General features: G+C 45.5%; 63 protein-coding genes and 1 pseudogene (2 of these 64 running past the window's edge). 47 read left to right on the forward strand and 17 right to left on the reverse strand.

Translation table 11 applies throughout. The features are described 5' to 3' along the window. The 3 genes from ACH19P_RS03280 to ACH19P_RS03290 form a co-directional block, all read left to right on the forward strand. Positions 1–681 carry the final stretch of an MFS transporter gene (locus ACH19P_RS03280; protein ID WP_462157074.1) on the forward strand. 687 nt of this gene lie to the left of the window's left edge, so only the last 681 of its 1,368 coding nucleotides appear in the window; its start codon lies beyond the left edge, outside the window; it ends in the stop codon at positions 679–681. Between the two features lie 20 nt (positions 682–701). Further along, entirely contained in the window at positions 702–1,379 is a 678-nt protein-coding gene (ssb, locus tag ACH19P_RS03285) for a single-stranded DNA-binding protein (RefSeq protein ID WP_462157075.1), read from the forward strand. A 281-nt stretch (positions 1,380–1,660) separates the two neighbouring features. Next, positions 1,661–3,256, forward strand: coding sequence for an EAL domain-containing protein (locus tag ACH19P_RS03290; RefSeq protein WP_462157076.1), 1,596 nt, complete (start codon positions 1,661–1,663; stop codon positions 3,254–3,256). Here ACH19P_RS03290 and ACH19P_RS03295 read toward each other — a convergent pair. Continuing rightward, positions 3,243–4,151, reverse strand: coding sequence for a 1-aminocyclopropane-1-carboxylate deaminase/D-cysteine desulfhydrase (locus ACH19P_RS03295; protein ID WP_462157077.1), 909 nt, complete (start codon positions 4,149–4,151; stop codon positions 3,243–3,245). The two genes, ACH19P_RS03290 and ACH19P_RS03295, sit on opposite strands and share 14 nt — an antisense overlap. 93 nt (positions 4,152–4,244) lie before the next feature. On the opposite strand from ACH19P_RS03295, the gene ACH19P_RS03300 reads away from it, so the two are divergent. The 27 genes from ACH19P_RS03300 to tldD all read left to right on the forward strand — a co-directional run bounded on the left by ACH19P_RS03300 (position 4,245) and on the right by tldD (position 30,575). Next, on the forward strand, positions 4,245–5,177 hold the full coding sequence (locus ACH19P_RS03300; protein WP_462157079.1) for a type IV pilus biogenesis protein PilM: 933 nt from the start codon (positions 4,245–4,247) through the stop codon (positions 5,175–5,177). Next, positions 5,174–5,770: a PilN domain-containing protein gene (locus tag ACH19P_RS03305; protein WP_462157080.1), complete on the forward strand. Its 597-nt coding sequence runs from the start codon at positions 5,174–5,176 to the stop codon at positions 5,768–5,770. Before ACH19P_RS03300 ends, ACH19P_RS03305 begins: the two co-directional genes overlap by 4 nt. Next, positions 5,763–6,431, forward strand: a complete 669-nt coding sequence (locus tag ACH19P_RS03310) for a hypothetical protein (RefSeq protein ID WP_462157081.1) — start codon at positions 5,763–5,765, stop codon at positions 6,429–6,431. Before ACH19P_RS03305 ends, ACH19P_RS03310 begins: the two co-directional genes overlap by 8 nt. After that, positions 6,409–6,726 (forward strand): agglutinin biogenesis protein MshK, encoded by a 318-nt coding sequence (locus ACH19P_RS03315; RefSeq protein WP_462157082.1) that lies wholly within the window; start codon positions 6,409–6,411, stop codon positions 6,724–6,726. The genes ACH19P_RS03310 and ACH19P_RS03315 overlap by 23 nt, the downstream gene beginning before the upstream one ends. Next, on the forward strand, positions 6,704–8,386 hold the full coding sequence (gene mshL, locus ACH19P_RS03320) for a pilus (MSHA type) biogenesis protein MshL (protein WP_462157083.1): 1,683 nt from the start codon (positions 6,704–6,706) through the stop codon (positions 8,384–8,386). The genes ACH19P_RS03315 and mshL overlap by 23 nt, the downstream gene beginning before the upstream one ends. After that, positions 8,386–9,288, forward strand: a complete 903-nt coding sequence (locus ACH19P_RS03325; protein ID WP_462157084.1) for an ExeA family protein — start codon at positions 8,386–8,388, stop codon at positions 9,286–9,288. Before mshL ends, ACH19P_RS03325 begins: the two co-directional genes overlap by 1 nt. Then, a complete protein-coding gene (locus ACH19P_RS03330; protein ID WP_462157085.1) occupies positions 9,285–9,767 on the forward strand; it encodes a hypothetical protein in 483 nt (160 codons plus the stop codon). Before ACH19P_RS03325 ends, ACH19P_RS03330 begins: the two co-directional genes overlap by 4 nt. 86 nt (positions 9,768–9,853) lie before the next feature. After that, positions 9,854–10,450, forward strand: coding sequence for a tetratricopeptide repeat protein (locus tag ACH19P_RS03335; RefSeq protein WP_462157086.1), 597 nt, complete (start codon positions 9,854–9,856; stop codon positions 10,448–10,450). 11 nt (positions 10,451–10,461) lie between these two features. After that, positions 10,462–12,174: a GspE/PulE family protein gene (locus ACH19P_RS03340; protein WP_462159302.1), complete on the forward strand. Its 1,713-nt coding sequence runs from the start codon at positions 10,462–10,464 to the stop codon at positions 12,172–12,174. Continuing rightward, positions 12,174–13,400: a type II secretion system F family protein gene (locus ACH19P_RS03345; protein ID WP_462157087.1), complete on the forward strand. Its 1,227-nt coding sequence runs from the start codon at positions 12,174–12,176 to the stop codon at positions 13,398–13,400. Before ACH19P_RS03340 ends, ACH19P_RS03345 begins: the two co-directional genes overlap by 1 nt. A gap of 3 nt (positions 13,401–13,403) precedes the next feature. Continuing rightward, the gene (locus ACH19P_RS03350) at positions 13,404–13,892 is read left to right on the forward strand and encodes a hypothetical protein (protein WP_462157088.1); all 489 of its coding nucleotides are present in this window, start codon (positions 13,404–13,406) and stop codon (positions 13,890–13,892) included. A gap of 79 nt (positions 13,893–13,971) precedes the next feature. After that, on the forward strand, positions 13,972–14,556 hold the full coding sequence (locus ACH19P_RS03355; RefSeq protein WP_462157090.1) for a prepilin-type N-terminal cleavage/methylation domain-containing protein: 585 nt from the start codon (positions 13,972–13,974) through the stop codon (positions 14,554–14,556). A gap of 21 nt (positions 14,557–14,577) precedes the next feature. Next, on the forward strand, positions 14,578–15,093 hold the full coding sequence (locus ACH19P_RS03360; RefSeq protein ID WP_462157091.1) for a prepilin-type N-terminal cleavage/methylation domain-containing protein: 516 nt from the start codon (positions 14,578–14,580) through the stop codon (positions 15,091–15,093). A gap of 7 nt (positions 15,094–15,100) precedes the next feature. Continuing rightward, positions 15,101–15,562, forward strand: a complete 462-nt coding sequence (locus tag ACH19P_RS03365; RefSeq protein WP_462157092.1) for a type II secretion system protein — start codon at positions 15,101–15,103, stop codon at positions 15,560–15,562. Then, entirely contained in the window at positions 15,549–16,055 is a 507-nt protein-coding gene (locus ACH19P_RS03370) for a type IV pilus modification PilV family protein (RefSeq protein ID WP_462157093.1), read from the forward strand. Before ACH19P_RS03365 ends, ACH19P_RS03370 begins: the two co-directional genes overlap by 14 nt. Continuing rightward, positions 16,055–16,774, forward strand: coding sequence for a prepilin-type N-terminal cleavage/methylation domain-containing protein (locus ACH19P_RS03375; RefSeq protein WP_462157094.1), 720 nt, complete (start codon positions 16,055–16,057; stop codon positions 16,772–16,774). The genes ACH19P_RS03370 and ACH19P_RS03375 overlap by 1 nt, the downstream gene beginning before the upstream one ends. After that, entirely contained in the window at positions 16,764–17,210 is a 447-nt protein-coding gene (locus ACH19P_RS03380; protein WP_462157095.1) for an agglutinin biogenesis protein MshP, read from the forward strand. The genes ACH19P_RS03375 and ACH19P_RS03380 overlap by 11 nt, the downstream gene beginning before the upstream one ends. A gap of 63 nt (positions 17,211–17,273) precedes the next feature. Beyond that, positions 17,274–19,838 carry a DUF6701 domain-containing protein gene (locus tag ACH19P_RS03385; RefSeq protein ID WP_462157096.1) on the forward strand — a complete coding sequence of 855 codons (2,565 nt, stop codon included), beginning with the start codon at positions 17,274–17,276 and terminating at the stop codon, positions 19,836–19,838. A gap of 251 nt (positions 19,839–20,089) precedes the next feature. Further along, positions 20,090–21,133: a rod shape-determining protein gene (locus tag ACH19P_RS03390; protein WP_105253626.1), complete on the forward strand. Its 1,044-nt coding sequence runs from the start codon at positions 20,090–20,092 to the stop codon at positions 21,131–21,133. Next, on the forward strand, positions 21,133–21,981 hold the full coding sequence (mreC, locus tag ACH19P_RS03395) for a rod shape-determining protein MreC (RefSeq protein ID WP_462157097.1): 849 nt from the start codon (positions 21,133–21,135) through the stop codon (positions 21,979–21,981). Before ACH19P_RS03390 ends, mreC begins: the two co-directional genes overlap by 1 nt. Further along, positions 21,974–22,450, forward strand: coding sequence for a rod shape-determining protein MreD (gene mreD, locus ACH19P_RS03400; RefSeq protein WP_462157098.1), 477 nt, complete (start codon positions 21,974–21,976; stop codon positions 22,448–22,450). The genes mreC and mreD overlap by 8 nt, the downstream gene beginning before the upstream one ends. Next, positions 22,450–23,010 carry a Maf family protein gene (locus tag ACH19P_RS03405; RefSeq protein ID WP_462159303.1) on the forward strand — a complete coding sequence of 187 codons (561 nt, stop codon included), beginning with the start codon at positions 22,450–22,452 and terminating at the stop codon, positions 23,008–23,010. Before mreD ends, ACH19P_RS03405 begins: the two co-directional genes overlap by 1 nt. Position 23,011: 1 nt before the next feature. Beyond that, positions 23,012–24,484 (forward strand): ribonuclease G, encoded by a 1,473-nt coding sequence (gene rng / locus ACH19P_RS03410; RefSeq protein ID WP_462157099.1) that lies wholly within the window; start codon positions 23,012–23,014, stop codon positions 24,482–24,484. Between the two features lie 29 nt (positions 24,485–24,513). Then, complete coding sequence (locus tag ACH19P_RS03415) at positions 24,514–27,033, forward strand: YhdP family phospholipid transporter (protein ID WP_462157100.1); 2,520 nt, start codon at positions 24,514–24,516, stop codon at positions 27,031–27,033. After that, complete coding sequence (locus ACH19P_RS03420) at positions 27,026–28,312, forward strand: YhdP family phospholipid transporter (RefSeq protein ID WP_462157101.1); 1,287 nt, start codon at positions 27,026–27,028, stop codon at positions 28,310–28,312. The genes ACH19P_RS03415 and ACH19P_RS03420 overlap by 8 nt, the downstream gene beginning before the upstream one ends. Beyond that, the gene (locus ACH19P_RS03425; RefSeq protein ID WP_462157102.1) at positions 28,309–29,139 is read left to right on the forward strand and encodes a carbon-nitrogen hydrolase family protein; all 831 of its coding nucleotides are present in this window, start codon (positions 28,309–28,311) and stop codon (positions 29,137–29,139) included. Before ACH19P_RS03420 ends, ACH19P_RS03425 begins: the two co-directional genes overlap by 4 nt. Continuing rightward, a complete protein-coding gene (tldD, locus tag ACH19P_RS03430; protein WP_462157104.1) occupies positions 29,136–30,575 on the forward strand; it encodes a metalloprotease TldD in 1,440 nt (479 codons plus the stop codon). Before ACH19P_RS03425 ends, tldD begins: the two co-directional genes overlap by 4 nt. Positions 30,576–30,623: 48 nt before the next feature. On the opposite strand, the gene yjgA is transcribed toward tldD, so the two are convergent. After that, a complete protein-coding gene (gene yjgA / locus ACH19P_RS03435; RefSeq protein WP_462157106.1) occupies positions 30,624–31,067 on the reverse strand; it encodes a ribosome biogenesis factor YjgA in 444 nt (147 codons plus the stop codon). A gap of 325 nt (positions 31,068–31,392) precedes the next feature. Between yjgA and pmbA the strand changes: the two genes are divergently transcribed. Together pmbA and ACH19P_RS03445 are read left to right on the forward strand one after the other, a co-directional pair. Continuing rightward, positions 31,393–32,742 (forward strand): metalloprotease PmbA, encoded by a 1,350-nt coding sequence (gene pmbA, locus ACH19P_RS03440; protein ID WP_462157107.1) that lies wholly within the window; start codon positions 31,393–31,395, stop codon positions 32,740–32,742. Positions 32,743–32,885: 143 nt separating this feature from the next. Next, positions 32,886–33,302 (forward strand): VOC family protein, encoded by a 417-nt coding sequence (locus ACH19P_RS03445; RefSeq protein ID WP_462157108.1) that lies wholly within the window; start codon positions 32,886–32,888, stop codon positions 33,300–33,302. Positions 33,303–33,344: 42 nt separating this feature from the next. Here ACH19P_RS03445 and mgtE read toward each other — a convergent pair. The 12 genes and pseudogenes from mgtE to ACH19P_RS03505 form a co-directional block, all read right to left on the reverse strand. Next, a pseudogene (gene mgtE, locus ACH19P_RS03450) lies at positions 33,345–34,704 on the reverse strand (magnesium transporter). A gap of 191 nt (positions 34,705–34,895) precedes the next feature. After that, entirely contained in the window at positions 34,896–35,165 is a 270-nt protein-coding gene (locus ACH19P_RS03455) for an HPr family phosphocarrier protein (protein ID WP_462157109.1), read from the reverse strand. A gap of 2 nt (positions 35,166–35,167) precedes the next feature. Then, positions 35,168–36,013, reverse strand: a complete 846-nt coding sequence (gene rapZ, locus ACH19P_RS03460; RefSeq protein ID WP_462157110.1) for an RNase adapter RapZ — start codon at positions 36,011–36,013, stop codon at positions 35,168–35,170. Positions 36,014–36,043: 30 nt separating this feature from the next. Then, the gene (ptsN, locus tag ACH19P_RS03465) at positions 36,044–36,490 is read right to left on the reverse strand and encodes a PTS IIA-like nitrogen regulatory protein PtsN (protein WP_462157111.1); all 447 of its coding nucleotides are present in this window, start codon (positions 36,488–36,490) and stop codon (positions 36,044–36,046) included. Position 36,491: 1 nt separating this feature from the next. Beyond that, on the reverse strand, positions 36,492–36,779 hold the full coding sequence (hpf, locus tag ACH19P_RS03470) for a ribosome hibernation promoting factor (protein ID WP_022945550.1): 288 nt from the start codon (positions 36,777–36,779) through the stop codon (positions 36,492–36,494). A 25-nt stretch (positions 36,780–36,804) separates the two neighbouring features. Continuing rightward, a complete protein-coding gene (locus tag ACH19P_RS03475) occupies positions 36,805–38,295 on the reverse strand; it encodes an RNA polymerase factor sigma-54 (protein WP_462157112.1) in 1,491 nt (496 codons plus the stop codon). 23 nt (positions 38,296–38,318) lie between these two features. Next, entirely contained in the window at positions 38,319–39,044 is a 726-nt protein-coding gene (gene lptB / locus ACH19P_RS03480; protein ID WP_462157113.1) for an LPS export ABC transporter ATP-binding protein, read from the reverse strand. Further along, entirely contained in the window at positions 39,041–39,574 is a 534-nt protein-coding gene (lptA, locus tag ACH19P_RS03485; RefSeq protein ID WP_462157115.1) for a lipopolysaccharide transport periplasmic protein LptA, read from the reverse strand. The genes lptB and lptA overlap by 4 nt, the downstream gene beginning before the upstream one ends. After that, entirely contained in the window at positions 39,564–40,118 is a 555-nt protein-coding gene (lptC, locus tag ACH19P_RS03490) for an LPS export ABC transporter periplasmic protein LptC (protein ID WP_462157116.1), read from the reverse strand. The genes lptA and lptC overlap by 11 nt, the downstream gene beginning before the upstream one ends. Further along, a complete protein-coding gene (kdsC, locus tag ACH19P_RS03495) occupies positions 40,115–40,666 on the reverse strand; it encodes a 3-deoxy-manno-octulosonate-8-phosphatase KdsC (protein ID WP_462157117.1) in 552 nt (183 codons plus the stop codon). The genes lptC and kdsC overlap by 4 nt, the downstream gene beginning before the upstream one ends. Next, on the reverse strand, positions 40,666–41,634 hold the full coding sequence (locus tag ACH19P_RS03500; protein WP_462157118.1) for a KpsF/GutQ family sugar-phosphate isomerase: 969 nt from the start codon (positions 41,632–41,634) through the stop codon (positions 40,666–40,668). Before ACH19P_RS03500 ends, kdsC begins: the two co-directional genes overlap by 1 nt. A gap of 10 nt (positions 41,635–41,644) precedes the next feature. Next, complete coding sequence (locus tag ACH19P_RS03505) at positions 41,645–42,616, reverse strand: calcium/sodium antiporter (RefSeq protein ID WP_462157119.1); 972 nt, start codon at positions 42,614–42,616, stop codon at positions 41,645–41,647. Between the two features lie 202 nt (positions 42,617–42,818). On the opposite strand from ACH19P_RS03505, the gene ACH19P_RS03510 reads away from it, so the two are divergent. The 7 genes from ACH19P_RS03510 to murA are packed head-to-tail and all read left to right on the forward strand — an operon-like array spanning position 42,819 to position 47,472. Then, positions 42,819–43,613 carry an ATP-binding cassette domain-containing protein gene (locus ACH19P_RS03510; protein ID WP_462157120.1) on the forward strand — a complete coding sequence of 265 codons (795 nt, stop codon included), beginning with the start codon at positions 42,819–42,821 and terminating at the stop codon, positions 43,611–43,613. After that, positions 43,613–44,401 (forward strand): lipid asymmetry maintenance ABC transporter permease subunit MlaE, encoded by a 789-nt coding sequence (gene mlaE, locus ACH19P_RS03515; protein WP_462157121.1) that lies wholly within the window; start codon positions 43,613–43,615, stop codon positions 44,399–44,401. The genes ACH19P_RS03510 and mlaE overlap by 1 nt, the downstream gene beginning before the upstream one ends. Before the next feature lie 12 nt (positions 44,402–44,413). Further along, positions 44,414–44,968, forward strand: coding sequence for an outer membrane lipid asymmetry maintenance protein MlaD (gene mlaD, locus ACH19P_RS03520; protein ID WP_462157122.1), 555 nt, complete (start codon positions 44,414–44,416; stop codon positions 44,966–44,968). 5 nt (positions 44,969–44,973) lie between these two features. Next, positions 44,974–45,651 carry an MlaC/ttg2D family ABC transporter substrate-binding protein gene (locus ACH19P_RS03525; RefSeq protein WP_462157123.1) on the forward strand — a complete coding sequence of 226 codons (678 nt, stop codon included), beginning with the start codon at positions 44,974–44,976 and terminating at the stop codon, positions 45,649–45,651. Continuing rightward, positions 45,644–45,937, forward strand: a complete 294-nt coding sequence (locus ACH19P_RS03530) for an STAS domain-containing protein (RefSeq protein WP_462157125.1) — start codon at positions 45,644–45,646, stop codon at positions 45,935–45,937. The genes ACH19P_RS03525 and ACH19P_RS03530 overlap by 8 nt, the downstream gene beginning before the upstream one ends. Positions 45,938–45,942: 5 nt before the next feature. Further along, positions 45,943–46,200, forward strand: a complete 258-nt coding sequence (locus ACH19P_RS03535; protein WP_462157126.1) for a BolA family protein — start codon at positions 45,943–45,945, stop codon at positions 46,198–46,200. A gap of 12 nt (positions 46,201–46,212) precedes the next feature. After that, on the forward strand, positions 46,213–47,472 hold the full coding sequence (gene murA / locus ACH19P_RS03540; protein ID WP_462157127.1) for a UDP-N-acetylglucosamine 1-carboxyvinyltransferase: 1,260 nt from the start codon (positions 46,213–46,215) through the stop codon (positions 47,470–47,472). Positions 47,473–47,523: 51 nt separating this feature from the next. On the opposite strand, the gene ACH19P_RS03545 is transcribed toward murA, so the two are convergent. From ACH19P_RS03545 to ACH19P_RS03555, 3 genes are all read right to left on the reverse strand, one after another. Further along, positions 47,524–48,606, reverse strand: coding sequence for a trypsin-like peptidase domain-containing protein (locus tag ACH19P_RS03545; protein ID WP_462157128.1), 1,083 nt, complete (start codon positions 48,604–48,606; stop codon positions 47,524–47,526). 104 nt (positions 48,607–48,710) lie between these two features. Beyond that, positions 48,711–50,063: a DegQ family serine endoprotease gene (locus tag ACH19P_RS03550; protein WP_462157129.1), complete on the reverse strand. Its 1,353-nt coding sequence runs from the start codon at positions 50,061–50,063 to the stop codon at positions 48,711–48,713. A gap of 120 nt (positions 50,064–50,183) precedes the next feature. After that, complete coding sequence (locus ACH19P_RS03555; RefSeq protein WP_462157130.1) at positions 50,184–50,633, reverse strand: Z-ring associated ZapG family protein; 450 nt, start codon at positions 50,631–50,633, stop codon at positions 50,184–50,186. A 99-nt stretch (positions 50,634–50,732) separates the two neighbouring features. On the opposite strand from ACH19P_RS03555, the gene zapE reads away from it, so the two are divergent. From zapE to ACH19P_RS03595, 8 genes are all read left to right on the forward strand, one after another. Further along, positions 50,733–51,821 (forward strand): cell division protein ZapE, encoded by a 1,089-nt coding sequence (gene zapE / locus ACH19P_RS03560; protein WP_462159305.1) that lies wholly within the window; start codon positions 50,733–50,735, stop codon positions 51,819–51,821. Between the two features lie 245 nt (positions 51,822–52,066). Then, a complete protein-coding gene (gene rplM, locus ACH19P_RS03565; RefSeq protein WP_347391213.1) occupies positions 52,067–52,495 on the forward strand; it encodes a 50S ribosomal protein L13 in 429 nt (142 codons plus the stop codon). A 7-nt stretch (positions 52,496–52,502) separates the two neighbouring features. Continuing rightward, entirely contained in the window at positions 52,503–52,895 is a 393-nt protein-coding gene (rpsI, locus tag ACH19P_RS03570; RefSeq protein ID WP_347391384.1) for a 30S ribosomal protein S9, read from the forward strand. 474 nt (positions 52,896–53,369) lie between these two features. Beyond that, entirely contained in the window at positions 53,370–53,966 is a 597-nt protein-coding gene (petA, locus tag ACH19P_RS03575; RefSeq protein ID WP_462157131.1) for a ubiquinol-cytochrome c reductase iron-sulfur subunit, read from the forward strand. Next, positions 53,966–55,231 (forward strand): cytochrome b, encoded by a 1,266-nt coding sequence (locus ACH19P_RS03580; RefSeq protein WP_462157132.1) that lies wholly within the window; start codon positions 53,966–53,968, stop codon positions 55,229–55,231. The genes petA and ACH19P_RS03580 overlap by 1 nt, the downstream gene beginning before the upstream one ends. Then, positions 55,228–55,965, forward strand: coding sequence for a cytochrome c1 (locus tag ACH19P_RS03585; protein WP_462157133.1), 738 nt, complete (start codon positions 55,228–55,230; stop codon positions 55,963–55,965). The genes ACH19P_RS03580 and ACH19P_RS03585 overlap by 4 nt, the downstream gene beginning before the upstream one ends. A gap of 141 nt (positions 55,966–56,106) precedes the next feature. Beyond that, positions 56,107–56,733 carry a stringent starvation protein SspA gene (gene sspA / locus ACH19P_RS03590; protein WP_347393584.1) on the forward strand — a complete coding sequence of 209 codons (627 nt, stop codon included), beginning with the start codon at positions 56,107–56,109 and terminating at the stop codon, positions 56,731–56,733. Further along, on the forward strand, positions 56,733–56,893 hold the 5' end (the start) of the coding sequence (locus ACH19P_RS03595) for a ClpXP protease specificity-enhancing factor (RefSeq protein WP_462157134.1). The gene runs 325 nt beyond the window's last position; only the first 161 of its 486 coding nucleotides appear in the window; it begins with the start codon at positions 56,733–56,735; the stop codon falls past the right edge of the window. The genes sspA and ACH19P_RS03595 overlap by 1 nt, the downstream gene beginning before the upstream one ends.

Here is a 56,893-nt window from a genome sequence, read left to right on the forward strand (position 1 = left end):
ACCATTTTTGTGTCGTTACCAATGCAATTGATTGGCGATGGCCTAGCCGCAGAAAAGCATTGGCAGCTTTATATTCCAGTGTTTATTTTGTCATTTGTGCTGATGGTGCCGATGATGATATTCGCGGTGGCTAAACAAAAAGAAAAGCCTTTGTTTTTAACTGCTATTTTGATGCTCATAGCCAGTATGTTGGGCTTAGTGGCAGGCGCCAATTCAGTGTATCTCATCGCTGTGTGTATGGTGCTTTATTTTGTTGCTTTTAACTTTTTAGAAGCGACCATGCCCGCATTAGTTTCGCGCCAATCACCCGCAAATCAGAAGGGTTCAGCGATGGGCGTGTTCTCTTCTTCACAGTTTTTAGGCGCATTTTTAGGTGGCATTTTAGGTGGCTTCGTGGCTCAACGAACGAGCCCCGAGATGGTGTTTGCGGCAGCGGCTATGGTTGGGGTAATATGGTTTGTCATTGCTGTAAAAATGCGAGTGCCGCCGCGTAGTAAAATAATCAGTTTGCTCAGCGAAGTGAGTAGCGAACGTGATGCACAACAATTAGCGGCGCGATTAGTGGAATTACCTGGGGTATTGGAAGCTACCGTGGTGTGTGATGAAAATCGCAGCTACCTCAAGGTGGATGATAAAAAATTTGATTTAAAGACGGCGCAACAGCTTGTCGTCTCAGCGTAGAAAAGTAGGAGTATAAATCCATGGCGCGCGGTATTAATAAAGTAATTTTAGTGGGCAACTTGGGCCAAGACCCTGAAGTTCGCTACATGCCAAACGGTAATGGCGTTGCTAACATTAGCATCGCGACCAGTGATAGCTGGAAGGATAAAAACACAGGCCAAATGCAAGAGCGCACTGAGTGGCACCGCGTTGTGTTATTCGGCAAACTTGCTGAAGTAGCAGGTGAATATTTACGTAAAGGCTCACAAGTGTATGTTGAAGGTAAACTGCAAACGCGTAAGTGGACAGATCAAAGCGGCCAAGAAAAATACACCACAGAAATCGTTGTTGACGGCTTCGATGGCAAAATGCAAATGCTAGGTGGCCGTGGTGAAGGCCAAGGTGCTGCGCAAGGCGGTTCACAAGGTGGATTCCAAGGTGGTCAAAGTGCGCAACCACAAGCTAGTCAGCAAGGTGGTTTTAGTGGAGGTAACCAAGGCCAACAAGGCGGTTACGGTCAGTCGCAACAACAAGGTGGTTACGGTCAGTCGCAACAAGGTAACCAGGGTATGGGTCAACAAAACCAAGGTGGCTATGGCAACCAGCAGGGTGGCCATCAGGGCGGTGGTTTCGCACCTAAGCCTCAGAATGCACCGCAAGGTGGCGCCTCTAACCCAATGGAACCGCCTATCGACTTTGACGATGATATTCCGTTCTAAACTCGATATATAGTTTTTAGACATCAAACAGCCCAGTCTTTTACTGGGCTTTTTTGTGTTGAGCTCTTGGTATTTTCCCACTAGCTCCATACAAGCATAAAATTCCGAAGTTGCTAGTCTTTTTTGCAAACAATTGTAGAGACGGCAAAGCCTGTTGAATTACCGTACTTTTCTTCTGCAGAGCCCATGATATGGGGCTTTTTTACTTCTTCAAACTTGAGCAACTGGTTATCTTGAACAACACTTTATGTATGTTGAAAGGGCTGTAATTGGATTGCGCATTGGCGATTTTAGGGAAGTATCAAAAGCTAGTTATTTCCGCCACACTCGGGGTGTGTGGCGTTATTTTGATCAACACTCTGTTAGTGTGGGCATTATTGCAACAGCGCCAATCCGAACTCCATTCTCTGGGCACACAAGTTAACCAGATAGGCAGCGTTAATGACCGTGTAATGTCGACCCTTCTTGCACCCTATGGTCTAACATTAAAGCCACAAAACGACAGCTTTGTGGTGTCAGTGCCACTTACTCTTCGAACGGATACTGGTCTGCTGAACGTGTACAGCTCACCGCTGTGGCTGAGCAATAGCCATTGGTTCTTGGCCATAAATACACTTTTACTCATTTTCTTTTGGCGCTCAATACAGATAACACGTCGACAATTGCTTGAAGTTAAACGCAACAAACTAAGCAAGCGCCTTCCATCTCCTATTAATGAGAGTATTTTTAGTGGCCTGCCGTCATATCAAAGCATATTTGCCATTGTTCACTGCCATCGTTTGAGTGCTGTTGCTTCAGGGGTTGCTAGTTTGCTTGAAGCCTTGTTACAAGAGCGCCTAGAGCATCAACAGCGCGTGTCAGTCAAAATTCTTAATTCAGGTTCATTTGCGATTACAGTCAAAGAGGTGAGAGTGAAGCAGTTGGAAGAAACGCTGCAGTCATTCAACGATCTTGTATTGGGCTGTTGTCGTAGTCTCCTGCCCGAATTGAGTGAGGGCGACGTTAAAATCGGCGTGTGTAATTACCGCACTGGCGCGGATCAAGCTGTGGTTTATCAGCTCACTCAATCTGCCTTGGCGTTAGCAAAGCAAAGCGAGCACAAGCACTGTTATCGCATTCCATTCAGCCACAATCATTCTATGCTACTGGCTGCTAAATCATGCTCTTTGGTTGAAGCTGTAAAAAATAATCAGTTTGTGTGTTTCTTTCAGCCGGTTTTTGATTTGGATAATGACGAAATCTTACATCACGAAACATTATTACGTATTCGCCATCCTCAACTGGGTTTGATATCACCAGAATATCTGTTGAGTCAGGATGCTTCGGACAGTGCCTCCCGCAAAGTCGATGAAGCTGTGCTCACTCGGCTTGATAAAATGTTGGCGAATGAGGAGTTGCAAGCCGGGGTGAGTGTGAACATTCAACCGAGTGCTTGGTTGGACGATATATTTTGGCCAAAATTGATGTCTTTTTTAAGCGATCACCCACGCGTAACGCTTGAGTGCCCCGCGAGTGTACTAGCGAAACAACCGAATTTGATAGCCAAGCGACTTGCGGATCCCATTTTGCAACTACAGGGCATCATTATTGACCAATTGACTCGTTGGCCAGCAGACGCATTGAGGCAGGTTCCGGTGCGAATTAAAGCAATTAAGCTTGCGAGCGAATTGGTCACCCACATAGACACGGATAAACATATTCAACGGCGAGTTCTGACTTATGTTGCGCACGCGCATCGCATCGGTGTGCCAATCTATGCTGTAGGCATTGAGCGTCAGCAGCAGGTAAATGTGTTAAAACAGCTTGGTATTAGAGGTGCCCAAGGCTTTTATTTCACTGGTACTATGAACCAGATAAACGTGTTTAATTCTCACTAACTAACTTGCGATATCTGAGTCCATCTTTACCTTGCAGACCACCTGTATGTATCGCCACTATGTGGCTCCCTGCTGGAAAATACCCTTGCTCTATCAATTGCCACAATGCGTACATCATTTTGCCTGTATATATTGGCTCCAGCGGTAATCGATGGGAGCGGTACATCCATTGACAAAAATCCCAAAGGGCCGAGCTAAATCGACCGTATCCACCATCGTGATATTCCGTCATCAATTGCCAATCGCATTTGGGTGCTGATGCTAATTCGTTGATTTCTGGCACCAGATAGTTGGCTTCTTTCAATACGGCAATACCAAGCACCTCTTTGCGAGTATGTCCCGCGAGTAATCCGGCTAACGTGCCACCGCTGCCCGTTGGGCAAAGCAGAAAGTCATGTTCGGGCAAACTTGCGGCCAGCTCTTTCACTCCTTTTAACGCCGCTTCATTGGTACCGCCTTCTGGCACAATAAACGCATCAGGGTAGGTGCCTTGCAATTGTTGGAGGTAATCAAACTCGCAGCGTTGGCGATATTCAAGTCGACTCACTGGATGCAGTTTCATATCACAGGCTCTTGCAAAACGCAGCGTGGGATTAGAGTCATCCAAAAAAGGCCCTCTTACTATGCCCCGAGTCGGTATGTTAAATATTTTGCCAGCCGCTGCAGTTGCATAAAGGTGATTAGAAAAAGGCCCGCCAAAGGTCAACAGCTCGGACTTACCAGAGCGGGTAAAATCCACTAAGTTGTATTTAAGCTTACGCCATTTATTCCCATGAATTATCGGGTGGAGTAAATCATCACGTTTAATACTCACAGTGATCCGCCTCTTTTTTATAAGCGGATCATGCAGTTGCATAATAGGTGACTCAGGTATTGTATTTGGTACAATGTTCATTAATGCAATACGCTTTAGTGCCTGCAATGACTTGCTAATTTTCGCAAATCATTGATACTTAGAATAATAATAAAAGGTGGTATAAAAGGCTTTATGGGTTCCCACATACTTGCGCGCTTACCGTGGTTTCGTTCTGAAAAACAAGTAGACACAATTGTTGGTGTGTCGCTGTGTACGAACGTGTTATTAGCCGTCACCCTAAAGAAGCAAAAGCAACAATGGTACGTCAGCGACACTGCTTCACAAACAGTTAATGACATAGCCAGCAGTGCTGAACAGACAGCGCAATTCGTAACGTCTATTTGTAAAGGCGCTGCGAAAGTCTTCCTTTTACTTCCTCAGTCCTATTATCAAATTGTTCAAACTGAAAAGCCAGCACTAGAGCATGACGAATTAGTTCAGTCGCTCCCTTGGACGCTTAAAGACTTGGTTACATTGCCGCCAGAAAACATCATCGCAGACTACATTGATTACCCTATCCAGCAGCCGGGCCAGCCTGCAAAAATTAGCGTTTTTGCTGCGGATAAAAGCCTTCTAACGCCATTAGTGAGCGCCTTAAATACCCAAGAATTGCAACTGCAAAAAATCACGGTAAAAGAAACCACCGTTGCAGACATGACAGCTAAAGACAACTATGCGCGCATGGTGATTTTGCAAGAGCCGGGTCAAGAACCTAGTTTGTTGATTATTCGCGATCAGCAATTATTACTGAATCGACGTTTACGCGGATTTGCTTTGCTTGAATCAAGTACAGATGAAGTAACGATTAATAATCTCAGTGATTCATTGGGGTTGGAAATTCAGCGCTCCATGGACTTTTATGAGAGCCAATTAAAGCAACCTCCCATCAAGGAAGTGCTATTTCACAGTTCGTTTCCCACGGAACAAATCATTGCTCGACTAACCCAGTTTCAATCTATTCCCATTAAGGTGTTTACACCCTTGATGGATCTTGCTGAGGTAGTTGAACCCAAATTTTATAATGCGCTTGCCAGTGCTTACTTTCCTATCTTGGAGCAAGCATGAAACGCAGTATCGACTTCTATCAAAAGAGCTTAAAGCCGAAGCAAGATCCGCTTCCTCTATCTACGGTCATAAAAATTGTCGCTACAACTGCGTTTGTTGTAGTGCTATGTATTGCACTGCAAAGCTGGCGTCTAGATAGTACGCAACAGCAATTGGTCGATACGCAGAACAAGGTCACTACTTTGCGCAACTCCACAAAGGTACTGAACGAACAATTACAAAAACACCGTGATGTAGCAGAACTTGAATTGCAACTCAGCAAGCAGCAGCAACGTGTTAAAAATCGCTTGGAACTGATCGACTATCTACAATCTGGCGGCACCAATCAAGTTGCAAATTACAGCGACTTCATGAGCGATTTAGCGCGCTACCACAATGAGCATTTATGGCTCACCGATATTTCTGTTGCTGCACAACATCTGCAATTACAAGGGCAAACCTTACAGCCGAGCGTGATTGCAAGTTGGCTCAATGGCTTGAAGCAATCGCGATACTTTAGCGGTAAGGAATTTTCAGTATTGGAATTTGAAAAACGCGAAGAGCTCAGAGAGTTTCGGGTGTCCACTCAGTTAGAAGGGGCGAACCGTGAGTAAATGGCAAGATGCTCAGCAACGCTTTAGTCAATTGCAGCGACGTGAAAAAATTATGGTTTTGGCTGTGTCGCTGTTTTGTATCATTTATTTGAGTGTATGGTTTGTGCTGATGCCGATGTTTCAAAAGCAGGCTGACTTCAAAAAGCAGGTTGCAAATCTAGAGCGTGAAATAAGCGTAATCGATACTCAGCAGCAAGCGCTGCGCCAAGCTCTGGCGATTGACTACAAAGCCAAGGTTCGTGAAAAAATAACGGCTCAAGAGCGCCAAGCGAACGACTTAGATTTACAACTACAGCAACTGAGTCAGGGCTTTATTGCTGCTGAAAATATGCCGAAGGTCCTGTCGGAGTTATTGGCAGAACAGTCTGGATTGCAATTAACGTCTTTTAAAGTCATCGGGGTTGAGCCTGTACTCGCCAATGCCAAAGCAAACGAAAATACTGAGTCCAATAATATTGAGCGTGTGTTATATCGCCACAATATGGAATTAAAAGTCAGTGGCGATTATTTTGCTGCCAAGGCTTATATGCAGAAAATAGAGCAGGCACCGCTTCGTGTACTCATCACTGGATTTCACTACCATGTTGATGAGTATCCGCAAGGTGAATTGACCTTAAAATTAGCGACGGTGAGTAGCAATGATACGTTTATTATTTTGTAGTTTGCTTTTAGCGCTGAGTTCTCAACTTGCGGCACAGTCTTTGTTAGACCCAACAAAACCGGCTTTTGGTGCAAAAGGAACCAGTCAAAATCAGCAGGCCCTTACGGATTGGGTGCTGGAATCGGTAGTCAAAAAGAACGGACAATTTAAAGCAATCATTTCAGGCTCTTTGTACTCGCAAGGTCAGCACTTGGGTGATTATAAAATAGCGCGAATCGACGCTAACTCTGTGCTTCTAAACCAGGGAAACAAACAAATAAAGTTAAAATTATATGGCGACGACATTAAACACTAACAAATTAGCCCGCTGGTTACTGCTTGGTACAACGGGCATTTTATTATGCGCGTGCCAGTCATTTGGTACCGGTGAAAAAGTACAGCCGCACATTCGCAGTGAACTTAATGCTGAGGTAGAAGAGGCTCCCACTGAGCAACTTAAGCCTCCAGTTGAATTTGAAGATGAATTGCTGAGCTCAATTTCCACTGGCGTCGATGCGCCAGCACAAATGAGCACGCCGCGCTTTGATGTAGTGGCAAACGAGGTAGCGCTACGACCATTTTTCAACGCGCTGGTGGATGACACGCCATTCAGCGTAGCAATACACCCGGAAGTCAGTGGCAATATTAGCTTGAACCTCAAGCAAGTGAGTATGGATGAGGTGCTCAAAGTCATCACCCGATTGTACCCACTTGATGTTTTTCTTGAGGGGCAAGTAGTGCAGGTGTTACCTGCAAAAATGCGTACTGAATCCATTGCTGTTAACTACTTAATGATGAAGCGTTATGGTGTTTCAAATGTCAGTGTGATCGCTGGTGGCGTGAGTGACTACGACCAAAACAACACTAATTCAAACGGCAATTACAATCAGAACAACAACTCCAATAATGCCATCAATAATAACAACCGTGGTAATGGTAGCTTTGGTTCGGGTGTGCAGCAACTAAACGGCTCTAACATTCAAACCACCAGTGAAAATGACTTCTGGAAAGACCTCAAAGAGGCACTTCAAGCGTTAGTGGGAACCCATGATGGTCGTTATGTCATCGTCAGCCCACAAGCCAGTTTAGTAACTGTGCATGCACTCCCTAGTGAAATCGCAGCGATGAAAGAATTTTTGAAGCACAGTGAGGAAAGCTTGCAACGCCAAGTTGTGCTTGAAGCACGGATTATCGAAGTTACGCTCAAAGATGAGTACCAACAGGGTGTGCAGTGGGACCGTATTTCCAGTGGCCTCGCAGGAAGTATCAGTTTCAGTACATCTGGTGGGGTCCTCGGCAATGCGATTAGCAGTGAGTTGGGCGGTATTTCGTCATTGAGTATTGCCCGAGGTGATTTCGATGGTGTGATCGATTTGCTGCAAACGCAAGGCGACGTGCAAATGCTGTCAAATCCTCGGGTGACCGCAACCAACAACCAAAAAGCGGTGATTAAGGTTGGTGAGGATGAATACTTCGTCACTGATGTTTCCAGCAGTGAAGATATCGGTAACGTGTCACAGCAAAACAACAGTGATATTGAACTAACACCATTTTTCTCTGGTATTGCGTTGGATGTGACGCCACAAATCGACCGTTATGGCTCGGTGATTTTGCATGTTCATCCATCCGTAACACAAACCGAAGAACAAACTAAGTTCATTCGTTTAGGTGACGTCGATTTAGAATTACCTTTGGCGCAAAGTAATATACGTGAGTCGGATACGGTGATTCGTGCCGCCAGTGGCGAGATTGTGGTGATTGGAGGCTTAATGCAAACCATCACCAGCGATGAGGTATCAAAAACCCCTGTGCTGGGTGACATTCCGGTGGTAGGTAACCTGTTTAAGAGTGTACGTAAAAAGCAAAATAAAAAGGAATTGGTGATTCTGCTACGACCCACCGTGGTGATGCCTGATTCGTGGAAAAAGCAGCAACAACGCACTAAAAAGCTCCTTGAAACTTGGTATCGCAACTAATGTATCTGAGTTTTTTTAATTTGCAGGAAATGCCGTTCTCGCTAACGCCGAACACGGAATTCTATTGTGCCCTGCAACCGCATAACGAAGCGCTTAAAGTGTTGTTAAGCGCACTCAGCATGTCGGAAGGGTTTATCAAGGTCACTGGAGAAGTAGGGACGGGTAAAACCCTAATCTGCCGCAAATTAATTAACCATTTAGAAGACGACTACGTTGTTGTTTATATTCCTAACTCTTACCTCACCCCAGACGAATTACGTTGGGCGGTAGCGGCAGAATTAGGGCTAACCGATGATGAACAGTTAAATCAGCAGGCATTGAGTCAGGAAATAGAAAAGCGCCTTTTATCACTCAGCCAACAAGGCAAGAAGGTCGTGATGATAGTCGATGAAGCGCAATGTCTGAGTTGGGATGCGCTCGAAGCATTACGCTTGTTCACCAACCTCGAGACCGAAAGCAAGAAGCTGTTACAAGTTGTGCTCTTTGGTCAACCTGAACTCGATTTACACTTGAGCAATCCACGAGTGCGTCAGTTGCGTCAACGCATTGGCTTTTCATATCAGTTGCGCCCTATGACAGCTGCCGAAGTTGAATATTATATCGACCACCGTTTGCGCCGAGCAGGCGTTGAAAACAAGTTGTTTTCGACTGCGTTATGTAAACGCATCGCAGCAGCGTCACGGGGGATCCCTCGTTTGGTAAATACCTTGTGCCATAAAAGCCTGCTGCAAGCCTATGGCGATGGCCATACACAGTTGACAACAAATTACGTTAAAGCGGCGATTTCCGACACTGAAGATTGCCACAGCCAAAATACCTGGCAACGCTGGTGGCCACTGTTGGTAATGACTCCAGCCATACTTGCGATAGCGGGGATTTGGTTATGGAGGCAAGCGCTATGAGTGTGTTGAATAAAACACTTAAAGCGATTGAACAGCGCGACAATACTGCGGAGCTGGGATTGGAACCAACCGTTGAGCTTAATAAATCGCGCGAACTGCCAAAATCTTTAATGTATGTGATCGTAATTGGGCTTGCTTGTGCACTCGTTGGCGCAGCCTATTTGTTTATCCCTAAACGCCCTGTATCCGTGCCAATGACACCTGCATTGGTGCATGATGCCGAGCTATCTCAACAAGCAAAGCAACAACCAGATAAACCAGCGCAACCGCTCACTGGCGAGGATCAAAAGCACGTTGTCACTGTGAACGCAGCTGCACAGCAACAAGTCGAACTCTCTGATGAGGCTACGATTGTACAACAGCCAAGTACTGCAACTTTACCAGCGCAGCAAATGATAGCAGACGATGTAATTACAGCTAATGAGGCGCAAACAAGCGCGATACTTACGGCACCTCAATCCCCCCCGAATCGCCTGTAGATACAGCATCTCAGGCTATTGTTAAGAAGACAGAGCCTACAAACAAAACAACACAGGCCCAAGCAGCACAGAGTGAAAATGAGACTGTGGTTGTCACTGCGTTGAGTAATGTTGAGCGTGCAGAGCGTTGGTATCAGCAAGGCCAACAGTCGCTTAGTTACAGCATGATTGATGAAGCCATTGCGCAGTTTGAACAGGCCTTGCACCTGGCACCATCACATAAATCTGCGCGCACCATGCTAGCAGCGACCTTGTATGGGCAACAACGCAGCGACGAGGCGAACAGTGTCCTTGTTGATGGCCTGCGACGACAGCCATCAGTATTGGAGTGGCGAGTATTGATTGCCAAAATGGCCACCGAACAAAAACAATATTCACGCGTACTGGCTGCACTGGGTGACGAATATGATGAACACGCATTGCGTTTGGCTCAAAACGACTATTGGATTTTAAAAGGCAGTGCAGCGCGCAATTTAAAGCGCTTCGATATCGCCAAAACAAGTTTTACCGTATTAATTAAACGCCAGCCAAATGTGGCGAAATGGTGGTTAGCACTTGCCACCAGTGAAGATGGATTAGGAGAATTGCAGGCTGCGAAAAGCCATTATGGCACGGCACTGCAGCTCGGTGGTTTGTCGATGCAATCGCAGCGCTTTGCTCGCGCTCGTTATGAACAGTTGTAGGCAGGAATATGATCAGACCTCGTTTAAAGATGCGCTTGGGTGATTTGCTCGTTCATGAGCAGATCATTACTGATAGTCAGTTAGAACAGGCATTGCATGCGCAAAAAACCTCGGGGCGCAAACTCGGTGCGACGCTGGTTGATTTGGGGGTTATCAGTGAGCAGCAACTATTGCGCTTTTTAGCGCAGCAGTTGAATGTTCCGTTCCTTGATATTTCGCAACGTCGTATCGCTCCTGAGACCGCAAAACTACTTCCAGAGGTGTATGCACGCCGTTATCGCGCCTTGGTTATTGAAGACAACGATAATTCGGTATTAGTGGGCATGAGTGATCCCGCTGATTTAAGTGGTTTGGATCAAATTGCGCCAATCCTTGAGCCTAAACAGATTGAGCTAGCGGTTGTGCAAGAGTCACAAATCATGGAAGCGTTTGATTCTGTGTATCGCCGTACACAAGACATTGCCAACTTTGCTGAGCAGCTGCACGAAGAATATCAAGAGGGTGAAGAGTTTGAGCTTAATGCCTTAGACGAGACCACCTCTGATGCGACCGTTGTTAAATTACTGCAATCTATTTTTGAAGATGCGGTGCAAGTGCGTGCCTCGGATATTCATATTGAGCCAGATGAAAAGCTGCTGCGTATCCGCCAGCGGGTAGACGGTATCTTGCAGGAAAACACGCTTGATCAGGTGAACATTGCGTCTGCTTTGGTGCTGCGTTTAAAGCTGATGTCAGGCTTGGATATCTCTGAAAAACGGATTCCGCAAGATGGTCGTTTTAACATCAAGGTTAAAGGTCACAACATTGACGTGCGTTTATCGACAATGCCGGTGCAAAATGGCGAGTCTGTAGTTATGCGTTTGCTTGACCAATCAGCGGGTTTATTGACCCTAGACCAAACGGGTATGCCACCCAAATTACTGAAAAAATTGCGGGAAGCATTGAAGCGCCCGCATGGCATGATCCTCGTCACTGGGCCTACAGGCTCGGGTAAAACCACCACGCTTTATGGTGCGTTGAGTGAACTCAACACCCCAGATAGCAAGATCATCACTGTTGAAGACCCTGTCGAGTACCGTATTAGCCGTATCAACCAAGTCCAAGTGAATACCAAGATTGGCTTGGACTTTGCCAGCGTGCTGCGAACGACGTTACGTCAAGACCCCGACATCATCATGGTGGGTGAGATGCGTGACAAAGAAACCGTTGAAATCGGTTTACGAGGAGCGCTCACCGGTCACTTGGTTTTAAGTACTTTACACACCAATGATGCGGTGACCAGTGCGATGCGTCTTATTGATATGGGCGCCCCCTCTTACCTTGTGGCTAGCTCTTTGCGCGCCATTATCGCACAGCGCCTTGTACGTCGAGTTTGCCAAAACTGTAAACAACCTTATCAAGCAGATGAGCAAGAGCGTGCTTGGGTACGCTATTTAAAACCGCAATTGGCTGATGCTGAATTTTTCCATGGTCGCGGTTGTAATAGCTGCAACCACACTGGTTACAAAGGCCGTATTGGTGTATTCGAATTACTCGAAATGAACGAAGCTATGATGGACGCATTGAGGCTCAGTGATACCCAGGGGTTTGCTAAAGCGACAAAAGACAATCCCGAATTTGAGCCGCTCTCGCACATGGCGCTGGACTATGCGCAACAAGGTATCACGACCTTGGATGAGGTCTTCAAAGTGTCTGAATATATACCTGAAGTGGTGAGCAACTAGTGCCACACTTTCGCTTTCAGGCCAAAGATAGCCAAGGCAACTTGATTAAAGGGACACTCGAAGCCGCGAGTGCGCAAGCGGCTGCGGATCAGCTGCTGGCCAAGCGAAGTATTCCACTGCAAATCAGTGAAACTGTGCAGGGCTCTTCGCAAAGTAATTTGAATCTAGGAAACCTTCTGCAAAAGCGGGTCGGCTTGGACGAGATGATTATCTTTTCTCGGCAGATGTATTCGTTGCTCAAAGCAGGCATCCCGATTATTAGAGCGATTAATGGACTTGCCGAAACCACCATTAACACCCGTTTTAGTGACGTATTAAAAGAAATTTCACAACAACTCGAACAGGGCCGAAATTTATCGGCTGCCATGGCAAATCATAAAGATGTCTTTAATCGATTAATGGTGTCTATCGTAGTCGTGGGTGAAAATACCGGTAAGTTAGAAGACGCCTTTTTACAGCTCTCAGAGTATTTCGAACGAGAGCAAGAAACGCGCAAACGCATAAAAGCTGCGATGCGATATCCTACATTCGTGATTATTGCTCTTGTCGTGGCGATGTTCATTCTTAATTTGGCGGTGATCCCCGTATTCGCCCAGATGTTCTCTCGTTTTGACGCCGAACTCCCGTTGATGACGCGTATTCTGATAGGCACATCAAATTTCTTCGTCAATTATTGGTGGCTACTGCTGCTAGGTATTTTTGGCGCCATTTTCTCAGTGAAGAAATACCTTGCGAGCACCGAAGGGCGGTTGAAGTGGGATAGAGTGAAGCTCAAATTACCTATTATCGGCAGCATCATTGAGCGCTCTTTACTTGCTCGTTACAGTCAGAGCTTTGCCATGGTTTTGCGTTCAGGTGTCCCCATGACTGCCGGTTTATCGTTGACTGCCGAGGCTGTAGATAATGCCTATATGCACGAACGCATAATTGAAATGCGTCGTGGTATAGAAAAAGGGGAAAGTCTTCTTCGGGTCTCACGTAATAGTGAAATGTTTTCGCAACTCGTTTTACAAATGGTCGCTGTTGGTGAAGAAACTGGACGAGTGGATGAGCTATTGCAAGAGAGTGCTGATTATTACGAGCGTGAAGTCGATTTTGATCTCAAGAGCCTCACCGCGAAAATTGAACCGATTTTAATAACCATAGTCGCTGTAATGGTGCTGATATTGGCGCTCGGTATCTTTACGCCAATGTGGAACTTAATGTCTGCGATTAAAGGCAGTTAGGTGATGGCTGACAGCAGCGATGTGCGTTTAGCCAAACTCTATCAATCCTTGGTGAGTGTGATCGTCATTTCGGTGTTACTTGGTAGCTTGTTGTATTACAGCCTGGGTTTGTCTTCATCTGTAGATGAAGTGGTGAAAGACAAGGCGCTGGATGAGTTTCAACGGACCTCGATGCAAGTTCACGCCAAATGGTTGGCGAAAAAGCAGCGCAAAATCACATTAACGAAAGTGGATGACAGTTTAAAGAAAATCGGTGCAGTAGATTTTGTTGTTAACTCAGCGGGTTGGCCCGTTGAGGTGATTTCAGAAACAGAGCAAGAGCGCTGTGCTAGTTTATTTTTCCACTTGCAAGGAAAACAGAGGTGGCCGGCTTTTTCAGCGCAACAAGTTCACCACGATGGCATCGTAAAAGAGTGCGCATATTATTTAAACGATGTGCTGTGGTTTACGTTCGATTTGCAAACGGGAACATTGTCGATAAACAATAATTAGTCTATTTAAATCAAAGCTTTTTGCTTTTAAATAAATGAGCTAGAATGAAAAAAGGTACGCAGGTGATAAAGTGAATAACATGAACAAAAAACATCAAGGCTTTACCCTTATTGAGCTGATCATCGTGATCATCATTTTAGGGTTGCTCGCCGCAACTGCGTTACCGCGATTTATTGATGTAACGGATGATGCCCGCGAAGCGTCGGTTGAAGGAGTGGCGGGTGGTTTTGCCGCAGCGGTTGGTTTGGTGCGTTCACAGTGGGAAGTGGATGGACGTATCAAAAATAATGCTGGAGCGAATACGACAACGGTTGCGTATGACAAGGTGACGGTTGGCGTCGATGGTGATGTTGGTTACCCAACGAACGACGGTACCAGCAGCAGCTTGGTGAGCGCAATGCAGCAACAAGATTGTAAGGACGTATTCGACCTTATTTTGCAATCAGCACCGGTAAATACAGTGGATGCATCTCAAGTAGTGCAGAGTCGCTACTACGTGCAAATCAGTGGTGCAGGGACGTCAGCTCCGCAATGTATTTATTATTTGACCAACTCATTGGATACAAATAACACAGCAAACTTACCAAGTACTGGCACCCCAGATGGCAGTGCTACGGATGGATTCTCTTACTTCCCAGCGACGGGGCAGGTCACCGTTTTTTAAATTTTGATAGAGGTATAACAAATGAAAACAATGAAACAACAGAGCTTCCCGAAAGGAAACCAAAAGGGTTTCACCCTTATTGAATTGATTATCGTCATTGTTATTTTAGGTATTTTGGCGGTCACCGTAGCCCCGCGTTTCTTGAATTTACAAGATGATGCCCGTGATGCAACGTTGCAAGGCATTAAAGGTTCTTTAGAAACATCAGTGTCTGTGGTCAATGGCAAAGCAATTATTGCTGGGGCAACGGGAACAAGCGATGGTTCAGAGTCTGTGGATGTGGGTGGTACCAACAATGTGACCTTGGTTAACGGTTACCCTCAAGCGACAGCCAATAACATGGCTGAATTGTTGGAATTTGATGCCAATGAATTCGCTGTCGCAGCTGTGACAGGCGGTGTTCTGGTATATCCACTTGGTGTAAATAGCTATGGGACTACAGCACCAACGGCTGCTGACGCTGCATGTACAGTGTTATACGCAGATTCTACAGGGGCTAATGTTCGTCCGGTAATCACCGTTAACTCTTGCTTATAGTTTTGAAATGAACTCCCGTGGTTTTACGCTTGTTGAGCTTATAATCACGATGGTCCTGATCGGGGTATTGGCGGTGACCGTCGTACCCCGTTTTATTGGTTCCGCAACTGAAGACGCTTATATGCTGCGCGACCGCACAATTGCAATGATGCGCGCGATTCAACTTGAGTCCATGCACAACGTCAACTCCAGCAATTGTGTCAAAATTTCCTCTACCCTAATAGCCCCTCCTGCTGGGCGAGATTGTGCAAATGCGGCCTCTACTGCATTTGACGATTATCTTGTTATCGATAGCTCGGCATCTGGAATTACATTTACCACGACAAACAACCAAGGCGTAAATTTTACCAGTTTGGCGTTTGATAGCTGGGGCAAACCAAATATCGATTGCTCGGCTACGTGCAAAGTAGCTATTGCTAATCAGGCGGTGTGTGTCAGTGGTGAAGGGTTGATTTATGCCTGTGAATAGCGTGCAGCAAAAAGGCTTTACATTGGTCGAACTGATTTTAGGCATGGTGGTGTTTGCTATTGCTTTGACCATCGTCACCAGTTTGATTGCGCCGCAGGCAAAACAAAGTGCCGAACCTTTAATTCAACTTAAAGCTGCTAAGCTTGCCCAAGCAACCATGAATGAAATACTCGCTAAGTCCTATGATGAAAATAGTGACCGCAGCCCGCCATTTTTACGCTGTGATGAGAAACCCAGTGGTTGTTCTAATACACTTGGTCCTGAAGAGGGGAGTCGCGACTTATATGATGACGTTGATGACTACCACAACTTAGTGATTAGTGATGTCGGCGGAGAATATCCTGGATTTAGTCTTAGTATTAATGTCGCCGTAGATGGTGATTACGATCAAACTACGACAGATGCTCAACACATAGCTAAGCGAATCGACGTTGTTGTTAATACCCCAATTGGCGAACGTTATGCTTTCCAAGCATACAGGGGGAATTTCTGATGTGGAGGACGCGAAGGCAGTCAGGATTTACGCTTGTTGAGCTCATCATTGTGATAGTGATACTCGGCATTGTGGCAGTAGGCACAACTCAGTTTGTTAGCACATCAATGCAAATATACAGCGACGGCAATCAGCGTGCAGATCTCGTTGCACAAGCGCGTTTTATTTTACTCCGTATGGAAAAAGAAATTCGTACCGCAATCCCTAATACTCTTACGGTTACAGCTAATTGTTTAAGCTTTTACCCAATTAAAAATAGTGGAACGTATGTCGGTGATGTGAGTGACAATCCACTCACTGTGGTCAATTTTAACAACAATGTGGTTGTCGGTGACACGGTGGCAATTTATCCAACCAGTGTAAATAGCGTCATTAATGCTAGACAAATAACGGCAATCGATGACCAAGGCACTTCGGACAGTGTGTATGCTTGGCAGCTGACAGGGAGTTCAATACTTTCATCTCCGGGTAAACGTTATTATGTGCCACAGGGTCAAGTTAGCTTTTGTTCGCAAACCACTGCACAAGGTCAAGCGCTGTTACGTGAACAAGATGGGGCCCAAAGTTTACTCGGATTAGGAGTGAGTGAGTGGACAGTGCAATACAGTGCAGGCACATTGGAGCGCAATGCCATGGTCAACATACAGTTGGAATTGCACTCTTCAACCAATGAGCGCTTAGCGCTATCACATACGGTACACATTCCCAATGTCCCTTAACACTCACTCTATTTTAGCGACAAAGCAACGTGGCTCGATGCTCGTCACGGCACTTGTGGTGGCCGTGTTACTGTTATCATTAGGCCTCGCTTTATCGAGAGTAATTTCGGCAGGGGCAAAGCAAAATGCCATAGAGTACTATGGCGCGAGAAGTTATTTAGCTGCACAAAGTGGCGCCCAACGCAGTTTGCAGATGGTATTTTCAGCGGCCACGCCTAGTTGTGCGTTGGTCAACGGCAGCTCCTATACTTTTAATAGCGAACACTTGGCCAATTGCACCGTGTTGATCTCGCGCTCTAGTCAAGGCAGTGTGCCGGATGCGAGTGTCGCAAGCGGGTCTATTTCAGTATATTCAGTGCAAAGTAATGCTATTTGCAGCGTGGCAGATATCACCGCGTCTCGCACGGTCGTAGTAGAATTTCGGTTGGAGGACTAAGTCAAAATGTCTCTGTGCTATTTTTCAATCCGAAGTCTAAATGTTTTCTTTTTCGTATGCTTAATGAATGTTGTAGCGTTTCCAACATTAGCAATGACACGATGTGAAGACTTATTTACGGGCCCAATTAATGAGAATTTGGCAGCGTCAGGAGGAGGAATAGCGCAAGAGGACTTAGATGCTTTTCCATGGCAAAACAATCCTTGGCCTGCGTCAGGGACCATACTTTCAGGGGGAGATTACTTCTTTACAGGTCTAAACGTAACAAGTGGTCGAGGGTACGAATTAATTATTGCCCCAGACGAGCACGTGACCATCTATATAAATGGCTCACTGTTAGTTAATAATAGGCTTGATTTAAACGTAGCTGGGAATGCCTCACAGTTAACAATTGTTGCGCGCTATGACATTGAAATAAACAACCTTTCCGTGATTAATGGGTTGTTGTTTGCGGGAAGAAGTTTGTCCATCAATGCGAACAATGCTGTAGTTGGGGGCTTGGCGTCCAATGGTCCGATTGATGTCGGCTCTAATACGCAAATTACCTTCGATCCTGATGCTGCTGCAAATTTAGAGTTACCTGGTTTGTGTAATTCAAGTGATGCCCAAGTCCATCATTATCGCTTAAGTCACAGCATTCAAACCGTACGTTGCTTAAATTCAAGCATAAATATTCAAGCCTGTGCAGATGAGGATTGTGCAACACTGTTCACAGACCCCAATACCGTTCAGCTCAGCACGAGTGCAGGAACATACGTTAATTCAGGCTCAGTGACACTCAATAACGGTGTAGGTACTGGGTTATTGCAGTATCCACAAGGGGGGACCGTAACCATAGGTGTTGCCGATTCTTCTGCACCTACATCTAACGCAACCCAATGCTACGCCTCAGGTGTGGCATCGGGTTGTGAAATCAACTTTGTTGATGCAGGGCTCGCCTTTTTCGAAGCTGATGGTGTTTCCTCCCTATCGTCGATGCGAGCGGGGCTTGCTCAAAATATTACGGTGCGGGCGGTAGAGGCTGACGAACAAACCGGAGCTTGTCAGGCGCGAGTGCAGGGCTCTCAAGTAGTCTCGTTTGGCCTGTCTTGTGAAAATCCGGTCTCGTGCCAAAGCACCCAACAAGGAACGATCAACGGCACCAATATTGGCATGAACTCTCAGGGGCTAAGCAGTAATAGAGCCAATGTATCCGTCACTTTTGACACTAATGGAACCGCAGCGTTGGCGTTCAATTACACTGATGTCGGGGCGGTGCAGTTGCATGCAGATATGAACGTTGCCCAAACTACAGACCAGCCTGCTTTTTCCCTCAGTGGCAGTAGCAGTAATATTGTTAGTCAGCCCTATGCTGTGGTTGTGGGGAATGTGACAGATGCTAGCGGCAATGGTAACCCTCAGACTACAAACAGCGGAGGTGGCTTTATTGCGGCGGAAGAGCCTTTTACCGTGCAAGTGCAGAGCGTTAACTACTCAGGTGCACTCACGCCTAACTTTGGACTTGAGACACCCGGACAAAAAGCGGTGGTAGCATTTGATTCCGCCGTTTACCCCACCCCTAATTTGGGCAGTGCGGCACTGTTATCGAGCGGTATTTTTGCTCCTTCAGCCACTTTAGGAGTGCAACAAAGCGACGCTGTGGTATGGCAAGAAGCTGGGACAATCAGACTATCGGCATCGATAGAAAATGGCAGTTATTTAGGGCAGACCTTTATCGGTGATACACCAGTGAGTGACAACATTGGTCGCTTTTATCCCAATGATTTTACGCTTGCTTCAAGTGCTGTACTGGATTCATGCAGTGCGTTCACTTATATGGACGACCCAAACATCTCTATCGCATGGACGGCCAACGCGTTGGGAGCGCAAGGTAGGGTGTTGCAAAATTACGGTACAAATTATGAAGGCACTGCCGAGTTCACTTATGTAGCACGTAATCTTGCCAGTAGTAATTTAACACCGAATTTGGGCTCGCGCCTTACCAGTGAATTTGGGACATGGGATGAGGGTGTCTATGCAGTTGATACCAGTACGGCTAAATTTATCCGCCTTTTGGACGCGCAATTAAATACAGAGCTGGATGGGCCATATTCTGAACTTCAAATTGGTGTATCTATATCTTCAGAAAAAGACAGTCGAACGTGGCACAGTGCTGATATGGATGCGGCCTCGACAACAAGTTGCACAGCCTGTACGGCCAAGGCTTTGGCTGGGATGCTTGACGTGCGTTTTGGGCGAATGCGCTTGGAAAACAGTTTTGGTAGTGAATTTGAGTCGCTGCAAGTGCCAATGCAAACACAATATTGGCAAGGCACTGAATGGGCGCTAAATACGGCCGACTCATGTACTTCGTATACTGCAACTCAGCTCAGCGATACGAGCGCTGATTTACAACTCACAGGCGCAGGTACTTTGGTTTTGGGTGACTATGGCTTAAGTGAGGGGATGTTCGCTGACTCACAAGGGAAAACAGGCGATTACCCAGTGAGTTACCCAGCCGATGATTGGTTGCTATGGGACTGGGATGGTGATGGTAAAGCGGATAACGACCCCAGTGCAGTATTGCGATTTGGTAGTTTTCGTGGCAATGATCGAATTATCTACTGGCGAGAGTCTGGCAACGATTGATGCAAATTCAGTCAGCCGCAGTTAAGCGCTTACTTGGATAATACCGCTCTCGCAAAGTGCCTATCTATATTCGATGTTTTCAGGTACATGTGCGGTATTGTCGTCACGTATATTGATATCTGAAATCGATTAGCGCTTAACCTGCTGTTTTTTAGTAGCCAATGTAAGCTTTATGTTGCCGGATACGAGATGCATTGGTAAAGTGTGTCAAGCTTTCAGATAATAAGAATTTTCAAAGGTCAACCAGTCCCATGTTCAAGAAACTCCGTGGTCTTTTCTCCAACGATCTATCGATTGACCTGGGTACAGCTAACACCCTAATCTATGTAAAAGAAGAAGGTATTGTTCTTAACGAGCCTTCAGTTGTGGCTATTCGTCAAGAGCGCGCTGGTGGACCAAAGAGCGTGGCGTCAGTAGGTACTGAAGCGAAGCAAATGCTGGGTCGTACACCTGGTAACATCAAGGCTATTCGCCCAATGAAAGATGGTGTTATTGCTGACTTCTACGTGACCGAAAAAATGCTTCAGCACTTCATTAAGCAAGTGCACAACAACAACTTTTTACGTCCTAGCCCGCGCGTACTTATCTGTGTACCGTGTGGTGCCACGCAAGTAGAGAAGCGTGCTATCCGTGAGTCAGCGATGGGAGCTGGTGCTCGTGAAGTGTATCTAATTGAAGAGCCGATGGCTGCCGCAATTGGTGCAGGCCTTCCAGTATCTGAAGCTACCGGCTCTATGGTTGTTGATATTGGTGGTGGTACCACAGAAGTTGCGATTATTTCACTAAACGGTGTGGTGTATTCGTCTTCTGTACGCATCGGTGGCGACAAGTTTGATGAAGCAATCATCAACTATGTGCGTCGTAATTTCGGTAGCTTAATTGGTGAAGCGACAGCTGAGCAAATCAAACACGAAATCGGTTCTGCATTTAAAACTGACGAAGTGAAAGAAATTGAAGTTCGTGGTCGTAACCTAGCTGAAGGTGTGCCTCGTTCATTCACACTGAACTCACATGAAATTCTTGAAGCGTTGCAAGAGCCATTAATGGGTATCGTTAGCGCTGTTATGGTTGCCTTGGAGCAATCGCCACCAGAATTGGCGTCAGATATTTCAGCACACGGTATGGTACTAACTGGTGGTGGTGCGTTGCTAAAAGACTTAGACCGTTTATTAATGGAAGAAACTGGAATTCCTGTTGTTGTAGCGGATGACCCTCTTACCTGTGTAGCCCGAGGTGGTGGTAAAGCGTTAGAGATGATCGACATGCACGGTGGTGATGTATTTAGCTACGACTAATGAATTTATTATTTGGTCGCACTATTTCAATGCAACTGCGATTAACTATCGCAGTTGTTCTTAGTGTTATTCTCATTTTAGGTGACCGCTACACAAGTGGTGGCACTGCCGTTCGTACTTCGTTAAATACGCTTGTTAGCCCGTTATTGTATTTGGCAAACCTTCCCTATGAGTTGATTTCAACCAGCGCCAAAAACCTAACTTCTCGAGAGCAATTGCTCGAAGAGAATGAAATGTTAAAGAACAAACAACTCCTGCAAAGCGAACAGCTTCAACAACTGCAATTCTTAAAACGAGAAAATGAAAAGCTACGCGCGTTACTCGGGTCAAATCCGCGTGAACAAAAAAATAAGCTAGTTGCTCAAGTATTGTCGGTCCATTCCAGTCCTTATAGTCACCAAGTAGTGATTAACAAAGGCACCTCAGATGGATTGCGTGAAGGCCTTGCCGTCATCGATGAATTAGGTGTGGTTGGTCAGGTTGTGCAAGTAGGTGCAAACACCAGCCGCGTATTACTGATAACTGATACAACCCATGCGACACCAGTACGTGTGTTACGTAACGATGTGCGCACCGTGGTCGAAGGCATTGGTAAAATATCGCGCGTAAAGCTTTCCCATGTGCCCCATAGTTTGGATATTCGTATTGGTGACGTGCTATTGAGCTCCGGCTTGGGTGAGCGTTTTCCTGAAGGTTATCCCGTTGCAGTGGTGACGGAAATCAACCGTGATGAAGGCCGACCTTTCGCACAAATTTTCGCGCAACCTGTGGCGCAACTTGATCGTATTCGCTTGTTGGTGGTGCTGACTGATCCGGTGGCAAGCAAAGAGGTAAAAATAGATGAGTAGGCGCTATGCTCTGATTATTTTGAGTATCTTCTGTGCTCTGGTGATGGCGCTCATGCCACTGCCGATCTCATTCGAAGCATTCCGACCTGATTGGGTACTGCTTGTACTCATGTACTGGTCATTGGCTTTGCCTCATCGTGTGAATATTGGCGCCGCTTGGGTCACAGGCTTGGTGATTGATTTAGCTACCGGGTCGCCCTTAGGTGTTCACTCTCTGACTTACGCAATCACCATTTATATCACTGCGAGTAACTATCAGAAGCTCAGAAACTTCTCAATATGGCAACAAGCCTTATTGTCTGCGGTATTCTTGGCTCTTCATCACCTACTGCAGTTCTGGTTGCATCACTTTTTACTTGATGTGTATTTCTCGCCGCAATATTTATGGCCTGTGATGACAGGTGCAATTTGTTGGCCTTGGCTGTTTTTATTACTGCGTAAGTACCGTCGTCATTTTCGGATCCGTTAATCATGCCCGACATTTATCTGGCTTCGCAATCGCCGCGCAGGCGTGAGCTTCTCTCCCAACTCGGCATTAAATTTGAACAATTCTCAGTGGATGCGGATGAAACACCACTAATCAATGAAGGTGCCTACCAGCTTGTTGAGCGATTAGCACGACTCAAAGCCGAGTCAGGAGTTGCTTTGGGTTACCATGATAAGCCTGTGTTAGGGAGTGATACTGTGGTGGTGTGCGACGGAAAAATCATGGGAAAGCCCACTGATTTCAATGATTTCCAAAACATGATGAACATGCTCAGTGGGCGCACGCATGAAGTGTTAACTGCTGTGGCACTGTCTTCTACCACAAAAACCGACAGCATCGTGGTATCCACAGAAGTGACCTTTAAGGCCTTAAGTGATGAAGAAATTGAATCTTATTGGCACAGTGGAGAGCCTCATGACAAAGCTGGAGGCTATGGCATCCAAGGGCGCGCGGGTGCTTTTGTAACCCACCTCAGTGGTAGCTATTTTGCAGTGATGGGGTTACCTTTGTATGAGACACAAAAATTAATAGCCGAATTTTAGTATGAGTTCTGAATTACTTATCAACGTGACACCAAGTGAAAGTCGCGTTGCACTGATTGAAAATGGGGTTCTGCAAGAGGTACAGGTAGAGCGAATTGGTAATCTTGGCATTGTCGGTAATATCTATCTAGGCAAAGTGAGTCGCGTATTACCAGGCATGCAGGCTGCGTTTGTTGATATCGGTCTTGATAAAGCCGCTTTCTTGCACGCGTCGGACATTGTTAACAGCGCCTCGTTTGAAGAAGGTGTTGATGAGCAACCAGTCAAGAAAGTACAAGATATCCGTGAGTTAGTGCGCCAAGGCCAGCACATCATGGTGCAGGTGGTCAAAGACCCTATTGGCACAAAAGGCGCGCGTTTAACCACAGATATTACCATTCCGTCTCGCTATCTCGTGTTTATGCCCGATGCGACGCATGTCGGTGTGAGCCAGCGGATTGAAAGTGAGGAAGAACGTCAGCGTTTAAAAGACATCGTAGCTCAATACAATGATGAAAACGGCGGTTTTATTGTGCGTACCGCGGCAGAAGGCGCCACCGAGCACGAGCTGAAACATGACGCTGAATTCCTTAAAAAATTGTGGCAAAAAATTGTTGAGCGCCGAAAAAAATCACGAAAAGAAAGCATCCTTCACGAAGATTTGAAACTGGCATTTCGCACCTTGCGTGACTACGTGGGGGAAGACATGGAGCGCATTCGTGTCGATTCGAAACTGACATACCAAGAGTTGGTTGAGTTCACGGAAGAATTTGTTCCGCACTTAAACAAGGTGTTGGAGTATTACCCAGGCGAGCGTCCAATCTTTGACTTGTTCGACGTTGAAAGTGAAATTCAAAAGGCGTTACATCGCAAAGTTGAGCTGAAATCAGGCGGCTATTTAATTATCGACCAAACGGAAGCGATGACCACTGTGGACGTCAATACGGGCGCGTTCGTAGGCCATCGTAATCTCGAAGAAACCATTTTTAATACCAATATCGAAGCGACCAGTGCGATTGCTCGGCAGCTGCGTTTGCGCAACCTTGGCGGCATTATCATTATCGACTTTATCGATATGATTTCCGATGAGCACAAGCGACGTGTGTTGCACTCTTTGGAGCAAGCGTTGTCAAAGGATAGAGCGAAGGCCAATATCAATGGCTTATCCGCGCTTGGCTTAGTTGAAATGACACGAAAACGTACACGTGAAAGCCTTGAGCATATTCTTTGTGGCGTGTGCCCCTCATGTGCCGGTCGTGGTTCTTTGAAAACGGTTGAAACCGTGTGTTACGAAATTCTCCGTGAGATTGTTCGCGTGAATCGTGCATATGATGCTGACAAGTTTATGGTCTATGCCTCAGCAGCTGTGAGTGAAGCCTTGATCAATGACGAGTATCACAATCTTGCCGAGTTGGAATTATTTATTGGTAAACAAGTGATTATTCAAACAGAAAACCTCTATAGCCAAGAGCAGTTCGATGTGGTGATGATGTAGTGAACATCAAATCGGTATGCTTTTTATGCATGAGGAAAGTGTGGCAAATCAGCGCCATTATTTTGGTGCTGCTAGCCGTGCTCGTGTCTTTACTCAAGTACAGCTTGCCTTATGCCAATGATTACCGACTGGAAGTTGAACAGTTTCTGGGAGAGCAATTAAAAGCGGATATTTCCATTGGTTCGCTTAGTGCCAGTTGGCAAGGCAATGGCCCCGCACTCGTTGTCAATAACGTTGGCTTTGCGGATAACGCCCAAGCACCGATCAGTGTCACCGTTGAGCAAACACGCTTACATATCAATTTATGGCAAACCTTACTTAATCGGCAGCTGAGTTCAAATTACTTCGTATTAAAAGGTTTTGATGCGCAAATCGATGCAAGGCAATTGTTCGCCAATGAGCAGCAAGGCAGCAGCTCGCAACAGCAAGCATTAATCGAAAGTCTGTTTCTGGGTACTTCCGGGCACTTTGCCATTGAAGACAGTGAGCTCAATATCATCAGTGTAGATGACCGCGAACACCGTATCTTGCTGGAGAATTTAGTATGGGAAAACCGCTCTGACGGCCACTATGCTGAAGGTCAAGTTAGCTTGCCGGGTATTGAGCAAAATACCTTAGAGGCGCGACTAAAGTTAACCGGTGATAAACTAGCGAACATCTATGGTGATCTATACCTACAGGCGCAGGGACTCGATATTGCTGGCTGGTTAAACGACTATGTGCGTCCTGAACTTACAAATTTACACTCTGATCTGAACCTTGAGTCGTGGTTTCATTTTGCCAGTGGCAGACTCACAGATGTGCAATTGGCCATGAAGCCAAGCCAACTCTCATGGGTAAATCAAAAGCAACAAGAATATCTTGAACTTCAAGACGGTATGGTGCGAATTCATCCACAAGCAAAAGGGTGGCGAATACGTACCTCCGGTCTGCAACTCAGCGATGAGCAATACCAATGGTCACCGTTAGTATTTGATGCGCTGTTCAGTGATGAGCACAAAGTGTGGGTGCAAGATCTCGATATCTCAATTGTGTCTACTTTTGCCCGCTTGGCTAAGGCGAAGATGCTGCAAGATGTGGTGTCTATAGAGCCGCAAGGGTTTATTAATCAGGGCTTTTTTCACTTCCAAAGCGCACAGCAGTGGCGAGTATGGTTTGAGGCTGAACATCTTGGTTGGTCTGGTTTCCACGGAATCCCTGGTGCTCAAGAGCTCAGTGCCAGTGCGAATATCACCAATGCTAAGGGAATCTTGACTGTAAGAGGAACCGAAAATCACCTGCTTACGGGGGCGACTTTTAGTAAGCCGCTGTCTTACCAAGAGTTAGTTGCAGATATTAACTTCTACAACCATGGTGATTACTGGTCTATTGAAAGTGACAATGTGCAATTAGCGAATGATGATTTAAATCTTGTCACCGAATTTGCGTTGCATTTGGAACAAGAGCCGCGTTTGGACTTGTATGCCGAAATCAGCGGCGGGAGCGCGCAAAAAGCGGGTGCCTATTTCCCAACTCCCTACATGCATGAAAACCTAATCAATTACCTTAACGGCGCGATTAAACAGGGTGATATGCGCTTTGCGCAGGTGTTATTGCAAGGTCCGATTAAGAAGTTTCCTTTCTTAGAGCAACAAGGCCGTTTCTTGGTTAAAGCAGAAGTTGATGATGCACAGTTCGCGTTTGCACCACAGTGGCCAACGCTCGAAAATATCGGTGTGACATTAAGTTTTGATAACCAGAGAATGGATATTTATAGCCGCCAAGGTGAATTACTTAACCTTGAACTTGGCAGTAAAGTGCATGTGTACCTTGAGAATCTTCGCAATGCCAAAACCTTATTTATCGACATTGATGAGCGTGTCGAAGCCGCTGAACTGCAACCATTTTTCGCGGGCACACCTTTAGCAAAGCCGCTAGCAACTGTGTTTGATGTGATTCAAGCCAAAGGTGAAATTGATGGTCAGTTACAACTGCAAATCGACCTCAAAGACAAGCAAGTTCTTGCTAAAGGCGATGTAGCGTTTTCTGGCAACCCTGTTTTTATATCTCAACCCGGTATTGATTTAAGTGATTTGAACGGTCGTTTGAGCTTTGAAAATGATCGCATCGAAATAAATAATGCCAGTGCTAAATTCCAAGGCATGCCGCTGCAGATAAGTTTACAAGGGGAAAAGAAAAACGGTGTTTACAGCACCCATATTGACCTTGCAATGAAGGCTGATGCCAGTGTGCTACACAATCAGCTTCATGGCTTGTTTGCTGAGCAGCTTTCAGGAAAAACAGATGTTACATCAAAGATTAATTTAGTCTTCAGTGATGCCGGGTTTAGCTACGACGCCAAGGTGAACAGTGAGTTAGTGGGCGTTGCAAGCTCACTCCCTGCTCCTTACAACAAATCGGCAGAGCAAGCTGTATCACTCAGCGCTGTGATACAGGGAGATGATATTTCCAATCTGATTATGGCTGAGCTCGAAAGTGGCGTGTACTTCAATGCCATCTTGGATAACGGAAGTAAGAAATTAAGTAATGCCCATTTGATCTTTGGCTGAAAAAAATCTGGGTCTGAATCAAAGAGATTTCGATGTAACAGTAGATTTACCTGAGGCTGATGTGATCGCTTGGCAACCCGTTATTAACGACATTATCGAGATGGCAAGTCGCGAATCATCAGGCCCTTCGATTATGCCGCCGTTGCACCGTATTGCTGGTCAAATAGACCGTGTTGACGTGGGCCCATTACCGTTTAATGATTTTGAGTTTACCTTGACCCCAGTTGAGGGAGCAATGGACTTAAAACTTATGGCCAAAGAGTTGCGTGCCCGAGTGGATATTCCCACTCGCAAGCAACAACCCGCCAGAGATATTCTGATTCAAGCGGATTATGTTCGTGCCGTCATTCAGACGCCACAGCAGCACGAATCAGAAGCAGAACAACAAAGCGAAGATCTTAGCTGGTTAGCTCGTCTTCCTGGGGTGAGCTTTGATTGCAGTGACTGCCGTTTGAATGAATATCAGTTGGATAAAGTGCATATGCGTTTTGTGGGGGATGGCTCGCAATTACAAATTAGCGAAATTGTGGTTGATAAAGATGAGCACATTTTGCGTGCGGACGGTCATTGGCGAGAAGGGTTAACGTCAATAAATGGTGAATTCAAAAGTAAGGACATTGGCCAGTTATTTGATGAGTTTGACATCACTTCTACGGTGCAAGATTCTAAAGCCAATATTAATTTCGATTTGCAATGGCAAGGTGCACCTTATGCATTTAACGTCGCATCCCTTGGCGGGGAAGTAAAATGGGAGTTAGGCGAAGGCCACCTCAGTGAAATAAGTGACGGGGGTGCTCGGGTATTCTCATTACTGAGTTTGGACTCTTTGGTGCGTAAGCTAAAGTTGGACTTTCGTGATGTATTCGCCAAAGGCTTTTTCTACAACAGTATGGAAGGGTCAATGCAAATCGCCAGTGGCATTGCCTATACTAAGGACACCAAAATGGATGGTGTGCCAGCAGATTTAACCATTCAGGGCTATGCGGATTTAAACACACAAACACTCAATTATGATTTAGCTGTGGCGCCTCAGGTAACGTCAAGTTTGCCTGTTATTGTTGCGTGGATGGTAAATCCGGTTACGGGTCTTGCTGCACTGGCACTGGATAAGGTGATTCATTCGGCTAGGGTGATTTCAGAAATTAACTTTAAGGTCAGCGGTTCAATGAGCGATCCGCAAGTGGTGGAATTGGATAGAAAGAGTCGTGAAGTGATGATCCCGCAAGCGGCGCAAAACCAACCTTTGCCTGACCAACAAAACCAGCAGCCGCAGTTATGATAGTGCATGCCTTGCAGTTTTGTGCCAGCAGTGACGCAGAACAGAATCTAACAAGACTAAAAGCCTATTTGGATCAATTGCCAGATGCGCGCCCCTGCCTAGTGTGTTTACCTGAGAGTTGGCTGTGTTTCGCCAAACATCCACAGCAAGTATTAGCTGTTGCCAAAGAGCACGTGTATTGGCGCTCTCAATTAGCTCAATTGTGTGCTCAGCATCAAGTGTGGCTGGCTGCAGGCACCATACCTGTTTTCAGCGATGAAGAGCACTACTTTGCAGCGTCCTTTTTGTTTGATGACCAAGGCCAAGAACAAGCGCAATACAACAAGATTCATTTGTTTGATGTCACTGTGGCTGATGGCACAGGCACCTATTACGAATCAAAGCATACCCAAAGGGGAGAGCAGGTGGTTGTTGCGCCCACACCCTTTGCTAAGCTTGGTCTAAGTGTATGTTATGATATGCGCTTTGGTGAGTTATATAGGGAACAGGTGCGCCAAGGCGCGCAGGTATTGTTAGTACCAAGTGCATTCACTGTTCCCACTGGTCGTGCCCATTGGCACACATTATTGCGCGCCCGAGCAATAGAAAGCCAAGCCTTTGTTATTGCAGCAGGACTTTATGGCCGCAATGATACAGACATAGCCCATGACAATGGCAGAGAAACATATGGCCACAGCGTCATCATTTCCCCTTGGGGAGAGGTATTGGCAGAGCACGGCGGTGGCGAAGGGTGGCTTAGTTACTCCCTAGATATGAACGAATTAATTCAATGCAGTGAGCGCATGCCGATGCAGGCTCACCGCCAAGCGAGAAAAGTAAATTTATGAGCCAAGTTGAGCAAAACCTTTTAACACAGAGCAATTTAGACCGTGACGATCTGGCGAAGGCTTTGAGTTACATGCACCAGCACAAGGTTGACTATGCTGACCTATATTTTCAGTCAAGCTACAACGAATCCTGGGTACTTGAAGATGGCTTAGTCAAAGAAGGCAGCTACAACATCGAGCGCGGTGTAGGTGTGCGTGCAATCAGTGGTGAAAAAACGGGATTCTCCTACTCTGATGCCATTACTCTTGAAGCAATCAATAATGCAGCAATGGCAGCGCGTAGCATCGCGGATGCTGGCCAAGATGGTAAAATTCACGTGTTCAGCGAAGCAGACGTAAAACGCCAATTTGAGCCAATGCAGCCCATTCAAAGCATGAAAGATGCTGATAAAGTTGCGTTATTACGTGAAGTTGAGCAGTACATCCGCCAATTAGCTCCAGAGGCAGAGCAAGTCGTCAGCTCTATGTCTGCTGTGTATGAAGAAATCCTTGTTGCAGCTAGTGATGGCACATTTGCTACAGATATTCGCCCATTGGTGCGATTAAATTGCTCAGTGCTACTTATTAAAGGAGATCGCCGAGAGCGCGGTGGTTCTGGTGGTGGTTCGCGTACAGACTTCAACTATTTCAAAGAATTGGTTGAAGGCAAGCCGCGTTGGATGCACTTTGCTGAAGATGCTGTACGCATGGCAAAAGTGAATCTTGAGGCTGTTGATGCGCCAGCTGGCACCATGCCTGTGGTACTCGGTGCAGGTTGGCCAGGCGTACTACTGCATGAAGCTGTTGGTCATGGCTTAGAGGGTGATTTTAACCGCAAGGGGGCATCTGCATTCAGTGGCAAAATTGGTCAGCAAGTCGCTTCTGAGCTGTGTACCGTTGTTGACGATGGCACCATGGCGAATCGTCGTGGTTCATTGAATATCGATGATGAAGGTACACCAGCTGGTTACAATGTATTGATTGAAAACGGCATCCTTAAAGGCTACATGCAAGATAAACATAACGCTAAACTCATGGGTGTCGCACCTACAGGGAATGGTCGTCGTGAGTCTTATGCGCATCTACCTATGCCTCGCATGACCAACACCTACATGTTAGCGGGTGAGCATTCTCAAGACGAAATCATTGCCTCAGTAGACAAGGGTATCTACGCGCCAAACTTTGGCGGCGGTCAGGTGGATATCACCTCAGGCAAGTTTGTATTCTCAGCTTCAGAAGCCTACCTGATTGAAAATGGAAAAATCACAACGCCAATCAAAGGTGCAACCTTAATTGGCAATGGCCCAGAGGTAATGAAGCACATCTCTATGGTGGGCAACGATCTTGAGCTCGATAAAGGTGTGGGTGTGTGTGGAAAAGACGGTCAAAGTGTCCCTGTTGGCGTAGGCCAACCATCATTGAAGATTGACCAGCTCACCGTCGGTGGCACCGCATAATAAAAAAGGCAGCTAAGGCTGCCTTTTTTACGGATGTTAAATCGATAACTAGAGCATCAAATCTCTGAGAATCTGGAAAAGCTCTTTGAATGACTTACCTGGCTTTTCATCTTTCACTTCTTTCGCCGCTTGGCGAATAAGTTGACGCATACGCTGACGCTCTAGGTTTGGGTATTCCTCAAGTAATGCATTGAGGCGACCATCGCCTTTGGCGATCGATTCGTCACGAATTTGCTCAATGTGATTAATGATCACATCTTTTTGATTATTTTTGTTAGTAATAATCGCCATCGCATTGTTGATTTCTTCTACGTTGGTGGTGCTACGCAGCGTTTTTGCAACGTAATTCATATGACGACGGTAGGCATCTTTCTTGTCTTTTAGACGGTCAGCCAAATCCATTGCCGCTTCCAAATCTGGGCTAAGAGGAAGTTTTTCACGTTGTTTTTTAGAGAGGCTAGCGAGTTCAATACCAAGTTCATGGAACTCCATTGCATCGCGCTTTAGTTCACTCTTTGATACGTAAAATGATTTCTTCTTCAGGTTGCGGTTTTTTAGCCATACTAGTCTCGAATAATGCACTTTGGGGTAATTATACCAATTTGTATGAACTCGTGTTTATATAATTACGCAGTGGCAACACTCGTTGCTCTTTGTGCTCAATATGACTAGCAACCAAACTTAAAAAAGCATTGAGCGGGGGGCAGCTTATTCCAGCAATATCTGTGTGTGAGCTGATTAATTGCAAGCGAATCACTAAATTAGTGAGATGCTTTGTGTTAGGCTTAGAGCATAAGATTTTAGAGCGAAAAGAACTATGCAACAAAAAGACTTGGCACCCATTTACAGCCAGATTGAAGACGTTAAGAACGCCGTCAGTGAAGTGTTGGAGCAGGCCAAAAAGTTGGGCGCTACCGCAGCCGAAGCAGCGATGTCGAGCACATCTGGATTATCGGTGAGCACGCGATTGGGTGACGTTGAAACGATTGAATTCAACCAAGACGGCGGCCTAGGTGTCAGTATTTATGTTGGTAATAAAAAGGGTTCAGCGTCGACAGCAGATTTAAGCCCTCAAGCTTTGCGTTCAGTGGTTGAAAAGGCGATTGAGATTGCCAAATACACCTCTGAAGATCGATGCAATGGCTTGGCCGATGCTGAACTATTAGAAATGAGTCCGCCTGATTTAGACCTTTACCACCCTTGGCAGGTGACGCCTGAAGAGGGAATTGCCTTGTGCCAAGAAGCTGAACATGCAGCACTTAATTTTGACGAGCGCATTGTTAACTCGGACGGTGCGAGTTTTAGTAGTCATGAAGGCTTACGTGTTTACGGTAACAGTCATGGCATGTTGGCAGGTTTCCCTCGTACGCGTCATAGCATCAGCACTATGGTTATTGGCCAAGATGGCGAGCAAATGCAGCGTGATTCAGCCTACACGATTTCTCGTGACCAAAACGGGCTAAAAGCAGCTAAAGAAGTTGGCTTAGAAGCAGCGAGTGAGACCATAGCTCGACTCAACAGCCAAAAGTTGGGCACAATGAAGGTGCCTGTTGTATTTCGCGCTGATATCGCCAGTTCGCTGTTTGGACATTTAGTGTCAGCCATTGGTGGCGGCGCATTATACCGAAAATCGAGCTTCTTACTTGATAGCATCAATACCCAAGTATTCAGTGATATCGTCAATATCAGTGAGCGCCCACACATGCTTAAGGGGTTTGCTTCTTCGCCGTTTGACTCGGAGGGGGTGAAAACCATAGATCGTGAAATCATTCACGGAGGTGAGCTTAAAACGTATCTATTGGCGAGTTACGCAGCCCGTAAGATGGGGCTTACACCGACCGGGCATGCAGGTGGTATCCACAACTGGCTGGTACAGCAAACCCATGATGATTTACATGCGCTACTTAAGCAGATGGGCACAGGCTTATTGGTGACAGAGCTAATGGGTCAAGGGGTTAACACAGTGACGGGTGATTATTCCCGTGGCGCCGCTGGATTCTGGGTTGAAAATGGTGAAATTCAGTACCCTGTAAGTGAAATTACCATTGCCGGTAACCTCAAGGATATGTTTAAAGGCATCGCTGGCATTGGTGGTGATATTGACCATCGTGGCGGTGTGCTCACAGGCTCCGTGCTAATCGAGCAAATGCAAATAGCGGGAGAGTGATCGTTTACTCACTGCCAACCTGAAAACGTACAACGCCCTTAATTGGGCGTTTTTTATGTGCAATAAATGCTTTACCTAAACTTAAGTTGAGGTTTTAAAGTCTTCCTAACGCTAAAAGATAAACATTAATTTTGGAGAGACTGATGTATTTAGAGCATGTAAATTTAGTTGTTAGTGATATAGAAAAGGCCCTTACTTTTTACCGTGCTGTATTTCCTCATTGGCATATTCGTAGTAAAGGAGAGGGTACTTGGTCAGGGAAGCCGCGTCATTGGCTGCACTTTGGCGATGACTATCACTATATCGCTTTTAGTGACAATGGCGAAGGCGACAACCGCAACCTCGAAGGCCATCAACAAGGTCTCGCACACTTTGCTTATGTGACGCAAAATCTCGATGAAGTCATTACACGACTACAGCAGGCGGGTTTTGAAATTGCGAAACAAGGTGCGGATAATCCCTATCGTCGTAATGTGTACTTCATAGACCCTGCGGGCTTTGAAGTGGAGTTTGTGCAGTATCTTACAGATATTCCTGAGTTGCGGAATAATGAGCTGTAAACGCGTTTTAGATGCCCAAAAATGGGCATCGACGTCAATACATTAAATCAAGAACCAGGTTGCGGTGCCGAGGAAGGCAAAGATACCAACAATATCCGTAACTGTAGTCAGTACCACGTTACCTGCAAGTGCTGGATTCGATGTTCATTCTTTTCAGAATAAGCGGGATAACCGCACCGGCGATACCTGCGGCCAGCAAGTTCATAAACATGGCGAAAGCTATCACTAAACCGATAGTGAGATCCCACTTCCATAGCGCTATGGCTGAGCCTATTAACACGGCCCAGAGCACGCCATTGAGTGCGCCGATTGCGAGTTCTTTGGTGAGTAAGAACTTTTGGTTGGTGTCGTTAATATGCCCCAGAGCAAGACCACGGATCACAAGGGTTAGGGTTTGTGAGCCCGCAACACCCCCCATTGATGGCACAATACCATTCAATACGGCAAGGAAAGGCAGAATACCCAAGGTGCTCTCAAAGAAGCTGGCAACAAAGGCGGCGAGCATGGCGGTCAGCAAGTTAACACCCAACCACACAGAGCGGCGCTTGGTACTTTTCACTACGGGTGCGAAGGTGTCTTCTTCATCATCTAGACCCGCAAGACTTAACATGCTGTGCTCAGCGCCTTCACGGATAACGTCAACGATGTCATCGATTGTGATACGACCAAGCAGATGTGCTTGTTCATCAACTACCGGTGCTGAAATCCAGTTATGACGCTCAAACAGTTGTGCAACTTCAGATTCATCCATGGTGATGGGAATCGACTCACACTCATCATCCATCACTTCGCGAACAATCGCGTCCGGCATAGTCGTCAACAAAGATGTAAGCGGCAGAGAACCGAGAAAACAGTTATCTTTATCGACCACGTACAACTCATCCGTGCCTTCAGGTAATTCACCTTTGAGGCGTAAATAACGCAGTACCACATCAATGGATACATCAGGACGAATGGTCACCGTATCGGTGTTCATCAAGGCACCCGCAGAGCGCTCTTGATATGACAAAGCCGTCGTCGCACGGTCGCGATTCTGGCTGTCCATCGCCTCGATTACGTCTTTATAGACTGGCTCAGGTAAGCTACGAAGTACTTCACCTAGGTCATCGTCGTCCATGTCTTCGGTCGCAGCAGCAATGTGCTCCGGTTCCATTCGCGCAATGATACTTAGACGTACATCTTCAGAGAGTTCTTCGAGAACATCACCTTGTACATCAGGATCGACGAGAGACCAAAGTTTAAAACGTGTTTTGTGTGGGGAAGACTCTAAAAGTAGCGCCGTATCACTGGGCGCTGTTTTTGCTAAAAGCCTGCGTACATGAACAAACTGGCCGCTGCTAAGGGCTTCAGTAATTTCCTGAAGTGGTTGGAGCGGATTTTCTTGTTCATAGGCTTCTGGCATAGGCTTCCCTTAAAGATAAAACTGGAAGAAATCTGCTTATAAGCGAGCACTTACAAGCGCTTGATAAGTTTACCTTAACTCAGACAAAGATACCAAAGGTAAATGAGATATAGAGGGTGTTTATATTTTGGGTAATAAACAATTACTAAACACAGAGGGTATTTTTGCTTAACTGAACACCCGTGAAGGAGCTACTCTTGCTCGTGGAATTTTTCGGCGATTAATTGCCCAATTGCGACAAGGGCCCCTTCCTCGTCATTGCCTTCACACACTACTCGTACTTCTTTTCCTTTGCCACTTTCAAGTAGCAACAGTGCGAGAACACTGTCTGCCTCAGCGCTTTTATCACCTTGATAGAGGGTGATTTTAGCGTCAAAATTCATTGCTAATTGCGCGAGCTGAGAAGCGGCGCGGGCGTGAAGGCCGAGTTTATTCTGGATAACAAAGGTGGCTTCTGTCACGGTTACTTTTCCTGTTCACGGTGGCGGATTTTGACGTTTGGGTAGGTATCCATAAAGCGCTCTCCCAATGTCTGCGCTAAATAAACAGAACGGTGTTGACCGCCAGTACAGCCAATCGCAATCGTTAAATAGCTGCGGTTATTGCGCTCCAGATGAGGTAACCAAGTTTGCACGAAGGTTTGAATCTGCCAAGTAAACTTCTGTACGATACCATCGCTTGAGAGGTAATCTTTTACTGGCTGATCTAAACCGGTTAGCGGCTTGAGCTCAGGTTCCCAGTGAGGGTTAGGTAAGAAGCGCGCATCAAATACGTAATCAGCATTTTTCGGGATGCCGTGTTTAAAGCCAAATGACTCAAAGGTGATGAGTAATGGTTTATCTTTCTTACCGAGGACTTTTTCACGCACCATTTCAGCTAACTGATGAACGCTGAGTTCGCTCGTATCGATAATAAAGTTAGCGTGCGAGATTAACACGTCTAACAGTTTCTTTTCCTCACGAATAGCAATGTCTAATGGCAGGTTTTGCATCGATAATGGGTGCAATCGACGTGTTTCAGAAAAACGTTTAATCAGCGTTTGCTCGTCGCTATCTAGATAAAATAGAGAGGGTTTTGAAAATGCAGGAAGATAAGCCAAGATATCACTGAATTCCTGCTCTTCTTTGGGTAAGTTTCGCACATCGATACTGACAGCGATTTTGTCGTAGTTGTCTGAGACACTGCGCACAAGAGCGGGCAGCAGATTAACTGGGATATTGTCTACGCAGTAATAACCTAAATCTTCTAATACGCGCAAAGCGACAGACTTACCTGAACCAGAGCGACCACTGACAATAATCAATTCCACTTTAATTCCCTTAAACTTCCTGTGACTAAATTAGGCCACAAATAGCTGATAGAGCTCCTGATCTGTGGTGACTGTTCTCAGCTGTTTGCACAATTGCTTGTCTTTAAGTCTATCAGCAATTTGCGCTAAGGTCTTGAGGTGTTGATCACACTGATTATCTGGTACGAGCAGTGCGACAAAAATATCAACAGGACGATTATCTATGGCATCAAAGTTAATGGCTTCGCGGTTGGTGACTATGATGGCAATGGTTTGTTCAATGCCTTCCAATCGACCGTGAGGAATTGCGACGCCTTTCCCAAAGCCAGTACTGCCGAGCTTCTCTCGCGCCAAAAGCGCATCGAGAATGGTTTGCTCGTTTAAATGCGGTGCGTGTTGATGAGCGACCTGTGCTAGGTACTCCAACATTCTTTTTTTGCTATTAAAAAGGACCGCAGCTTTGCTGCAGTCCTTGGAGAAAAGATGTTCTAAGCTCATTTTAGTGTCGAGATAATTTCTCTTTATGTTTAATTACTTGGCGATCCAATTTATCAATTAGGCCATCAATCGCCGCATACATATCTTGGTGCTCTGCGGTGGCAAATAATTCGCCGCCATTTACGTGAAGTGTTGCTTCTGCTTTTTGTGTGAGTTTCTCTATATCAAGGATGACATGCACATTATTAATATGGTCAAAATGACGCTCAAGTTTTGCAAATTTACTATTCACATAGTTACGAAGAGAGTCTGTGATTTCTACATGACGACCGGTAAGATTCAATTGCATAAGCATTTTCCTTCTTGTCTAACGTCTATATCAAGCTTTTACGTTGATTTGACGGTGGTATGGCTAACGATTCACGATATTTCGCAATCGTTCGTCGAGCCACTTTGATTCCTTGCTCTGCGAGTATATCGGCTATTTTGCTGTCGCTTAATGGCTTGGCAACATTTTCCGCCGCTACTAGCTTCTTGATTAATGCTCGAATCGCTGTGGATGAGCATTCACCTCCATTTTCGGTGTTCACATGGCTGGAGAAGAAATACTTCAACTCAAAAATCCCACGTGGCGTATGCATATATTTTTGGGTCGTTACACGAGAAATTGTCGACTCGTGCATCTCAACCATTTCGGCCACGTCATTGAGGACCATTGGTTTCATCGCTTCTTCGCCATGTTCAAAGAATGCCTGTTGTTGTTGAACAATGCAATTAGTTACTTTGAGTAAGGTATCGTTGCGTTGTTCCAGGCTCTTTATAAACCATTTAGCCTCTTGTAAGTGAGAGCGTATAAACTGGCTGTCACTTTGTGATTTACAGCTACGGCCTAATGATGCGTAATGATCATTAACTCGTATCTTCGGCATGCTGTCAGGATTTAACTCGACCAGCCAACGCCCTTTAACCTTCTTAACGGATACATCAGGAATCACGTATTCTGACTCTTCGCGCACAATAGTTGCGGCAGGTTTCGGACTCAAACTGTGTATCAGCGTCATCACCTCTTTTAACTGAGCTTCTTTAAGCTTAGTCTTTTTCATTAAGGTGCGATAGTCACGGTTACCTAGCAAATCAATGTAATTACAAATTACCTCTTTCGTTTCACTAAGCCAAGGGGTTTGAGGTGAAAATTGATTGAGTTGGATCAATAAGCATTCCTGTAGTGAACGCGCACCAATTCCAACAGGATCAAAGAGTTGTATTCTTTTTAGGACAGCTTCAATTTCATCTAGTTCGATTTCTACGTCTTGCTCCTCGTGATTTAAACTCTCGAGCAAATCTTCAGTAGAAACGGTTAGTAAGCCATTGTCGTCGATTGCTTCAATAATGGCTGTCGCAATCGCTTCATCGACTGGGCTAAATGGGGTGAGTTGCAGTTGCCACATCAAATAATCGTGCAGTGTCTCGGTGGTTTCACCTTGGTAGACAAACTCATCATCAGGCATTGGACCTGCTGAAGCTACGGGAGCTGCACTGATATATTCATCCCAAGATACATCCATGGGTAATTCATCACTGATCGAGTCGTTGTTTAATGCGTCAGAACTTTCTATTTGGTCGCTGCTTTGTGATTCAACATCGACTTTGTCTTCACCGTTTTGTAGGCGTTCGTTATCGTTCTTATCACTCGCGTTGTCAGCGTAATTTTCTTCTTCGACTTCTAAGAGTGGGTTAGCGTCAAGTGCTTCTTGAATTTCTTGTTGAAGATCCAAAGTACTGAGCTGCAACAAGCGAATAGCTTGCTGCAATTGTGGGGTCATTGTTAATTGCTGGCCTAAGCGCAGCTGTAATGATTGCCTCATGTACTCTAACAATCCTTTTGTTGTTATAGCCTAAATTGCTCACCTAAATAAACATCACGAACGGTTTGATCGGCGAGCACTTGTTGTGGTGTGCCTGACGCAATCAATTCACCGTGAGAGACGATATAAGCGGTTTCGCATACATCTAAGGTTTCACGCACATTGTGGTCGGTGATAAGTACACCGATGCCACGGTTTCGCAGGTGCTCAATGATTTTCTTTATATCTAACACCGAAATAGGGTCTACACCAGCAAAAGGTTCATCTAAAAGGATAAATTTGGGGTTTGCGGCTAAAGCGCGAGCAATTTCAACGCGACGGCGCTCACCACCTGATAATGCCATTCCAAATGAATCGCGAATATGCTGGATATTAAATTCGTCCAACAAGCTTTCTAATTGTTCCTCTCGGCCTGCTTTGTTTAGGTCCTTGCGCGTCTCTAAAATCGCCATCAGGTTCTGATAAACGGTGAGTTTTCGAAATATCGAAGACTCTTGCGGTAAATAGCCTATGCCCAGCCGCGCACGAGAGTGCATTGGCAGCAATGTGATGTCTTGATCGTCTATGCTGATCATGCCTTTGTCACTGGGTACCAGACCCACAATCATGTAGAAGGTCGTGGTTTTACCTGCGCCGTTTGGGCCCAATAAACCAACAATGCTGCCAGCTTTAACTTCCAGTCCTACGTCTTTTACAACTTCACGACCTTTGTAGCTTTTTGCTAATTTTTGCGCCTTCAATGTGGTCATGGTTGTTCCTTTTCCTCAGGCTTTTCTTCGCTCTGTGGTGTCAAAGTCGTGCGTACTCGTGTACTTGAATTTTTGTCTTTCTCGGCGCTGATGGTCTGTTTATCTATATCATAGCTGATAGTTTCAGCGATGATCTGTTGATCAGCCATTTCAATTTTTGCGTCACCTTTGATTTGTAAAATTTGCGTGGCAACGTCGTAGCGAATTTCTTTTGCAGAAGCGGTAATTTGCTGACCATCTTCCATGGTTTCTATATACATCGCTGGACTACCCGTGGCGATCAGCAGTTGCTTATTGTCACCCAGTTCTGGGCGGCGGTGCGCTTCTAAACGATCAGCTTTTATTTGACGATTACCATGAACGATGTGCACGTTTTTATCAAAAATAGTGATATTTTCTTTGATCATGGCAATTTGGTTATCGGCGTCAATTAACACTTCTGTCGTGTTGATTGTTTGTTCCGCGTGCGCGCCCATTGCGCTTAGGCTAAGCCCTAAACCAAGAATTAATGCATTGAATTTATTGGTCATAATATACTGTTCGCGTATGTTTTATTAATTCCACTATCTCTGTATTGATATCTGCTTTCAAGCCCTGACCTGTGATTAATACATCAGGCCCTCTGAGCTCAACGCTTTGCTCCGATTCCATTCGTTGCGCATCAATGTCTATTTGGATAGCCGCCGCTTTGACTTGTTCAATCATTGCCCCTTCTAATAAGTTGGTGGCAACAACGTTATTTTCCAAGATCAAAATATTATTGTTATATAAAGTGGCTTCGTCGGCAGTCAATCGCCAGCGTTCGCCATCGTTATACAGTGTAAATTCTGGTTTTCTAAAATGGGTGAAGCCAAGTTCTTCAAACATTTCCATTTGTTCAGCATAAACACTGTGGCTTAACGCCCCCTGATCGTTATAACTACGCTGTCGTAAACCAGTCGCTGTGTAATCAGGTGTCGCAATAGCTTGGTCCGTTTTCACCACCGTTTGTTCTTGCTTCATAAAATACGGTGCCCACAACCAAGCCATAATAGCGAGGAAAATGATGGAAATAAGCAACCGAGCATTGTTCATGAACTGGTACCTTTAGTGCCTAAGGAGTGACCTTGCGCCAACATCAATAAGTCAGTGAGTTCGCGCACGGCGCCAAAACCACCAGGCATCAGTGTCGTATAATGTGCGATGCGTTTGATTAGTGGGTGAGCATCATTCACGGCAACTGCAAAGCCGACTTTTTCCATGACCGGTAAATCTGGGCCATCGTCCCCGATATAAGCAACTTGGTCATCATTGAGTCCTAACGTGGCCTTGAGTTCTGCATAAGCTTCAAGTTTGTTCTCTTTGCCTTGATAGATATGCTGCACACCTAGGCTCGTCATACGGGTTTCAACGATGCGAGATTGACGGCCAGTAATAACCGCGACGCGGACACCCGAGTCCATCAAGGCTTTTATGCCAAACCCATCTTTGGTGTTGAAGGCTTTGAGTTCTTCGCCTTGATTGCCTAAGTAGATACGGCCATCAGAAAATACGCCGTCGATATCACATATCAGCAGCTTTACCCGTGAGGCTCTTTGCCACGCATTCTCTGCAATCGGTTGATATAACTCGCTAAATAGCATTAAAGCACTCCTGCTCTAAGTAGATCTTGCATATTGAGGGCACCTACAGGACGCTGATGTTCATCAACAACAATCAGACCATTTATACGTTTACGTTCCATCACATTGAGCGCTTCAGCTGCTAGCATGTTGGCCTTCGCTGTGGTGCAATTTGGCGTCATCACTTCCACAAGTGCGGTGCTGTGAATATCGATACGATGCTCAAGCACTCGGCGTAAATCACCATCGGTGAACAGTCCAACTAATTTGCCCTCATCATCGACGACTGCAGTCATGCCCAAGCCTTTGGTGGAAATTTCCAGTAGCGCGTCTTTTATGCTTTGTGATTGGTGTGAACGCGGCACATTATCACCGCTGTGCATCACGTCTTTCAGCGTTAATAATAGCCTCTTTCCAAGACTGCCGCCGGGGTGCGAAAGAGCGAAATCATCTGCAGTAAATCCTTTTGATTCTAGAAGAGCCACTGCAATAGCGTCGCCCATAGCGAGAGTCGCAGTGGTACTCGCCGTAGGTGCAAGTCCCAGAGGGCAGGCTTCTTTTGAAACGCCAATACAGATGTGTAAATCAGACAGCGTTGCCATACTTGAAGTGGCACTGCCTGTCATCGCGATAAGCGCGGCGCCAATGCGTTTGATAACTGGGATAATACTCACGATTTCATGAGTTTCACCCGAATTGGATATGAGCAACACGACATCTTGCGCGGTAATCATACCTAGGTCACCATGGCTCGCTTCGCCAGGATGTACAAAAAATGCTGGGGTACCTGTGCTTGCTAGTGTGGCTGCGATTTTATTGCCGATATGACCAGATTTGCCAATTCCGACTACGATGATTCGGCCACTACACTGCTCCATAAGTTCACAGGCTTGAGTGAATTGTTCGTCCAGATGCGCAAGCTGCTCTTGTAAGGCTTGAGTTTCGGTTTCAATAACGCGTTGTGCCGTGGCGATGTAGCTTTGTGTCATATACATTACTCTATGCTATCTGGCTAAAAATATATCCTTGGTAGGCAAAAAATGCGACTAACAACATGCCTCCCTCAACCCTGTTGATGCGTCTCGCACCACGAAAGTTCAAACTCATTGCAATAAGTACGATGGTCGCTGCGATCATTACTAGGGCGTCTCTATTGGCCGCTGATGCGTCGATTGTAGAAGGGTTCAAGATACCAGCGATGGATAGAACCGCTAAAATGTTAAATAGATTCGAGCCAACAATGTTGCCCAGCGCCAAATCGTCTTCTTTTTTCAATACTCCAGCTACACACGCTGCTAACTCAGGCAAACTGGTACCAACGGCAATAATAGTTAGACCAATAACAAGGTCACTAAGACCAAAATACTGCGCGATATCGACCGCTGAATCGACAATGAAATGAGAACTCACCGGCAACAAAATTAAACCGACGATAAGCCAGAACGCTGCGGATTTGGTACTGACATCGGAAGGTACTTCATCACATGCTTCGCTAACGAATGGATCTTCTTCCACTTGCTTTTGATTTCGGGAAATAACAATAAGAAATGCAATGAAGGCAATAAAGCCGACCAATAACAACCAGCCTTCTGTTTTTGAAAAATAATTGTCAGTGAACATGTACCAAGCAATAAGGGACACAACCAACACTAACGGCATCTCCCGTTTCAAGGTGATAGAAGAGACCGACAGTGGGCGTAAAAGTGCAGTGATACCTAATACCAAAAGGATATTAGTTATATTGGAGCCAACCGCATTACCAACTGCGGTGTCTGTTTTATCAGCCAATGCAGCTGATGCCGATACCATCATTTCTGGCGCAGAAGAGCCCATTGCGACGACGGTTAAACCTATTATTAATGCAGGTACACCAAGGTTACGCGCCAATGCTGCGGCACCGAAAACAAAGCGGTCAGCACTCCACACAAGTGCGACAAAGCCGGCAACAAGAATGGCAAAAGAAGTGAGCATGATTGCAAAGCCAAAAATTAATTCTAAACAGTGGCGCAAATAGTATCAAAAGCCGTTGTAATTGTGTAAAAAAACGCACCCGATTTGTGCATACTCGGCCTTTTTTGAATGATCTTACAAATTTTTACAGATTCTTTTTTCCCTTGACGCAAAAAAACTTTAAAATGCTCGGTCTAATGATAGAAATAAATGGGAGAGCGACTTGTCGCAACCAATCGTTGAAATCAAGGATGTTACCTTTAAACGCGCGGAGCGCGTTATCTATCAGAATATGGACTTTACCATACCTAAAGGGAAGATCACGGCTATTATGGGTCCCAGTGGCATCGGTAAAACAACGCTGCTGCGTTTAATTGGTGGTCAGTTGAAGCCCGACAGTGGCGATATTCTATTCCAAGGTCAAAGCATTCCGAGTATGTCTCGCACGGCGCTGTACCAAGCGCGGACAAAGATGAGCATGCTCTTTCAAAGCGGCGCGTTATTCACCGATATGTCAGTGTTTGACAACATTGCCTTTCCGCTTCGAGAACATACGCATCTTAGCGAAGAGCTTATTCGTCTAATCGTGTTGATGAAGCTTCAAGCTGTCGGCTTACGTGGCGCTAAAGATTTAATGCCTGCTGAGCTCTCGGGCGGGATGGCACGTCGGGCAGCATTGGCTCGTTCAATTGCCTTAGACCCAGAATTCATTATGTACGATGAGCCTTTTGCTGGGCAGGATCCCATATCAATGGGGGTGCTGGTTAAGCTCATTAAATCATTGAACGAAGTACTTGGTTTATCCTCATTGATTGTCACCCATGATGTGCCTGAGGTGATGAGTATTGCGGATCACGTCATCATCATTGCTGAAAAAGGCGTTATTGGTAGTGGCAGTCCTCAAGAATTGCGCAAACATGAATCACCACTGGTGCAACAATTCTTGCAGGGATTGTCAGATGGACCAGTACCTTTTCACTTTGATGCTGAGCCTTATGAACAGGAGTTGTTGTCATAATGTCTGCAATTATCAACTTTTGGCAGCAACTAGGCCATAAAACACTGAGTCGATTTGCCTCAATGGGACGCGCAACACAGATGTTGCTTGGTGCCTTGTTGAGTATGCCCAACTTCCGCAAAGGGACCCCTTTACTTATTCGCCAGCTCTATATGGTTGGCTTCTTGTCATTAATTATCATTGTTGTGTCTGGCTTATTCATTGGGATGGTGCTTGCTTTACAGGGGTACACCGTCTTAGTGGGGTACGGCGCAGAAGATAGTTTGGGGCCGCTTGTTGCATTGAGTTTGCTTCGGGAACTCGGTCCGGTAGTAACAGCCTTGTTATTTGCTGGGCGAGCGGGAAGCGCATTGACTGCTGAGATCGGTTTGATGAAAGCAACCGAGCAATTAACCAGTTTAGAAATGATGGCCGTTGATCCGCTAAAACGCGTCGTTGCACCGCGCTTTTGGGCAGGGATTATCAGTATGCCAGCACTGGCTTTGATCTTCTCAGCTGTGGCCATTATCGGTGCGCACCTCGTGGGTGTTGATTGGCTGGGTGTTGACAGAGGTAGTTTCTGGTCAATTATGCAATCGCAGGTTTCATTCGAAAAAGACATTCTCAACGGCATCATCAAGAGCTTCGTTTTTGCTTTGCTGGTGACGTGGATTGCGCTCTATAAGGGATATGACTGTATCCCGACTTCTGAGGGTATAAGCAGAGCAACTACCGAGACCGTTGTACACTCTTCATTGGCCGTGCTTGGCTTTGATTTTATTTTGACCGCCGTGATGTTTGGCGGCTAAAGGATTAACACCATGAATTCGAGAAAAATTGAAATTTTGGTTGGCTTGTTCGTATCGATGGGGGTTGCAGCCCTTGTCATGCTTGCGCTGAAAGTCGCAAATGCAGGAATTGCTGGTAGTAATGGTACTTATTCATTGCACGCTAAGTTTGAGAATATAGGATCACTAAAAGTACGTGCACCGATTAAAGTGGGTGGCGTCGTAATTGGGCGTGTTGAAAATATCTTGGTACACCCAACGGAATTCGTACCTTTGGTGTATATGTCAGTAGATAGTAATTATGAGTGCAAGTTTTCAGATGCAACATCAGTGTCTATCTTAACATCAGGTATTTTGGGTGAGCAGTATCTTGGTATCAATCCCGTTATTGCAAGTAACTCAGCACAACAGGAATGTCTAGGCAACCAAGTCGTTGCTGAAGATGAAGCGGATGAATTATCCATTGATGCAATTTTTGGAGTGCAATCAAAGGCGTTAAAGGATGGCGATATGATTACCGATACTAAGTCTGCCTTGGTATTAGAAGAACTTATTGGCCAATTTTTATTTAATCAAAGTAGCGAGTAGTCTTCATGGGTAAATTTTTTAGTTTAGTAGCAGGGTTGTTGATGGTGGTAGCGCCTATGTCGCATGCTGCCGAAATTGAACTTGATGACCCTTATGAAATGGTACGCCAAGTGGCGGATAAAACATTTAAGCGTATCGAACATGATCAGAGTCAGATTACAGCTGACAAAGAGCATTTAAAGGTGATTGTTGAAGAAGAACTCTTGCCTTACATTGATTATAAATATGCGTCGTATCGCGTATTGGCGAGTTATATTCAAAAAGCACGTAGCATTGAAGATCCTGAACAGAAGAAACAGGCTATCGATAACATTAAGCGTTTTATGGACGTGTTTAAAAACTACCTCGTTACCACCTATGCAGGGGTCTTTACACAATATACTAATCAAACAGTTGTTTTTGATACAGCAAAAGAGATTGGTGATGCCAACGTAGTGATTGTGAAAACGACTATAAAAGATCCGGGTAAACCAGACATTGATATTGGCTTCAAAGTACGTAAGGATAACGACAATAATTGGCGTGCATATGACATGATAGCTGAGGGTATCAGCTTGTTGGATGCGAAACAAAGCGAGCTTCACGGCATTTTGCGCCAAGAAGGTATCGAACACGTTATTGATTTACTGGATAAGAAAAGTAAACTGCCTGTTCAGTTTCGTGGTGAAGGTGGAAATGAGTAATCTTTCTTTATCTCGTCAAAGTGACAGTCAATTCAGCATAGAAGGCGAGTTGACTCGGTTTAGCGTGGCGGATAGAACGTTAGTTCAGCAGTTATTAACTGCCAATGAGGATACTGTTTCACTCGACCTAAACAACGTAGCGCATGTGGATACCGCAGGACTTGCCTGGTTAATTGACACCTTGTCGCAATTGCGTAAACAAGGCAAACAGCTACAGTTAGAGCATATACCTGATCAACTACATAAATTGATGCAGTTGGGACAGGTCGACAATATTTTTGAGTGAGAGTAATGCAAAGCAGTCAAGTAGAAGCTTTATTGAAAGAAGAGCTAGAGCTCGAAGAAGTAATCGTTAAAGTTGAAGGTACCCATTATCAGGTGATCGCCGTGGGTGACTGCTTTGAAGGGTTAACCCCAGTTAAAAAACAACAGCTTGTCTATAAACCTCTAATGGAAAAAATTTCAGACGGGACAATTCACGCTGTTTCAATCCGTGCCTTTACGCCAGAACAGTGGCAGCGCGAACGCAAATTTATCCTCCCGCAATAACAGGCTTTTCAAATGGACCATTTTATTATTCAAGGTGGCACACCCCTGAGCGGTGAGGTTACTATTTCCGGCGCTAAAAATGCTGCCCTGCCGATTTTGTTCGCAGCATTGCTGGCCGATTCAAAAAGCTGTTTTGGTAATGTGCCAAAACTAAGAGACATCAACACCACTGAAGCGTTGCTTAAAGAGTTGGGTGCAGAAGTGTATTGGCAAGACGGCAATTTGTATGTCGATGGTGGTACTGTCGATAAGATTCTCGCTCCTTATGAGTTAGTGAAACAAATGCGCGCGTCTGTGCTTGCGTTAGGTCCTTTACTTGCCAGATTTGGTAAGGCACAAGTGTCTTTGCCAGGTGGTTGCGCCATAGGTGCTCGCCCAGTAGATATCCATATCCAAGGTATGCGTCGCATGGGTGCCCACATTGAAGTAGAAAATGGTTACATTCATGCTCATGTTGAAGGTCGCTTAAAAGGTGCTGAAATCTTCATGGACACAGTGAGTGTGGGTGCGACTGAAAATTTACTGATGGCAGCAACGCTTGCTGAAGGTAAGACTGTACTGGAAAATGCCGCGAGAGAACCGGAAATTAGTGATTTAGCCAAGTACCTAAACAACATGGGTGCGAAGATCACTGGCGCAGGAACCAGCCGCATTGAAATTGAAGGCGTCGAGCGTTTGGGTGGATGCGAACACGCAATTCTGCCGGATCGTATCGAAACAGGCACATTCCTTGTTGCTGCAGCTATGGCTAAAGGCGACATTCTGTGTAAAAACACCGACTATCATAGCTTAGAGCCGGTTATTGAAAAATTGCGTGAAGCAAATGCGCACATCGAGGTTACGGATAACACGATTTATTTAGATATGCGCGATCGTGAGCTTAAAGCCGTAAATATAAAAACAGCTCCGCATCCAGGCTTTCCAACTGACATGCAAGCGCAGTTTACTGCACTAAACGTTGTGGCTAACGGCAGTGCGACGATCACCGAAACAATTTTTGAGAATCGTTTTATGCATGTTCCTGAGCTTCAACGCATGGGGGCTGATATTCGTTTGGAAGGCAACACTGCAATTTGTGGTGATAGCCCTAAGTTAAGTGGTGCTCAGGTAATGGCAACGGATCTGCGTGCGTCTGCCAGTTTGATCCTAACGGGTATCATTGCTGAAGGTGAGACTCGCGTAGATCGCATTTACCATGTTGATAGAGGCTATGAGCATATCGAAGATAAGCTGACCGCATTGGGTGCGAATATCAAGCGTGTGAGTGAATAAGTCGTTCGAAAGACATAAAAAAAGCTGCTTTTGCAGCTTTTTTTATGTCTTTTACATTCTCGTTTCGAGCTCAGCAACCTTGATTTTCAAAGTCTGTGGTTTGCCATCTCGGAATAGCTCGATGTCAAGCTCAGTGCCAGGCGACGTGTTAGCAATACGCTCCAAGCTTTGTTGAATGTTGCTGACGGAATGACCGCCCATGCTCACAACGATATCTCCCTCTTTCATACCAGCCTGCCATGCAGGCCCGAGTGGGTCGAGATTGTTAATACGCATTCCGGCAATGGCCATATGGTTGTTAGTTACATCACGACCATCTTTATCAACAGCGGTAACATCCATACCCACATAGCCACGAACAACACGGCCATAATTAATAAGTTTATCCATCACATCTTTAGCTAATGAATAAGGCACCGCAAAAAAGATGCCTTGGATATCAAGGTTGCTTCGTGTTTTAAATTGCGCCGACGTAATCCCCACTAAATCGCCATGCGAGTTCACCAAAGCACCGCCAGAATTGCCAACGTTTATAGCAGCATCCATTTGCAGTAAGCTGTTATGAGAACTGTCAGTAAGACGCTGTTTGCCTGTGGCACTGATGATCCCTTGGGTGATTGTTTGCCCCAAATTAAGTGGATTACCAATCGCTAATACTACATCCCCAACTTGTGGCGAAAAGGCCTCATCAACAGGGATAGTTGGTAGGTTAGTTGCGGCTACTTTTAATAACGCTAAGTCAGTCACCGTATCAAACCCGACTAGTTGCACATCACTAAAGTGGCGCCCATCGCTGAGCATCACCATAATCACGTCAGCGCTATTGATTACGTGGTAATTAGTAAGAATGTAACCATCGCTGCTCATGAGCACACCTGAGCCAATTTCTGAAACTGTGCTTTGTTGTTGCATATAACGTGGTTGTGTCGAGATACGTTCTGAATAGACAGTGACAACTGCAGGTGCGGCTCTTTTCACTGCTTTGGCATAACTCATGTGTGAACCGCTAAACCCATCACTCGATAGCAGAGGCAACAGAGCATCGCGTAGAGACGGAGTGGCAAGCACAATAATGAAAGCAAGCCCTAAGCCACTTAGCAGCGGAACAAGCGTAAATCGAATTTGTTTTAGCACGGAATTGATAATTATTATTAGTTTCTTAGATTTGTAATGATGGCACAGAAGTAACAACAGCGGCAAGGGCGCCGCTGTTGAATTGTTGGGGAGGAACTAAGGGGTTATTGAATTGGCACAATGAAGTCGCTATTGCCGCGACGCACAACCAAGACAATATTTCCTTCGATATCAGCGATGGTATTGCTCAACTCCCGCACTGTTTCAACGCGAGTGCGGTTGACCTGAATTATGATGTCACCTTCTTCAAGACCTAAACGAGCTGAAACTGAGCGAGGGTCTACACTATTAACCACAACACCACTTGTACCATTGCGTTTACCTGACTCTAATTCCGCTCCAGCTAGAGCAGGGTGGACCTCAGCTGCTTCTTTGGCAACATCGCCTGCAGCAGCAAGCGTAACATCGACTTCTTTCTCATCACCATCGCGGTAGAGGCCAATTTCGACTTTCTTGCCTTCGCCAAGCGTTGCTACCTTACCTTTAAGTTCTTCAAAACTACGGATATCGTTTCCGTTGACGCTGATGATAACATCGCCAGCTTTGATACCTGCTTTTTCAGCTGCTGAATCTTCATCCACTCGCTCAACCATCGCGCCTTGCTTAACATCCAAGCCAAGTGCTTTGGCGTATCCGGCATTAAGTGTACGGCCAGAAATGCCTAATGAGCCACGGCGGACTTGGCCAAATTCGATGATTTGTTCAACAAGGTTGTGCATCATGTTAGATGGAATTGCGAAGCCAATCCCAACATTGCCACCTGAGGCACCTAAAATTGCGGTATTGATACCGATGAGCTCGCCTTTTAAGTTGACGAGTGCGCCACCAGAATTACCTTGGTTGATAGCGGCGTCCGTTTGAATGAAATCTTCGTAGCCTTCAATGTTTAAACCACTTCGGCCAAGTGCGCTGACAATACCTGAGGTCACTGTGTGGCTGAGACCGAATGGGTTGCCAATTGCCACTGAAAAATCACCTACTCGAAGCTTATCTGAGTCGGCTAATTTAATTTCGATGAGATCTTCGGCATCAATTTGTAGCAGCGCGATGTCAGACTCTTTATCAGCACCAATCAGTTTGGCTTCAAACTCTCTGCCGTCTTCGAGCGTAACGCGCATTTCTTCAGCATCATCGATAACGTGGTTATTGGTAACAATATAGCCCTCATCGGCATCGATAATAACGCCAGAGCCTAAACCACTGAACGGACGCTTTTGCGAGCGCTGCTGTGGGCGACCGAAGAAGAAATCGAATGGATCCACGCGGGATCTTACTTCTTTGGCGCCAGAAACGCGGATGCTGACAACCCCAGGAGTAACGCGTTCAAGCATAGGTGCGAGCGTAGGTAGTTGTTGACCATCTACAGCTACAGGTAATTTTGCTTCAACAAAGTGAGGTTGGATGAAAAAAGTTGCCGATAAAATAGCGGCGCTGAGAACTGATAACTTCATTTTCATAGTATAGACAAACTCCAAAAGAGAGGGCCGCCTAGCAGCCCGGTACCTATAAAGCTAGTTTCTATACTGACTATGGGGTCGTTACTTTAGTTCCACAAGAGCAAATCGTTCGCCTATTTATTAAGCAGGTTGTTGCTCGTTATCTTTCTTTTGACCGCTGAATAAACCTGACTCTCCGGCTGCGTAGTCTGCTGGCTGGCTATCATGCTGAGTGCGTGTTGAGTGGCGCTCTGAGCGTTGATTCAATGAAGCGTGAAGTTGTTCAGTCGTTTCTTTTGAGAAGAATGGCTGACTCATGTCTACTTCTTTTTTCAACGTCAGTAAGTTATTACTTTGAGCCACGTGGTTCGCTAACTGCTCGTAATTGTCTTTGAGTTTATTGATTAACTTATTGGTGTTATCAAGATGGTCGGCGACGTCTTGACGGTATTGTTCTAATTCGTTTTGCGCTTTGTGTGCTTGCTCTTCTAGCTCTTCTTGTTTGAATCGTTTCTTGGTGAACCATCCGCCGAGAAAAAAACTACAAGCGGCGATGATGATAACGACCCCTAACCAAGTGATTGTCGACATAGACTTCCCCTTTTGAAAACTTATCAGCCAAATATACGTATTGTTGCGAGCCGTGTTAAGATAGCGCAAAAATTTAGCCTGACTTACGCCGTAAATATCATGACACCTTGGCAGAAATATCAACAAGACTTACAACGAGATGACTTCCTATTTGATGCCGCACAGGAAAATGCTGTGAAGCATCTGCAAAGGCTGTTTGACGACATTGTTGCGCAACCAAAGAAGCCTTCAGGTTTTTTTGCGAAGCTCTTTTCCAAGGATAGCACGAAGCCAATTAAAGGGCTCTATTTTTGGGGGGGAGTAGGGCGTGGTAAGACCTACCTTGTGGATACGTTCTATGAGGCTTTGCCAACTGAGCGTAAGATGCGAGTGCACTTTCACCGTTTTATGCATCGCGTACACCAAGAACTTAAACAGCTCAAAGATGTGAAGAACCCACTATTAATGGTGGCTGACAAATTGAAAAACGAAACGGATATCATCTGTTTTGATGAGTTTTTCGTGCAAGACATTACCGATGCGATGCTGCTTGGTGGTTTGATGGAAGCCTTGTTTGCGCGTGGTATTATTCTCGTGGCCACATCGAATATTGTGCCTGACGAGCTGTATAAAAATGGTTTGCAACGCGCCCGCTTCTTACCCGCGATTGCATTAGTTAATGCCAATACTGAGGTTGTGAATGTTGACTCCGGTGTAGATTATCGCTTGCGAACGTTAGAGCAGGCTGAGATATTCCACAGTCCATTGGATGAACAAGCTGACACAAACCTGTTTGCTTACTTCGAGCAGCTATCCCCAGAGCCTGGCCGAGCTGGAGAGGCCATCGAGATTGAAGGGCGGATGATCAACACCCGAATGGTCAGCGATTGCATCGTTATGTTTGATTTTCACGATTTGTGTGAGACAGCGCGTTCGCAGGTGGATTATATGGAAATTTCACGCCTCTATAACACTGTGCTGTTGTCAAACGTAAAGCAAATGAGCCAACAAAATGATGATGCAGCGCGACGCTTTATTGCGTTAGTTGATGAGTTTTATGAGCGCAACGTCACCTTAATTATCTCTGCTGAGGCAGAAATCGAAGCGTTATACACCCAAGGTACCCTTAACTTCGAGTTCAAACGATGCATTAGTCGTTTGCAAGAAATGCAATCTCGAGAGTACTTAGAACGACCTCATTTGGCGTAAATAGTCGGTCAGCTCGCAGACTTAGAAATTACCGTACAAAAGGTGAACAAAAATGCACCGCAGCAGTAGCAATCTCTAAATCGAGCTGGTATACTCCCGCGCCTACCACTTGCCGTTCTACCTCGGTACGTTTAGCCACGACTGGGGGTTAAGTCTTAAACTCGAAGGGGTTGAAGCAAATTTAATAGAGCAGCAGAAATACTTCTGCTTGTGGTTTTATAATTGAAAACATTGGATTTTTATAAATGAAAACGTTTGTTGCTAAACCAGAATCAGTAAAACGTGACTGGTACGTAGTTGACGCTGAAGGTAAAACTTTAGGTCGTATCGCTACTGAAATCGCTCGTCGTCTTCGCGGTAAGCATAAAGCTGAGTACACTCCACACGTTGATACTGGTGACTACATCATCGTAATCAATGCGGAAAAAGTTACTGTAACTGGTAACAAAACTCAGGACAAAATGTACTACGGACACACTGGTTACCCAGGTGGCCTGAAGTCAATCAACTTTGAGAAGCTTCAAGCTAAAGCACCTGAGATGATCATTGAGAAAGCGGTTAAAGGTATGTTGCCACGTGGTCCTCTAGGCCGTGCAATGTTCCGTAAGCTTAAAGTTTACGCAGGTACTGAGCACAATCACGCTGCACAGCAGCCTCAGGTTCTAGACATTTAAGGAGCACATCATGGCAAATCAATACTACGGTACAGGTCGTCGTAAAAGTTCAAGTGCTCGCGTATTTTTACGTCCAGGCACTGGCAACATCGTAATCAATCAACGTTCTATCGAAGAATATTTCGGTCGTGAAACTGCTCGTATGGTTGTTCGTCAGCCACTAGAGCTTGTTGAAATGACTGAAAAGTTTGACCTTTACATCACTGTTGAAGGTGGTGGTACTACTGGTCAAGCTGGTGCTATTCGTCACGGTATTACTCGTGCACTGATGGAGTTTGACGAGTCTCTTCGTTCTCCACTACGTAAAGCTGGCTTTGTTACTCGCGACGCTCGTAAAGTTGAGCGTAAGAAAGTGGGTCTTAAGAAAGCACGTAAGAAAACACAGTTCTCGAAGCGTTAATTTATTACGTATTCAGAATTTCAAAACCCGGCTTTGCCTTTGGCAAACCGGGTTTTTTATTGTCTATTTTCAAATATGTTCGTCGTTTGCCTGCCATACGAGGGAATATTTCACAAATTCCCGTATTTAATGCAAATCAGGCCGATAATCTTGATAATTATTTGCTACAATTGCGGGGCAAATAGACTAATGAAGTGATTTTAAACAGCTTTGCTGGCAAGACCTTGATCTTTATCAGCGTCGTCAGTGTGAGTTTGCGATAGCATATCTAACGCTGCTTGATATTCGAATAATCTTTTCACCTGTGCATTTCGTAAGAAACAGGTGGTTATTCGAGTGTGAAACAGTGAATAACCTTGTTTTAATCAAGGCTTTTATTTATGATCGCTTCTATTTTGTAACTTCAAAAATTAACCTGCTGTAACTGATGTTCTCAATATAGCAAGTGTTGAGAATCATAGTGGAGATAAGTGGATGAGCAATGCGCCTGTAGACAACAGCCGACGCCGCTTTTTGACCATTGCTACCTCTGTTGTAGGTGGCGTGGGCGCGGTTGGAGCTGCTGTTCCTTTTATTGCGTCTTGGAACCCTAGTGAACGAGCTAAATCTGCGGGTGCACCCGTAGAAGTAGATATCTCGAAGCTAGAGCCTGGACAACTGATCCGTGTTGAATGGCGAGGCAAACCTGTATGGGTTATTTCGCGTACACCGGAAATGCTAAAACAACTAAAAGCACACGAAGATAAACTACGTGATCCTCAGTCTGAAGAACCTCAACAGCCTGAGTTTGCTAAGAACGAATTCCGTTCAATCAAAGAAACTATCTTTGTGGCTGTGGGTATTTGTACTCACCTAGGTTGTTCACCAAGCTTCCTACAAGGCGGTTTCGGTGAGAAAGTGGAAGGCACAGACGATGGCTTCTTCTGTCCATGTCACGGTTCTAAATTTGACATGGCTGGTCGAGTGTTCCAGTCGGTTCCAGCACCACTTAACCTAGAGATCCCTCCTTATTACTTCATTGATGACACGACCATTTTAGTTGGTGGTGAGAAAGGCGAAGGGGCAGCGTAATGTTTGGTAAAATTATCAATTGGATTGATGATCGTATTCCAATGACTCGCGTCTGGAATATGCACATCGCTCAATATCCAGCACCGAAAAACTTTAACTTCTGGTACTTCTTCGGCTCATTAGCGATGCTGGTACTAGTAAACCAAATCGTGACCGGTATCTGGTTAACGATGAACTTCGTACCTTCAGCTGAAGGCGCGTTTGCTTCTGTAGAATACATCATGCGTGATGTTGAATACGGTTGGTTACTCCGTTATCTGCACTCTACGGGCGCATCAGCGTTCTTCGTAGTTGTTTATTTGCACATGTTCCGTGGCATGATCTACGGTTCTTATCAAAAACCACGTGAGCTACTGTGGTTGTTTGGTATGTTCATCTTCTTAGCACTCATGGCTGAAGCTTTCATGGGGTACTTACTACCATGGGGTCAGATGTCATTCTGGGGTGCGCAGGTAATCATCTCGTTGTTCGGTGCAATCCCGGTAATTGGTGACGATCTGACACTGTGGATCCGTGGTGACTACGTAATTTCAGGTGCAACGCTTAACCGCTTCTTCGCCCTGCACGTAATCGCGCTGCCACTAGTGCTTGTGATTCTTGTATTCCTACACATTGTTGCGCTTCACGAAGTGGGTTCAAACAACCCAGATGGTGTTGAAATTAAGCGTAAGAAAGGCACTGTTGCTGAAGAAGACAAAGCAAAATTCCAGTTCCACGAATACTATACAAACAAAAAAGACATCGTTGATGCGATTCCTTTCCACCCGTATTACACGGTGAAAGATATTGTTGGTGTTGTGGGCTTCTTGATTCTGTTCTGCTACGTGGTGTTCTTTGCGCCAGAGATGGGCGGTTTCTTCCTAGAAGCGCCAAACTTTGAAGCGGCTAACCCGCTGAAAACACCAGAGCACATCTTCCCTGTTTGGTACTTCACGCCGTTCTATGCGATTCTGCGTGCAATTCCTAACAAGTTACTCGGTGTTGTAGCAATGGGTGCATCAATTGTAGTACTTGCGCTTCTACCTTGGATTGACCGTGGTAAAGTTAAGTCAATTCGCTACCGTTGTGGTTTCCACAAGCTGAACATTGCACAATTCGTTGTAACATTCGTAATCCTTGGTTGGATTGGTGCTACGCCGCAAACAGATTTTAAAACGCTGTTGTCGCAAATCACCACAGTTACGTACTTTATGTTCTTCGTGTTACTGTTCTTCTACTCGAAGAATGAGAAGACTAAGCCATTGCCAGAGAGGTTGACGAAATGATGAAAAAGCTAGTTATTGGTTTATTCGCATTGTTGCCAACATTATCTATGGCAGCAGGCCCGTCGGTGCCATTGCAAGATGCAAACATCGATTTAACTGACCAAGCTTCATTGCAGCGCGGTGCTAAACTATTTATGAACTACTGCCTTGGTTGTCACCAAATGCAGTACCAACGTTATGAGCGTACTTTCCGTGATATCGGTATTCCTACTGACATCGGCCTAGAAACGCTTATTTTCGATGGTTCTAAAGTGGGTAGTCACATCACTAATGCAATGGACAAAGATGACGCCGCTACATGGTTCGGTGCTGCGCCACCGGATTTAACACTGATTGCACGTGTTAAATCACCAGACTACATCTACACGTACTTAAAGTCGTTTTACAAAGATGAGTCTCGTCCATTTGGCGTAAATAACATCGTGTTCCCTTCAGTAGGTATGCCGCACGTTCTACAAGAACTTCAAGGTTTACCAACTCCTGTATACGAGGAAGTTGAAGAGCACGGAAAAACAGTTAAGAAAGTGGTAGCGGTTGAGACCGACGGCCAAGGTGAAATGAGTGTTGACGAGTACGACCAAGCTGCTCGCGACCTTGCTAACTTCCTTGAGTACGTGGGTGAGCCTTCGCGACTAGACTCAGAAGCAATTGGTATCAAGGTTCTTGGTTTCCTATTCATTCTGTTTATCTTTGCTTTCTTACTGAAGAAAGAATACTGGCGTGATGTTCATTAATTAATAATATCAACCAGTTAACTCAATAGGGGCGTATGCCCCTATTGCCGTTTAAAGTCATTACCGACATTCACGATAAACTGACGTTGGTTTTGGCAAGAAAAGTATTATGTACTTTGTGATTTTTTAATGGAGGTAGGCATGGCCGTTGCTGCCAATAAACGCCCTGTAATGACGCTGTTTTCCGGTGCTAATTGTATGTACAGCCATCAAGTTCGTATTGTCTTGGCTGAAAAAGGTGTTAGCGTGGATATCCATTTGGCGGAAAAGGATAATTTGCCAGAGGCTTTGCACGAGATTAACCCGTACGGCACAGTTCCTACTTTGATAGATCGTGAGCTAGGTTTATATCAAGCAAACATCATCATGGAATATTTGGATGAGCGTTTCCCGCATCCTCCGTTAATGCCAGTTTACCCAGTAATGCGCGGTCGTAGCCGCCTGATGATGCACCGCATCGATACTGATTGGTATTCACTTGCAGCTAAGATTTACGCTGGCGGCAGTGACGCAGAGCAAGCGCGTAAAGAGTTAACAGAAGCACTATTATCTGTTGCTCCTATTTTCAACGAAGCGCCTTACTTTATGAGTGAAGAGTTCAGCCTAGTTGATTGTTACTTAGCTCCATTATTATGGCGTTTACCTGAGCTTGGCATCGAATTAAATGGTGCAGGTAGTAAAGAGCTCAAAGAGTACATGATCCGCTTGTTTGAGCGTGAATCGTTCCAAGCATCATTAACTGAAGCAGAACGTGAGATCCGTCTATAATGACGCCGAACAGACCTTATCTGCTACGCGCCTTCTATGATTGGATAGTTGACAACCAGTGCACACCGCACTTGGTTGTTAACGCTGATTTTCCGAATGTGCAAGTGCCAGTCCAATTTGTCCAAGATGGGCAAATTGTACTGAACATTAGCCCAAGTGC

The sequence above is a fragment of the Pseudoalteromonas sp. GB56 genome (assembly GCF_054923835.1).

Bases quoted from the DNA above. Each gene is read 5' to 3' on its own strand.
- ssb (WP_462157075.1), top strand. From the start codon at position 702: ATGGCGCGCGGTATTAATAAAGTAATTTTAGTGGGCAACTTGGGCCAA.
- ACH19P_RS03295 (WP_462157077.1), bottom strand. From the start codon at position 4,151: ATGAACATTGTACCAAATACAATACCTGAGTCACCTATTATGCAACTG.
- ACH19P_RS03300 (WP_462157079.1), top strand. From the start codon at position 4,245: ATGGGTTCCCACATACTTGCGCGCTTACCGTGGTTTCGTTCTGAAAAA.
- ACH19P_RS03305 (WP_462157080.1), top strand. From the start codon at position 5,174: ATGAAACGCAGTATCGACTTCTATCAAAAGAGCTTAAAGCCGAAGCAA.
- ACH19P_RS03315 (WP_462157082.1), top strand. From the start codon at position 6,409: ATGATACGTTTATTATTTTGTAGTTTGCTTTTAGCGCTGAGTTCTCAA.
- mshL (WP_462157083.1), top strand. From the start codon at position 6,704: ATGGCGACGACATTAAACACTAACAAATTAGCCCGCTGGTTACTGCTT.
- ACH19P_RS03325 (WP_462157084.1), top strand. From the start codon at position 8,386: ATGTATCTGAGTTTTTTTAATTTGCAGGAAATGCCGTTCTCGCTAACG.
- ACH19P_RS03330 (WP_462157085.1), top strand. From the start codon at position 9,285: ATGAGTGTGTTGAATAAAACACTTAAAGCGATTGAACAGCGCGACAAT.
- ACH19P_RS03350 (WP_462157088.1), top strand. From the start codon at position 13,404: ATGGCTGACAGCAGCGATGTGCGTTTAGCCAAACTCTATCAATCCTTG.
- ACH19P_RS03355 (WP_462157090.1), top strand. From the start codon at position 13,972: ATGAACAAAAAACATCAAGGCTTTACCCTTATTGAGCTGATCATCGTG.
- ACH19P_RS03360 (WP_462157091.1), top strand. From the start codon at position 14,578: ATGAAAACAATGAAACAACAGAGCTTCCCGAAAGGAAACCAAAAGGGT.
- ACH19P_RS03365 (WP_462157092.1), top strand. From the start codon at position 15,101: ATGAACTCCCGTGGTTTTACGCTTGTTGAGCTTATAATCACGATGGTC.
- ACH19P_RS03370 (WP_462157093.1), top strand. From the start codon at position 15,549: ATGCCTGTGAATAGCGTGCAGCAAAAAGGCTTTACATTGGTCGAACTG.
- ACH19P_RS03375 (WP_462157094.1), top strand. From the start codon at position 16,055: ATGTGGAGGACGCGAAGGCAGTCAGGATTTACGCTTGTTGAGCTCATC.
- ACH19P_RS03380 (WP_462157095.1), top strand. From the start codon at position 16,764: ATGTCCCTTAACACTCACTCTATTTTAGCGACAAAGCAACGTGGCTCG.
- ACH19P_RS03385 (WP_462157096.1), top strand. From the start codon at position 17,274: ATGAATGTTGTAGCGTTTCCAACATTAGCAATGACACGATGTGAAGAC.
- ACH19P_RS03390 (WP_105253626.1), top strand. From the start codon at position 20,090: ATGTTCAAGAAACTCCGTGGTCTTTTCTCCAACGATCTATCGATTGAC.
- mreC (WP_462157097.1), top strand. From the start codon at position 21,133: ATGAATTTATTATTTGGTCGCACTATTTCAATGCAACTGCGATTAACT.
- mreD (WP_462157098.1), top strand. From the start codon at position 21,974: ATGAGTAGGCGCTATGCTCTGATTATTTTGAGTATCTTCTGTGCTCTG.
- rng (WP_462157099.1), top strand. From the start codon at position 23,012: ATGAGTTCTGAATTACTTATCAACGTGACACCAAGTGAAAGTCGCGTT.
- ACH19P_RS03415 (WP_462157100.1), top strand. From the start codon at position 24,514: ATGAGGAAAGTGTGGCAAATCAGCGCCATTATTTTGGTGCTGCTAGCC.
- ACH19P_RS03425 (WP_462157102.1), top strand. From the start codon at position 28,309: ATGATAGTGCATGCCTTGCAGTTTTGTGCCAGCAGTGACGCAGAACAG.
- tldD (WP_462157104.1), top strand. From the start codon at position 29,136: ATGAGCCAAGTTGAGCAAAACCTTTTAACACAGAGCAATTTAGACCGT.
- yjgA (WP_462157106.1), bottom strand. From the start codon at position 31,067: ATGGAGTTCCATGAACTTGGTATTGAACTCGCTAGCCTCTCTAAAAAA.
- pmbA (WP_462157107.1), top strand. From the start codon at position 31,393: ATGCAACAAAAAGACTTGGCACCCATTTACAGCCAGATTGAAGACGTT.
- ACH19P_RS03445 (WP_462157108.1), top strand. From the start codon at position 32,886: ATGTATTTAGAGCATGTAAATTTAGTTGTTAGTGATATAGAAAAGGCC.
- ptsN (WP_462157111.1), bottom strand. From the start codon at position 36,490: ATGAGCTTAGAACATCTTTTCTCCAAGGACTGCAGCAAAGCTGCGGTC.
- hpf (WP_022945550.1), bottom strand. From the start codon at position 36,779: ATGCAATTGAATCTTACCGGTCGTCATGTAGAAATCACAGACTCTCTT.
- ACH19P_RS03475 (WP_462157112.1), bottom strand. From the start codon at position 38,295: ATGAGGCAATCATTACAGCTGCGCTTAGGCCAGCAATTAACAATGACC.
- lptB (WP_462157113.1), bottom strand. From the start codon at position 39,044: ATGACCACATTGAAGGCGCAAAAATTAGCAAAAAGCTACAAAGGTCGT.
- lptA (WP_462157115.1), bottom strand. From the start codon at position 39,574: ATGACCAATAAATTCAATGCATTAATTCTTGGTTTAGGGCTTAGCCTA.
- lptC (WP_462157116.1), bottom strand. From the start codon at position 40,118: ATGAACAATGCTCGGTTGCTTATTTCCATCATTTTCCTCGCTATTATG.
- kdsC (WP_462157117.1), bottom strand. From the start codon at position 40,666: ATGCTATTTAGCGAGTTATATCAACCGATTGCAGAGAATGCGTGGCAA.
- ACH19P_RS03500 (WP_462157118.1), bottom strand. From the start codon at position 41,634: ATGACACAAAGCTACATCGCCACGGCACAACGCGTTATTGAAACCGAA.
- ACH19P_RS03505 (WP_462157119.1), bottom strand. From the start codon at position 42,616: ATGCTCACTTCTTTTGCCATTCTTGTTGCCGGCTTTGTCGCACTTGTG.
- mlaE (WP_462157121.1), top strand. From the start codon at position 43,613: ATGTCTGCAATTATCAACTTTTGGCAGCAACTAGGCCATAAAACACTG.
- mlaD (WP_462157122.1), top strand. From the start codon at position 44,414: ATGAATTCGAGAAAAATTGAAATTTTGGTTGGCTTGTTCGTATCGATG.
- ACH19P_RS03525 (WP_462157123.1), top strand. From the start codon at position 44,974: ATGGGTAAATTTTTTAGTTTAGTAGCAGGGTTGTTGATGGTGGTAGCG.
- ACH19P_RS03530 (WP_462157125.1), top strand. From the start codon at position 45,644: ATGAGTAATCTTTCTTTATCTCGTCAAAGTGACAGTCAATTCAGCATA.
- ACH19P_RS03535 (WP_462157126.1), top strand. From the start codon at position 45,943: ATGCAAAGCAGTCAAGTAGAAGCTTTATTGAAAGAAGAGCTAGAGCTC.
- murA (WP_462157127.1), top strand. From the start codon at position 46,213: ATGGACCATTTTATTATTCAAGGTGGCACACCCCTGAGCGGTGAGGTT.
- ACH19P_RS03550 (WP_462157129.1), bottom strand. From the start codon at position 50,063: ATGAAAATGAAGTTATCAGTTCTCAGCGCCGCTATTTTATCGGCAACT.
- ACH19P_RS03555 (WP_462157130.1), bottom strand. From the start codon at position 50,633: ATGTCGACAATCACTTGGTTAGGGGTCGTTATCATCATCGCCGCTTGT.
- zapE (WP_462159305.1), top strand. From the start codon at position 50,733: ATGACACCTTGGCAGAAATATCAACAAGACTTACAACGAGATGACTTC.
- rplM (WP_347391213.1), top strand. From the start codon at position 52,067: ATGAAAACGTTTGTTGCTAAACCAGAATCAGTAAAACGTGACTGGTAC.
- petA (WP_462157131.1), top strand. From the start codon at position 53,370: ATGAGCAATGCGCCTGTAGACAACAGCCGACGCCGCTTTTTGACCATT.
- ACH19P_RS03580 (WP_462157132.1), top strand. From the start codon at position 53,966: ATGTTTGGTAAAATTATCAATTGGATTGATGATCGTATTCCAATGACT.
- ACH19P_RS03585 (WP_462157133.1), top strand. From the start codon at position 55,228: ATGATGAAAAAGCTAGTTATTGGTTTATTCGCATTGTTGCCAACATTA.
- sspA (WP_347393584.1), top strand. From the start codon at position 56,107: ATGGCCGTTGCTGCCAATAAACGCCCTGTAATGACGCTGTTTTCCGGT.